Annotated in this window: 48 protein-coding genes and 1 riboswitch; of the genes, 24 read left to right on the top strand and 24 right to left on the bottom strand. The window is 71.2% G+C overall.

Translation table 11 applies throughout. The features are described from left to right. Positions 1-158: 158 nt before the first annotated feature. From ACSC1Q_RS36325 to menB, 3 genes are all read right to left on the bottom strand, one after another. Complete coding sequence (locus ACSC1Q_RS36325) at positions 159-1412, bottom strand: RNA-guided endonuclease InsQ/TnpB family protein (RefSeq protein ID WP_436763253.1); 1254 nt, start codon at positions 1410-1412, stop codon at positions 159-161. A 450-nt stretch (positions 1413-1862) separates the two neighbouring features. Next, complete coding sequence (menD, locus tag ACSC1Q_RS36320) at positions 1863-3524, bottom strand: 2-succinyl-5-enolpyruvyl-6-hydroxy-3-cyclohexene-1-carboxylic-acid synthase (RefSeq protein ID WP_436763252.1); 1662 nt, start codon at positions 3522-3524, stop codon at positions 1863-1865. Positions 3525-3856: 332 nt separating this feature from the next. After that, positions 3857-4708 carry a 1,4-dihydroxy-2-naphthoyl-CoA synthase gene (gene menB, locus ACSC1Q_RS36315; protein ID WP_436763315.1) on the bottom strand — a complete coding sequence of 284 codons (852 nt, stop codon included), beginning with the start codon at positions 4706-4708 and terminating at the stop codon, positions 3857-3859. Between the two features lie 118 nt (positions 4709-4826). Between menB and ACSC1Q_RS36310 the strand changes: the two genes are divergently transcribed. The 3 genes from ACSC1Q_RS36310 to ACSC1Q_RS36300 all read left to right on the top strand — a co-directional run bounded on the left by ACSC1Q_RS36310 (position 4827) and on the right by ACSC1Q_RS36300 (position 8081). Continuing rightward, the gene (locus tag ACSC1Q_RS36310; RefSeq protein ID WP_436763251.1) at positions 4827-6020 is read left to right on the top strand and encodes an AMP-binding protein; all 1194 of its coding nucleotides are present in this window, start codon (positions 4827-4829) and stop codon (positions 6018-6020) included. Positions 6021-6071: 51 nt separating this feature from the next. Further along, complete coding sequence (locus tag ACSC1Q_RS36305) at positions 6072-6446, top strand: hypothetical protein (RefSeq protein WP_436763250.1); 375 nt, start codon at positions 6072-6074, stop codon at positions 6444-6446. Positions 6447-6641: 195 nt separating this feature from the next. Continuing rightward, positions 6642-8081: an RNA polymerase sigma factor gene (locus ACSC1Q_RS36300; RefSeq protein ID WP_436763249.1), complete on the top strand. Its 1440-nt coding sequence runs from the start codon at positions 6642-6644 to the stop codon at positions 8079-8081. Positions 8082-8282: 201 nt separating this feature from the next. Here ACSC1Q_RS36300 and ACSC1Q_RS36295 read toward each other — a convergent pair whose 3' ends face one another. Beyond that, entirely contained in the window at positions 8283-8492 is a 210-nt protein-coding gene (locus tag ACSC1Q_RS36295; protein WP_436763248.1) for an MbtH family protein, read from the bottom strand. Positions 8493-8902: 410 nt separating this feature from the next. Between ACSC1Q_RS36295 and ACSC1Q_RS36290 the strand changes: the two genes are divergently transcribed. From ACSC1Q_RS36290 to ACSC1Q_RS36280, 3 genes are read left to right on the top strand one after another with little or no spacing between them, the layout of a single operon-like run. Continuing rightward, positions 8903-9670, top strand: coding sequence for a 2,3-dihydro-2,3-dihydroxybenzoate dehydrogenase (locus tag ACSC1Q_RS36290; RefSeq protein ID WP_436763247.1), 768 nt, complete (start codon positions 8903-8905; stop codon positions 9668-9670). A 20-nt stretch (positions 9671-9690) separates the two neighbouring features. Next, positions 9691-10941 (top strand): isochorismate synthase, encoded by a 1251-nt coding sequence (locus ACSC1Q_RS36285; RefSeq protein ID WP_436763246.1) that lies wholly within the window; start codon positions 9691-9693, stop codon positions 10939-10941. A 51-nt stretch (positions 10942-10992) separates the two neighbouring features. Continuing rightward, the gene (locus tag ACSC1Q_RS36280) at positions 10993-11652 is read left to right on the top strand and encodes an isochorismatase family protein (protein WP_436763245.1); all 660 of its coding nucleotides are present in this window, start codon (positions 10993-10995) and stop codon (positions 11650-11652) included. Positions 11653-11939: 287 nt separating this feature from the next. Here the strand turns inward: ACSC1Q_RS36280 and ACSC1Q_RS36275 are convergent, their stop codons facing one another. Then, the gene (locus tag ACSC1Q_RS36275) at positions 11940-12341 is read right to left on the bottom strand and encodes a hypothetical protein (RefSeq protein WP_436763244.1); all 402 of its coding nucleotides are present in this window, start codon (positions 12339-12341) and stop codon (positions 11940-11942) included. Between the two features lie 197 nt (positions 12342-12538). Between ACSC1Q_RS36275 and ACSC1Q_RS36270 the strand changes: the two genes are divergently transcribed. Both ACSC1Q_RS36270 and ACSC1Q_RS36265 read left to right on the top strand, forming a co-directional pair. Then, the gene (locus ACSC1Q_RS36270; RefSeq protein ID WP_436763243.1) at positions 12539-13162 is read left to right on the top strand and encodes a TetR/AcrR family transcriptional regulator C-terminal domain-containing protein; all 624 of its coding nucleotides are present in this window, start codon (positions 12539-12541) and stop codon (positions 13160-13162) included. Between the two features lie 406 nt (positions 13163-13568). Beyond that, entirely contained in the window at positions 13569-13760 is a 192-nt protein-coding gene (locus tag ACSC1Q_RS36265) for a DUF5999 family protein (protein ID WP_329094021.1), read from the top strand. 6 nt (positions 13761-13766) lie between these two features. Here the strand turns inward: ACSC1Q_RS36265 and ACSC1Q_RS36260 are convergent, their stop codons facing one another. After that, positions 13767-14399: an alpha/beta hydrolase family protein gene (locus ACSC1Q_RS36260; RefSeq protein WP_436763242.1), complete on the bottom strand. Its 633-nt coding sequence runs from the start codon at positions 14397-14399 to the stop codon at positions 13767-13769. 106 nt (positions 14400-14505) lie between these two features. On the opposite strand from ACSC1Q_RS36260, the gene ACSC1Q_RS36255 reads away from it, so the two are divergent. Then, positions 14506-14856 (top strand): hypothetical protein, encoded by a 351-nt coding sequence (locus ACSC1Q_RS36255; protein ID WP_436763241.1) that lies wholly within the window; start codon positions 14506-14508, stop codon positions 14854-14856. A gap of 123 nt (positions 14857-14979) precedes the next feature. Here ACSC1Q_RS36255 and ACSC1Q_RS36250 read toward each other — a convergent pair whose 3' ends face one another. The 8 genes from ACSC1Q_RS36250 to clsA form a co-directional block, all read right to left on the bottom strand. Then, entirely contained in the window at positions 14980-15762 is a 783-nt protein-coding gene (locus ACSC1Q_RS36250; protein ID WP_436763240.1) for a hypothetical protein, read from the bottom strand. Between the two features lie 125 nt (positions 15763-15887). After that, positions 15888-18743: an aminomethyl-transferring glycine dehydrogenase gene (gene gcvP / locus ACSC1Q_RS36245; protein WP_436763239.1), complete on the bottom strand. Its 2856-nt coding sequence runs from the start codon at positions 18741-18743 to the stop codon at positions 15888-15890. A gap of 182 nt (positions 18744-18925) precedes the next feature. Then, positions 18926-19018: riboswitch (glycine riboswitch) on the bottom strand. A 15-nt stretch (positions 19019-19033) separates the two neighbouring features. Further along, entirely contained in the window at positions 19034-19654 is a 621-nt protein-coding gene (locus ACSC1Q_RS36240; RefSeq protein WP_436763238.1) for a MerR family transcriptional regulator, read from the bottom strand. A 144-nt stretch (positions 19655-19798) separates the two neighbouring features. Further along, positions 19799-20269: a bifunctional nuclease family protein gene (locus tag ACSC1Q_RS36235; protein WP_326639501.1), complete on the bottom strand. Its 471-nt coding sequence runs from the start codon at positions 20267-20269 to the stop codon at positions 19799-19801. Positions 20270-20348: 79 nt separating this feature from the next. Beyond that, positions 20349-20999 (bottom strand): transcriptional regulator FtsR, encoded by a 651-nt coding sequence (gene ftsR / locus ACSC1Q_RS36230; RefSeq protein ID WP_425581855.1) that lies wholly within the window; start codon positions 20997-20999, stop codon positions 20349-20351. 26 nt (positions 21000-21025) lie between these two features. Next, complete coding sequence (locus ACSC1Q_RS36225) at positions 21026-21538, bottom strand: double zinc ribbon and FHA domain-containing protein (RefSeq protein WP_436763237.1); 513 nt, start codon at positions 21536-21538, stop codon at positions 21026-21028. A 351-nt stretch (positions 21539-21889) separates the two neighbouring features. Then, positions 21890-24391: a sugar phosphate nucleotidyltransferase gene (locus tag ACSC1Q_RS36220; RefSeq protein ID WP_436763236.1), complete on the bottom strand. Its 2502-nt coding sequence runs from the start codon at positions 24389-24391 to the stop codon at positions 21890-21892. A 3-nt stretch (positions 24392-24394) separates the two neighbouring features. Continuing rightward, positions 24395-24991 carry a cardiolipin synthase ClsA gene (clsA, locus tag ACSC1Q_RS36215; protein ID WP_350977386.1) on the bottom strand — a complete coding sequence of 199 codons (597 nt, stop codon included), beginning with the start codon at positions 24989-24991 and terminating at the stop codon, positions 24395-24397. A 138-nt stretch (positions 24992-25129) separates the two neighbouring features. On the opposite strand from clsA, the gene ACSC1Q_RS36210 reads away from it, so the two are divergent. From ACSC1Q_RS36210 to ACSC1Q_RS36200, 3 genes are all read left to right on the top strand, one after another. Beyond that, complete coding sequence (locus ACSC1Q_RS36210; RefSeq protein WP_436763235.1) at positions 25130-25738, top strand: class I SAM-dependent methyltransferase; 609 nt, start codon at positions 25130-25132, stop codon at positions 25736-25738. Positions 25739-25994: 256 nt separating this feature from the next. Beyond that, on the top strand, positions 25995-27176 hold the full coding sequence (locus ACSC1Q_RS36205) for an acyl-CoA dehydrogenase family protein (RefSeq protein ID WP_436763234.1): 1182 nt from the start codon (positions 25995-25997) through the stop codon (positions 27174-27176). Between the two features lie 100 nt (positions 27177-27276). After that, a complete protein-coding gene (locus ACSC1Q_RS36200; RefSeq protein ID WP_436763233.1) occupies positions 27277-27693 on the top strand; it encodes an SRPBCC family protein in 417 nt (138 codons plus the stop codon). 116 nt (positions 27694-27809) lie between these two features. Here the strand turns inward: ACSC1Q_RS36200 and ACSC1Q_RS36195 are convergent, their stop codons facing one another. Together ACSC1Q_RS36195 and ACSC1Q_RS36190 are read right to left on the bottom strand one after the other, a co-directional pair. Further along, complete coding sequence (locus ACSC1Q_RS36195) at positions 27810-28733, bottom strand: alpha/beta hydrolase (RefSeq protein ID WP_436763232.1); 924 nt, start codon at positions 28731-28733, stop codon at positions 27810-27812. Between the two features lie 24 nt (positions 28734-28757). Then, positions 28758-29444, bottom strand: a complete 687-nt coding sequence (locus ACSC1Q_RS36190; protein ID WP_436763231.1) for a gamma-glutamyl-gamma-aminobutyrate hydrolase family protein — start codon at positions 29442-29444, stop codon at positions 28758-28760. A 489-nt stretch (positions 29445-29933) separates the two neighbouring features. On the opposite strand from ACSC1Q_RS36190, the gene ACSC1Q_RS36185 reads away from it, so the two are divergent. Beyond that, positions 29934-31049, top strand: a complete 1116-nt coding sequence (locus ACSC1Q_RS36185; protein WP_436763230.1) for a globin domain-containing protein — start codon at positions 29934-29936, stop codon at positions 31047-31049. Between the two features lie 372 nt (positions 31050-31421). Then, positions 31422-31751 carry a ubiquitin family protein gene (locus tag ACSC1Q_RS36180; protein WP_350977370.1) on the top strand — a complete coding sequence of 110 codons (330 nt, stop codon included), beginning with the start codon at positions 31422-31424 and terminating at the stop codon, positions 31749-31751. Between the two features lie 76 nt (positions 31752-31827). Here the strand turns inward: ACSC1Q_RS36180 and ACSC1Q_RS36175 are convergent, their stop codons facing one another. Together ACSC1Q_RS36175 and ACSC1Q_RS36170 are read right to left on the bottom strand one after the other, a co-directional pair. Continuing rightward, positions 31828-32547, bottom strand: coding sequence for an ABC transporter permease (locus ACSC1Q_RS36175; RefSeq protein WP_436763229.1), 720 nt, complete (start codon positions 32545-32547; stop codon positions 31828-31830). A gap of 162 nt (positions 32548-32709) precedes the next feature. Then, positions 32710-33597, bottom strand: a complete 888-nt coding sequence (locus ACSC1Q_RS36170; RefSeq protein ID WP_436763228.1) for an ABC transporter ATP-binding protein — start codon at positions 33595-33597, stop codon at positions 32710-32712. A gap of 449 nt (positions 33598-34046) precedes the next feature. On the opposite strand from ACSC1Q_RS36170, the gene ACSC1Q_RS36165 reads away from it, so the two are divergent. Together ACSC1Q_RS36165 and ACSC1Q_RS36160 are read left to right on the top strand one after the other, a co-directional pair. Beyond that, positions 34047-35111: a sensor histidine kinase gene (locus tag ACSC1Q_RS36165; protein ID WP_436763314.1), complete on the top strand. Its 1065-nt coding sequence runs from the start codon at positions 34047-34049 to the stop codon at positions 35109-35111. Positions 35112-35135: 24 nt separating this feature from the next. Further along, entirely contained in the window at positions 35136-35738 is a 603-nt protein-coding gene (locus ACSC1Q_RS36160) for a response regulator (protein ID WP_436763227.1), read from the top strand. A gap of 37 nt (positions 35739-35775) precedes the next feature. On the opposite strand, the gene thyX is transcribed toward ACSC1Q_RS36160, so the two are convergent. The 3 genes from thyX to ACSC1Q_RS36145 all read right to left on the bottom strand — a co-directional run bounded on the left by thyX (position 35776) and on the right by ACSC1Q_RS36145 (position 40157). After that, positions 35776-36468: an FAD-dependent thymidylate synthase gene (gene thyX, locus ACSC1Q_RS36155; protein WP_436763226.1), complete on the bottom strand. Its 693-nt coding sequence runs from the start codon at positions 36466-36468 to the stop codon at positions 35776-35778. Positions 36469-36566: 98 nt separating this feature from the next. Further along, entirely contained in the window at positions 36567-37892 is a 1326-nt protein-coding gene (locus ACSC1Q_RS36150; protein WP_436763225.1) for an amidohydrolase, read from the bottom strand. A 123-nt stretch (positions 37893-38015) separates the two neighbouring features. Next, positions 38016-40157, bottom strand: coding sequence for an anthranilate synthase component I (locus ACSC1Q_RS36145; RefSeq protein ID WP_436763224.1), 2142 nt, complete (start codon positions 40155-40157; stop codon positions 38016-38018). A gap of 417 nt (positions 40158-40574) precedes the next feature. Here ACSC1Q_RS36145 and ACSC1Q_RS36140 point away from each other — a divergent pair, with 417 nt between their 5' ends. Beyond that, positions 40575-42341: a CocE/NonD family hydrolase gene (locus tag ACSC1Q_RS36140; RefSeq protein WP_436763223.1), complete on the top strand. Its 1767-nt coding sequence runs from the start codon at positions 40575-40577 to the stop codon at positions 42339-42341. A gap of 58 nt (positions 42342-42399) precedes the next feature. Beyond that, a complete protein-coding gene (locus ACSC1Q_RS36135; protein WP_436763222.1) occupies positions 42400-43593 on the top strand; it encodes a helix-turn-helix transcriptional regulator in 1194 nt (397 codons plus the stop codon). A 107-nt stretch (positions 43594-43700) separates the two neighbouring features. On the opposite strand, the gene ACSC1Q_RS36130 is transcribed toward ACSC1Q_RS36135, so the two are convergent. Beyond that, positions 43701-44615: an SDR family oxidoreductase gene (locus tag ACSC1Q_RS36130; protein WP_436763221.1), complete on the bottom strand. Its 915-nt coding sequence runs from the start codon at positions 44613-44615 to the stop codon at positions 43701-43703. 307 nt (positions 44616-44922) lie between these two features. Here ACSC1Q_RS36130 and ACSC1Q_RS36125 point away from each other — a divergent pair, with 307 nt between their 5' ends. The 4 genes from ACSC1Q_RS36125 (at position 44923) to mctP (ending at position 49114) form a co-directional block, all read left to right on the top strand. Continuing rightward, positions 44923-46113, top strand: coding sequence for a cytochrome P450 (locus tag ACSC1Q_RS36125; RefSeq protein ID WP_436763220.1), 1191 nt, complete (start codon positions 44923-44925; stop codon positions 46111-46113). 62 nt (positions 46114-46175) lie between these two features. Continuing rightward, positions 46176-46730 carry a VOC family protein gene (locus ACSC1Q_RS36120; protein WP_436763219.1) on the top strand — a complete coding sequence of 185 codons (555 nt, stop codon included), beginning with the start codon at positions 46176-46178 and terminating at the stop codon, positions 46728-46730. Between the two features lie 532 nt (positions 46731-47262). Continuing rightward, positions 47263-47475, top strand: a complete 213-nt coding sequence (locus ACSC1Q_RS36115) for a DUF3311 domain-containing protein (protein WP_389911087.1) — start codon at positions 47263-47265, stop codon at positions 47473-47475. Between the two features lie 4 nt (positions 47476-47479). After that, positions 47480-49114 (top strand): monocarboxylate uptake permease MctP, encoded by a 1635-nt coding sequence (gene mctP / locus ACSC1Q_RS36110; protein WP_436763218.1) that lies wholly within the window; start codon positions 47480-47482, stop codon positions 49112-49114. A 307-nt stretch (positions 49115-49421) separates the two neighbouring features. Here the strand turns inward: mctP and ACSC1Q_RS36105 are convergent, their stop codons facing one another. Together ACSC1Q_RS36105 and ACSC1Q_RS36100 are read right to left on the bottom strand one after the other, a co-directional pair. Further along, positions 49422-52763, bottom strand: coding sequence for a PQQ-dependent sugar dehydrogenase (locus ACSC1Q_RS36105; protein WP_436763217.1), 3342 nt, complete (start codon positions 52761-52763; stop codon positions 49422-49424). A 224-nt stretch (positions 52764-52987) separates the two neighbouring features. Continuing rightward, positions 52988-54175, bottom strand: a complete 1188-nt coding sequence (locus ACSC1Q_RS36100) for a sugar phosphate isomerase/epimerase family protein (RefSeq protein ID WP_436763216.1) — start codon at positions 54173-54175, stop codon at positions 52988-52990. Between the two features lie 1167 nt (positions 54176-55342). Between ACSC1Q_RS36100 and ACSC1Q_RS36095 the strand changes: the two genes are divergently transcribed. Next, positions 55343-56305 carry a serine hydrolase domain-containing protein gene (locus ACSC1Q_RS36095; protein WP_436763215.1) on the top strand — a complete coding sequence of 321 codons (963 nt, stop codon included), beginning with the start codon at positions 55343-55345 and terminating at the stop codon, positions 56303-56305. Between the two features lie 230 nt (positions 56306-56535). Then, complete coding sequence (locus ACSC1Q_RS36090; RefSeq protein WP_436763214.1) at positions 56536-57432, top strand: aminoglycoside phosphotransferase family protein; 897 nt, start codon at positions 56536-56538, stop codon at positions 57430-57432. Positions 57433-57671: the final 239 nt, after the last annotated feature.

Raw genomic sequence — 57671 nt, 5'->3', positions numbered from 1 at the left:
GGACCCGGCGGGCATGCGCTGGCTGCGGGGCTTCCTGCGGGCATACACCCATCAGGGGCGCACGGTCCTGGTCTCCACGCACGTGCTCGCCGAGATCCAGCAGATCGCCGACCAGGTGATCGTCGTACGGGCGGGGCGCCTCGCCTGGCAGGGCCCGCTCACCCCGGAGACCGACCTGGAAGAGCTCTACGTGACTCCTCCGCTCCCCGAAGGAGGCGGCTTCTCGTTAAGCCGCTTGCGCGACGTCGCGAAGGGCAAGCCCTGCCCTGAGGATGTTGGTTGCCGCGTTCACGTCGGCGTGCGCGACGTGTGCGCACCGCTGACGGTGAAACTCGGCTTGGGTGAGGCGGTTCTCCTTCGCGCAACGCCCGCAACGGGCGCACGTGCGGGAGGTGTTGGCGGGGTTCAACGATCAACTCCTTCGCGGCGCTTTCAGCCTTCGAGCGGAGGATCGTCAGAAACACCCCCCAACCCGCGTCCAGGATGCTCCGGTTGAGGCCGGACTCGGCCGCCACGTTGCTGCCGGGCGCCTCAGGCGTGCCGGACGCCGAGCGGGTCATGTTCGCGATGCGCAGGTCTTCACAGGCGATGACGTCGTAGTCGCGGACCAACGCGAGTGCGGCCTTGTGCGCGCCGTCGAGGCGTTGACGGCGGACCGTGCCGTGCAGGGCGGCGACGCGGGCCACCGCTTTGCGGCGCCGCGTGGAGCCGCGTTTCTTACGCGGCAGGTCCCGCTGGGCAACGGCGGGGCGCTCGGCGGACGCGGCCAGGTGGCGCGGGTTGGCCAGGTGCTCACCATAGCTGTTGTTGACCAGCGAGGCCACGCCCAGGTCGATCCCGACGGATGCGCCGGTGGCGGGCAGCGCCTCGGCGGGCACGTCGTCACACGACAGCACGACGTACCAGCGGGAGCCTTCCCGCTTGACACTGATCGTCTTGTCGGTGCCACGCACCGGCCGGTGCCGGTGGACGCGGACGTGGCCGACGCCCTGGAGGCGGGCGAACGTCACGGTGGGGTGTTCGGGCTGGGAGTCCCACCGGCAACCGTCACCGTCCTTGGGCCATTCGACGGTATAGAACCGGCCCTTGCCCATGAAACGGGGAAACCCCGGAGTGCGCCCGGCCTTGACGCGAGCGAAGAACGCCTGAAATGCCTTGTCCAGGCGGCGCAGCGTGGCCTGCTGGGAGGAGAACGACCACCGGCCCTGACCGTCTGGGTCGTCGGTGCGGATGTGTCTCAGGTCGGCGGACTGGTCACCGTAGCGGATGCTCACCCTCGCCTTGGCATAGGCGGTGCGGCGGTGCTCCAGCGCGGCGTTGCACAGAGCGCGGTGATCATCCAGGCAGGCGATCAACGCGGCGCTCTGGCGGACAGCGGGGCGCAGCAGGAACTTAAAAGACCTGCGCACCACACCACCACCCTCGCTCGAACCTTTGTTCCCACCGTGTCGAATAGCGGAGAGAGGCGACGCGGAATGCGCGAACCTGTCAGGTCACTACACGCTCGGGCCTGGGTGGCCCTCCCGCTCCCGATTCCCCCGTCGCCCAAAAGCGACGGTGCTCGCCGGTTTCCCGCCCGATCCGGGCAGGTGGCTGCCGACCGGGGCGGCCCGCGCGCTGAGCGGCATGCCCCTGGGCGGCGAGCTGCTGCCCGTCTGGGCCGGTGGGCTGCTGTTCGCGGGCTACGTCGCGGCGACCGTGCTCGCCGCCCGCCCGCGCGCTGACGCTCCGCCGCGACGTCACGTGACCTCGCCGCACGACGGCACGGCCCGCGACACGAACGGCGTCACGGCGTGCCGGCACGACCGGCCGTACCGGGTGTCCCGGGGGCGTGCGTCATCGCGCACCCCCGGGACCACCCGTCACGCCATGGCGTCGCGGACGGCGGCGTGGGCCGCGTCGCGCATCACGGCGTGCAGCCTCGCGTTGGACTCCCGGTCGCTGCGCACCTCGACGACGCGCAGCCCGTCGCCGCGCAGCGCCTTGACCAGCTGTCCCGGCTCGTCCACGAAGGTGTACGGCGTGCCGGTGGCGGCGGCCACGTAGCCCAGGTCCACCCCGTGCGAGGTGCCGAAGACCCGCTCGAAGGGGTCGCGCAGCGCGGCCTGGGGAAGCAGCGAGAAGATCCCGCCGCCGTCGTTGTTCACCACGACCAGGCACAGGTCGGGACGCGGCTCGCGGGAGCCGAGGAGCAGCCCGTTCTGGTCGTGCAGGAAGGTCAGGTCGCCCATCAGGGCGTAGGAGGGGCCGTTGTGGGCGAGGGCGGCGCCCATCGCGGACGACACCACCCCGTCGATCCCCGCCGCCCCCCGGTTGGCCATGACCCGCAGGCCCCGCCGGGGACGCATCGCCTGGTCGAGGTCGCGGATCGGCATGGACGAGCCGGAGAACAGCAGCGACCCGTTGGGCAGCGCCTCCGCCAGGTCGCGGGCCAGGCGCGGCTCGCTGAGCCCCCCCTCCCCGTCGAGCACCTCGTCGATCGCGTTCCTCGCCGCCGTCTCCGCGCGGCGCCAGGAGTGCAGCCACACGTCGTCGCCCGCGGCGACCGGGATCTCCACCACCTGGGCCACCTGGGTGGCCGAACGGGTCGGGTCGGGCCAGCGGGTCAGGTCGGGGGTGACCACGATGTGCTCGCCCGCGTGCCTCAGCCAGTTGAGCAGCGGCCGGGACAGGCCGGGGCGGCCCAGGGTGACCACGACGTCGGGGCGGTGCCGGTCGGCGAACTCCGGGGTGCCCAGCAGGAAGTGGTAGGCCGACATCGCGTGGTCGCCGTAGCGGGCGCCGCCGTTGGGCTCCGACAGGACCGGCCACCCGGCCATGCCCGCCGCCGCCACGTATCTGCGCGTGTTGGTCGCGCCGTCGCCGACGACCAGCACGCCCCGCCTGGTCGGCGGCAGGTGCAGCGCCACCGGCGGGGAGGACACCCTGGAGCGGACCCACGGGCCTCCGGCGTCACCCTCCAGGGACTCGCACCAGGACGGGTCGCCGTCCGGGATCAGCGGCTCGCGGAAGGCCACGTTGAGGTGGACGGGGCCGGGGTCGTACGGGCCCATCGCGCGCTGGTAGGCGCGGCAGGCCGTCGACCGCCAGTAGGCGACCTGGCCTGGGCGGTCCTCGGGCACGCCGACCTCGCTGAACCAGCGGACGGACGTGCCGTACAGCTTGACCTGGTCGACGGTCTGGCTGGCGCCGGTGTCGCGCAGCTCGGGAGGGCGGTCGGCGGTGAGCACCAGCAGCGGCACCCCCGACTCGTGCGCCTCGATGACGGCCGGGTGGAAGTTGGCCGCCGCGGTGCCGGAGGTGCAGATCAGCACGACCGGGCGGTCGCTGCGGCGGGCCAGGCCCACCGCCAGGTAGGAGGCCGAGCGCTCGTCCACCCGCACGTGCAGCCGGATACGGCTGTCGGCGTGCACGGCCAGGGCGAGCGGCGCCGAGCGCGAACCGGGTGCGAGCACCACGTCCGTGAGACCGCAGCGGGCCAGCTCGTCGACCAGCACCGTCGCGAGCGCGGTCGCGGGATTCACCGCATCGCCTCCTTATCTCCGCACCCGGGGGTGAGTCCGTCTTGAGGCGCGCTGAAGCGACCTCACTTACGCGGGACGGCGCGCCTCGGGACGGATCCATCCAGGTCCATCCAGGTCCATCCAGGTCCATCCAGGTCCATCCAGATCCGTCCAGATCCGTCCGGATCCCCGCTGCCCCGGGGAGCGGCGGGGGAACGCGCCCCCGCCACCCGCCGCCGTCCCGGAACCCGCTTTCGGCCGCTCCCGGGGACAGCGACCTGCCCTCGGCCGGCCCTAAGGACGGCGCCCCGTCTTCGCCGCCCCTGGGGACGGCGCCCTCTCTCCGGCCGACACTAGGGGCGGCGCGGGAACCTGCCGAAGTCGGGGGTGCGCTTCTCCTTGAACGCGTTGCGGCCCTCCTGGGCCTCCTCGCTCATGTAGTAGAGCAGGGTGGCGTCACCGGCGAACTGCTGCATCCCCGCGGCGCCGTCGGTCACCGCGTTCAGCGCGCCCTTGAGCATGCGCAGGGCCAGCGGCGACTTGTCCAGCATCTCCCTGGCCCATTTGACCGTTTCGGTCTCAAGCTCGGCGAGCGGCACGACCGCGTTGACCAGCCCCCAGTCGAGGGCCTTCTGCGCGTCGTACTGGCGGCAGAGGTACCAGATCTCGCGGGCCCGCTTCAGGCCGACGGTCTCGGCCAGCAGCCAGGAGCCGTAGCCGCCGTCGAAGGAGCCGACCTTGGGGCCGGTCTGGCCGAAGACCGCGTTGTCGGCGGCGATGGACAGGTCGCAGCACACGTGCAGCACGTGGCCGCCGCCGATGGCGTAACCGGCGATCATCGCGATGACCGGCTTGGGACAGCGGCGGATCTGGACCTGCAGGTCGAGCACGTTGAGGCGGCCGACGTGCGGGGTGGACTTGTCGACGTAGCCGTCGTCGCCGCGGATCTTCTGGTCGCCCCCGGAGCAGAAGGCCCGGTCGCCCGCGCCGGTAAAGATGATCACACCGACCTCGGCGTCCTCCTGGGCGGCGTTGAAGGCGTCCTTGAGCTCGAAGAGCGTCGTCGGGCGGAACGCGTTGTGCCGCTCGGGACGGTTGATCGTGATCTTGGCGATGCCCTCGCCGGTCTCGTAGATGATGTCCTCGTACTGCCCGGACCTCTTCCAGTCGACCGCGCCTTCGTGCTCGGAGGCCGTCTCCGCCACCACCTGCTCGTCCACGCCCGGGTCGACCCGCTCCGTGCCCACGATGGCTTCACCCTCTCCGCTTTACCGGGACCACCCCGGCTGTTGTCCGGCATTCGGCACTAACCTTACGACTGTGATGACCATTCCTGTGCAGGAGGAGTGGCTTTCCGTGCAACGGGAATTGCACGCCGTGGTGTCGGCGCCGGGCCCGGAGCTGTTCCGGGCCGTCGGCGCGGCGCTGGACGGCCGCGGTCCCGCCGTGCTGCCCCTCTCCCCCTCCCTGCCCGCTCCCGCGCTGCGGGCGGCCCTCGACGCGTTGCGCCCCACCCACGTCGACGGGGTCCGCCGCGAGGGCGGCGTCGGCGTGCCCGCCGAGGTCGCGGTGGTCATCGCCACCAGCGGCTCGACCGGCGTCCCCAAGGGCGCGCAGCTGTCCGCCGAGGCCCTGCTCGCCTCCGCGTCGGCCTCGCTGCGGCGCCTGGAGGCCGGGCCGGGCGAGCGCTGGCTGTGCTGCCTGCCCCCCTCGCACGTGTCCGGCCTGCAGGTCCTGGTGAGGTCGCTGCTGGGCGGGACCGAGCCGATCGCGCACGACGGGTTCTCCCCCGAGGCCGTGCTCTCCAGCGGCGCGGACCACGTCTCTCTGGTGCCGACCCAGCTGCGCCGGCTGCTCCAAATGGAACGGACGGACCCGCCGCGTCTATCAGCGTTCAGGACGATCCTGCTCGGCGGCGCCGCCGCTCCCCCCGGCCTGCTCGCCGCGGCCCGCGCGGCCGGGGCCCGGGTGATCACCACGTACGGCATGAGCGAGACCTGCGGCGGGTGCGTCTATGACGGCGAGCCCCTCGACGGGGTGGGGGTCGGCGTCGGCGACGACGGCCGGATCCGCCTGGACGGGCCCGTGCTGTTCTCCGGCTACCGGCTGCGCCCCGACCTCACCGAGGCCGTCCGCGACGGCGGCTGGTTCCTCACCTCGGACCTGGGCGTCCTGGAGGGCGGGCGGCTGCGCGTGCTGGGGCGGGCCGACGACGTCGTCAACACCGGGGGCGAGAAGGTCGTCGCCGCAGAGGTGGCCGCCGTGGTGGCCGAGCACCCCGCGATCGTCGACGCCGCCGTGGTCGGCCGCCCCGACCCCGAGTGGGGCGAGCGGGTGGTGGCCGTCGTCGTGTCGCCCTCTCCGCCCTCCCTGGCCGAGTTGCGCGCCTTCGCCAAGGAGCGGCTGCCCGCCTACGCGGCCCCCGCCGAGCTGGTCGTTGTGACCGAAATACCGCTTTTGGCCAATGGCAAGCCAGACCTTGAAACTCTTCGTTATGGTCGTGATCGGGAACCGTGAAGGTGCCGTGACACGTCCAACCAGATAGCCGAAGCAGGAAGGACAAGCTCGATGAACGTCACCCGGAAGACATGGGTCTCGGCCGGAATCGTGAGCCTGGTCCTCGTCGGCGGCATATCCGTCACGGCGGCAGCCGCGTCGGGCGGGATCGGAGGGTCGGGGAAACCGTCGGCCGAGCCGGTGCCGATCGCCCCGAACGAGCCGGGAACGTCCTCCCACGAGCCGTCCCCGACCGCGCCCACCCCTCCCTCGGAGGACTACGTGGTGTCCAGGGAGATCAATCCCGACCCCGAGAAGGTCATCGACTACTGGAACGAGAACCGCCTGGAGAACGCGGAGCCCTTCCCGATGCCGATGGTCGACGGCCCCCTGGTCGAGGGCTCCGCGGACCCGTCGAAGGACGGCTCCGTAGAAGTGATCGAATAGGCCCTCCCGGGCGCCCAGGTGCGGGCGGATCGCCGGGAAGGCGGTCCGCCCCTCATATTTTCCGGGCCGGGCCGGGAACAGAAAGTTCTTGAACGGGGTTATTGGTACTGGTGCGCCGCGCGGCCCCCAGACCGCCCCACCCCAAGACCAGCAGACCGTGAATTCAGACGACTCCGTGATGGAGGAGGTGTCCTCATGCCCCCAACCGCCGTGGCGACCTCATCTGAGGCCCCGACGACCCTCGACCAGCTCCTTGACCGAGGGCGAGTCCAGGGCCACCTTTCCCTCGCGGAGCTGCGCCACGCCTTCGCCGAGGCGGGCGTCAGCCCCACCGAGGGCAGGTCGATCCTGCGGGAGCTCACCGAGGCGGGCGTCAGCCTGGCGGCCGAGAACGAGCCCGCGCTGTCCGGCGCCAAGAGCACCCGTAAGACCACCGCCAAGGCCCCGGCCCGCAAGACCAAGGCCGCCCCCGCGCGAAAGAGCACGACGAAGACCGAGGCCGTGGCCGAGACCCCGGCCGAGGCCGAGCCCGCGGGCGGTCTCAAGACCGCCAGGGCCGCGAAGAAGACCACGGCCGTCAAGGACTCCAAGAACGTCGACGCCAAGAACGTCAAGGGCGTCAAGGACGCCGCGGCGGAGCCCGACGACGAGTGGAACCCGCCGGAGGAGGCCGAGGTGGCCGAGGTGGAGGCCGAGCCGGCCCTCGACCTCGACGACCAGTCCTCCGTCATGGGCGACTCGGTGCACACCTACCTGAAGTCGATCGGCCGCCGCACCCTGCTCACCGCCGCGCAGGAGGTCGAGCTGGCCAAGCGCATCGAGGCCGGCCTGTACGCCGAGTCCAAGCTGGAGGCCGAGCCGGGCCTGTCCGCGATCGCGCGCGACGACCTGGAGTGGATCGCCGAGGACGGCCGCCGGGCCAAGGACCACATGCTGGAGGCCAACCTCCGCCTGGTCGTCTCCGTGGCGAAGAAGTACACCGACCGGGGCATGGCCCTGCTCGACGTGGTCCAGGAGGGCAACCTGGGCCTGATCCGCGCGGTGGAGAAGTTCGACTACACCAAGGGCTACAAGTTCTCCACGTACGCCATGTGGTGGATCCGCCAGGCCATCCAGCGCGGCTTCGCCGACTCGGCCCGCACCATCAGGCTGCCGGTCCACGTGCTGGAGATGCTCTCCAAGCTGTCGCGCGTCGAGCGTGACATGCACCAGCGGCTGGGCCGTGAGCCCACGCCGGAGGAGCTGGGCGCCGAGCTCGACAAGACCCCCGACCAGATCGAGGAGCTGCTGCGCACCAGCCGCCAGCCGATCAGCCTCAACGCCACCATCGGCGAGGACGGCGAGACCACCATCGGCGACCTCATCGAGGACGTCGACTCGCCCGAGGCCTCGGAGGTCGTCGACCGCCAGCTGCTGGGCGAGCAGCTGCGCGGCGTGCTCGGCAACCTCTCCCCCAGGGAGGCCAAGATCATGGCCCTGCGCTTCGGCCTCGTCGACGGCAAGCCCCACACCCTCGACGAGATCGGCAAGTATCTCGGCCTGACGCGCGAGCGCATCCGCCAGCTGGAGAAGGAGTCGCTCTCCAAGCTCCGCCACCCCAGCAACACCCGTCCGCTGCTCGACTGGGCCAGCTGACCCGTCCCGCCGTCCGGACATCACGAAGGGCGCCACCGCGAGACCTCCCGGTCCGTGGTGGCGCCCTTCGCCGTGTTCCGGCCCCTACGGGGAGTGCCCCCCTGAGAGACCGGCAGGAGCGCGGAGCGCCCCTCCCCGAGGGTCCGGGCACGGGGAACCGGGGCGACGGTTCCCGTACCGGCCCTCGAAGGTCCTGGGGGATCAGCCGCCCATCTCGGCGACGAGGCTCCTGGGACGCATGTCGGTCCAGGAGCCCTCGACGTGGGCCAGGCAGCCGGCGCGGGAGTCCTCGCCGTGGACGATCTCCCAACCCGGGGGGACGTCGGCGAACGCGGGCCACAGCGAGTGCTGCCCCTCGGCGTTCGCCAGCACCACGAAGGACGCGCTCTCGTCGTCGAAGGGGTTGGTCATCGGATACCTCCAGCGTGATCGTGTCGGGCGGCGGCCCCGGCACCGGGATTCCCGGCCGGCGCCGGCCGTCCGCACGGGCGGCGCGGGGGTTTCCCACCGGCGCGCCCAGGGGGCGGTGACCACCGTTTTCCCGCCGGACGCGAGGAACCGTCCGGGTGTGGGAAAAAGGCAGACGAAAATGGCATAACTGCGTGCACCTCAGCGAAGTGCCTGGTCACGACGTTGGGGAAGTGGCCTGAGAGACCACTGGGGCGGAGTGTCCTATTAGGTAAGCCTACCCTAAAATCCACCCCATTGACGGCAATGTCAAGATGCCTGATCATCAGGAACCGGATCACCTTTGACTCTTATCCGCCGCACTTTCGACATTCGGAGTAAGTGAGGCAAGGCTAACCTAACTTATTTGTGAGGTGAGTGTGATCGATCGGCAGGACCATCCCGGGCTTCCCGGGACGGTGGCCCTCGTCACGGGCGCCGCCGGGGGCATCGGGGCCGCCGTCGCGGCGACCCTCGCCCGTGCCGGGGCGGTCGTGGCCGGAGTCGACGTACGGGACGGGCCCTGGGACGACCGCGGGGTGCCGGTGGCCCGCCACCTGGCCGACGTCGCCGACCCCGGGCAGGTGGACGCGGTCGTCGGAGAGGTCGAGGACGAGCTGGGACCGATCGGGATCCTGGTCAACGTCGCGGGCGTGCTGCACACCGGCGCGGTGACCGAGACCGGTACCGACGACTGGGCCCGGGTGTTCGCGGTGAACACGGGCGGGGTCTTCCACACCGTCCGGGCCGTCGCCCGCCGCATGATCCCCCGTGGCGGCGGGACGATCGTGACCGTGGCCTCCAACGCCGCGGGCGTGCCGCGCGTCGGCATGGCGGCGTACGCGGCGTCCAAGGCCGCCGCGGTGATGTTCACCCGGTGCGCCGGGCTGGAACTCGCCCGCCACGGCATCCGCTGCAACGTGGTCTCGCCCGGATCGACCGACACCGCCATGCAGGCGGGGTTCGACCCCCGCGCGGTGCTCGAAGGAGACCCCTCCTCCTACCGCGTGGGCATCCCTCTGGGCCGGCTGGCCGACCCCGAGGACGTCGCCGAAGCCGTGATCTTCCTGGCCTCGGACCGCGCCCGGCACATCACCATGCAAGACCTGTACGTGGACGGCGGCGCCACGCTCAGGGCCTGAGCTCCCCCGAAAGGTCAGCCTTGACAATCGCATACGAGGCGGTCAGCGCCACCGAACTTCTCGACGAGTACCGGCCGGGCTCCTCATCGATCTTCTCCTCTCCCCGGCACACCCTTCTCGCCGGAGGCGTCGCCGACGTGGTGGCGCCCGCCTGGACCATGCGGGAGCTGGCCGAACGCGTACGCGAGCACCACGATCTGGTTCTCGGCGCGATCCCGTTCGACGACCCCGCCTCGGCCCGGCTGGTCACCCCGGTACGGGCCCGCTGGGCCGACCCCTTCCTCCCCGGCGACCCTCCTCCCCGCCAGAGCGCCCGGCCATGGCGGATCACCCCCGTCCCCACCCCCGCGGAGCACCTGGAGGGCGTACGGCGGGTGCTGGAGCTGCTCGGCACCGGCGCGGTGGAGAAGGTGGTGCTGGCCAGGTCGCTGGAGCTGACGAGGCCGGAGCCGGTCGACGTCGCCGCGATGGTCCGGCGCCTGGCGGTCCGCGACCCGCACGGCCACGTCTTCGCCGTCGACCTGCCCGGCGGGCGGACCCTGGTGGGCGCCAGCCCCGAGCTGCTGGTCTCCAGGGACGGGCCCGCCGTCGTCGCCAACCCGCTGGCCGGCTCCGCCGCGCGCAGCGCCGACCGCGCCGAGGACCGCCGCCGCGCGGCGGCGCTGCTCTGCTCGGCCAAGGAGCAGCACGAGCACGCGGTCGTGGTCGAGGCCGTGGCCGCCGCGCTCGCACCGCACTGCCGGGCGCTGAGCGTCCCGGCCGAGCCGTCGCTGATCTGTACCTCCACCATGTGGCACCTGTCCAGCAGGATCACCGGCAGGCTCGCCGACCCGCGCACCACCGCGCTCGACCTGGCGGTCGCCCTGCACCCCACCCCCGCGGTCTGCGGGACGCCCACCGGCGCGGCGCGCGCCGCGATCGCCGGCATCGAACCCTTCGACCGGGGCTTCTACACCGGCATGGTCGGCTGGTGCGACGCCTCGGGGGACGGCGAATGGGCGGTGGCGATCCGCTGCGCCGAGGTGACCGGCGGCGGCATCCGGCTGTTCGCCGGCGGCGGGATCGTCACGGGCTCGGTCCCCGAGGAGGAGCTGGCCGAGACCTCCGCGAAGTTCCGCACCCTCCTGCAGGCCCTCGGACTGGCCCCGGACCTCGACGTGGACCTGGACCTGGGCACGGACCTGGGCACGGACCCGGTGACCACCGGGACCGCCGGGACCTCCGGGACCGCCGGGACCACGGCGGCCGCCGGAACACACCGCGCCCGGTGACCCCGGCGCGCCGAGACGCCATAGATGAAGAGAAAGCAGAAGGAGAGACTCGTGGCCTTACCCGCGATCACCCCATATCCGATGCCCCGCGAGGACGAGATGCCCGCCAACCGCGTCTCCTGGACCCCGGACGCCCGCCGCGCGGTACTCCTCGTCCACGACATGCAGAACCACTTCGTGAACGCGTTCGCGCCGGGGACCTCGCCGATCGTCGAGCTGGTCTCGGCGATCACCGGTCTCCGCGAGACGGCCTGGGAGTCCGGCGTCCCGGTCGTGTACTCGGCCCAGCCAGGCGGGCAGACCTCGGCCCAGCGCGGCCTGCTGGAGGACTTCTGGGGAGCCGGGGTCGGCACCGACCCGGGCGCCCAGGAGATCATCACTCCGCTCGCCCCCGGCCCGGACGACATCCGGCTGACCAAGTGGCGCTACAGCGCCTTCCACCGCACCCCGCTGCGCGACCTGCTCGCCGACCTGGGCCGTGACCAGCTCATCGTCACCGGGATCTACGCCCACATCGGCTGCCTGATGACGGCCTGCGACGCCTTCATGGGGGACGTGGAGGTGTTCTTCGTGGCCGACGGGGTGGCCGACTTCTCCGCCGAGCACCACCGGATGGCCCAGACCTACGCGGCCGAGCGGTGCGCGGCGGTCCTGCCCGCCGTCCGCGTGCGGCGGCTGCTCTCCGCCTCGGCCGCGCACGCCACCCGCTGAGCCGGACGGGCGGGACGGGCGGGACGGCGAAGGGCCCGGGAGGGCGTACGCGGGCCCGGACGGGCTTGGACTCGGCCTGAACGGCCTGAACGGCGTGGACGGGAGCCCCGTTCCGGAACGACGAGAACGCCCGTCACGGAAAGCGTGACGGGCGGCGAGAGGCCGTTCGAACCGGGTCCGCGGGTGAGGGCGGGAAGCCGTTCGAGCCGGATCCGCGGATGAAGGCGGGAAGCCGGAAGCGGATCAGCCCCGCGGGCGAAGGCCGCGGGGCGGAGCGGGAAGGAAGATCAGCGGGCGGAGGCGGTGACCGGGCGCGGGACCCTGGGGATGCCGGTCAGCCGGTTCTGCTCGCGAAGGGTGCGCAGGCGGTTGACCTCGGCGGTCCACTCGGCGCCCCGCGGGGTGGACCTGCCCTTGCGGCGGCGGATCCGGTCGTCGTACGACCTGATCCCGAACGTCGCGCGCTGGTTGGCCTCGGCCGCGCGCAGGGCCTCGGTGAGCGCCTTGTCGAAGGCGAGCCCGGCGGCCCGCAGCTCCCGCACGGGGGCCGCGTCGGCCTGCGCCCGGCGCACGTCGGCCTCGGCCTCGCGCGCCTTCCGCAGGAGCTCGGGGAAGCTCTTCCCGACCTCCTGGTCAGCGTGGTGACGAACCTCCGCCTCCCGGCTCACGCGCGGTCGGAAAAACGCCATCTTCTTCCCTCTCTCGCCGGTCGCCGGGTCTCCTCCGGCAGATCACCGCTCGTAGCCTACGCGGTCCGCCCCCGCCCCACACACTCAGCCGGACCCTGACGGACCGGCTCGTCGTACGGCGGTGTCACCGACGGACGTCCGTTCTGTCCGGCGCGCCGTCCTTTACGCAGTAAGGTGACGGTGGCAGGATGCCTCCCATGCCTGCCAAGCGACCACCCGTCCCGCTCTCCAGGGAGCGCATCATCGACGCCGCCCTCCACATCGCCGACGGCCAGGGGCTCCGGCGCCTGACGATGCGGCGGCTGGGCGACGCGCTCCAGGTGGAGGCGATGGCCATCTACCACCACCTGCCGCGCGGCAAGGACGCCCTGATGGACGCGCTGGCCGAGCACGTCACCACCGTCCACGCCGAGCCGGGCGATAGCTGGCAGGAGAGCGCGAGGGCCTGGTGCCGGGCGAGCCGGGCCGCGCTGAGGGAGCATCCCGGGGTGCTGGCCCTCGCCCTGACCAAGCCGCCGAGGGGCAGGGCGGCGATCGCCATCAGGGAGCAGACCGACCAGCTGGCCGACGCGGGACTGGCCGACCCGGCGGGGGCGGTGCGGGCCCTGCGGGCCTACGTCTTCGGGGCGGTGGCGGTGGAGGTGCAGCAGTCGGGCTGGGCAGAGCCCCCGGGCGACCCGGGCGACCCGGACGACGAGGACGAGCCCTGGCGTCCCCCGTCCAGGGGAGGCGGCAGCCCGGCGGCGGACACCGACTTCGAACACGGGCTGGACGCCCTCCTGGCCGGTCTGGGCGCGCGGGGAACGCCCCGGACCCGGTAAGGGGCGATCAGGGGTTTGACATCGCGGATCGGCGCACGTCAGCAAGTTGTAACCGATCGTTTACCCGCCGGGCGGCGTGTCGCACTTGGTCGAATATCCTTATATGAGGCATCCTGTGTTATAGGTCACATCCCCTGACAAAGCCCTGATGGACTGACCCTCGACCAGTTCTCAAACAGTCCTAACGGGCTATGTCGCCGAGGTGCGATCGATCGCACACTTGATCTGCTTGATGTGCGGCCCTCGTTCTGTTAGGGGCCGCATGGCCATATATCAACATTCAGATGCTCGTCCCCGTCATACGTGGGAACGGAGACCCATCGGTGACGGTGCCGCCGGATGTCCGATGCCTACCCGTGCCCGGCGTGACCGGGCGAGCCGACACGAGAGATCCGGAGGCACGCCGATGTGCCCGCACGAGCCGTCCTGTCCGTCCGCGGACGCGCTGGACCGCGAAGCCGCCCGCACCATGGCGGCCCACCCCGAGCAGGGCTGGAGCCTGCTCTGCAACGGTGTGGTGCTGTTCGACGACACCGGCGAGCTCCTCCCGGACGGTGCCGTCATCGAGCCGCACCGGCCACTGGCCGGCGTCGTCTGACGCTCGTCACATCCGGCCGGTCACGCTGAGCGGGTCCACCGAGCCAGGCGGCATCCTCGTGCCGAGCCACTCGGCGACCACCTCGCCCACCCTGGCGGGATCCCTCCCGAGGTCGTGACCCTCTCCCGGCAGCACCACCAGGCGCGCGGCGTCCGCCGCCTCGGGCACGCCGAACGGGTCACGGTCTCCGTTCACCACCAGCACGTCCACACCCGCCGCGCGCAGCTCCCCGGCGCGTGACCGCTCCGGCTTCCCCGGCGGGTGCAGCGGGAACGCCAGCGCGACGACCGCGCGGGCCCCGGCCCTCCCCGCCGTGCGGCACGCGACCCGGGCCCCGTTGCTCCGCCCGCCCTGCGCCAGCGGCAGCCCCGGGTAGCGCCCGCGCAGCCGGGCCACCAGCGTCTCCCACGCCTCGTCCTGCTTGACCGCCGACCCCGGCGCGCGGGCCCCGCGCATCCGGAACGGCTGGAGCACCCGCGCGACCGTGCCGCCGATCGCGGTCACGGCGTCCCGTACGGCGAGCAGGTCCGGGGCGTCCACTCCCCCGGCCGAGCCGTGGGTGAGCACCAGCAGGAAGCGCGGATCGGCCACCTCGTCGATCTCCACCAGCGCCGGGCCGTGCGGGGTCGCGATCTCCACGGGCGGAAGCCCGGATCCCGGCGTGCGGGGGGATGACCCGGAGGCGGACATGGATCTCCTCCTATTGACTGATGCCCGGCGACCGGCCGGAAGGAAGAATCGAAGCGTGCAGGACTATCAAGATATCCGCCAGGACATGCGCGCCACCGTCGAGGCCCGCCGCGACCTCGGCCCCGAGTACGAGACCGCCCTCATCGAGTCGTTCGTGTCACGCCTGGACGCGACCATCGCCCACCGGGTGCGCGCCGAGATGCACGCCGCCGGGGCGCCGGGTGTCAGGCCGCGCAAGAACTCGAACGGCTCGATCCCGATCGCCCTCGGCTCGATGGGCATCGGGATCCCGCTGACCGCCATCGCGGCGCAGAACGCGGGCACCGCGGGGCTGCTGCTGGCCTGGGGCGGGATCGTGGCGATCAACTTCGCCCACGCCCTGAGCCGCTGGCGCGAGCGCGACTGACATCCGCCGGGCCCCCGGATCCGCGCGGCCGTCTCCCACGGGCACGACCGGCGCCACGCCCGCGCTCCGCGCCCCCGGGCCGGAGGTCCCGGGTCGGGCACGACGGACGCCACGCCCCCGGGGTCAGAGGTCCCGGTCGAGGCGGAGGCGGACCTCGCCGGCGAGATCCTCGTCGGCGCTGTCCAGGCCGTAGCGCCACACCCGCTCGGCGTCCTCGTCGCGTCCCCTGAGCGGGAGGGTGCGGGCCAGGAGCTCGATGGCCAGCGCGCCGGTCTCGACGTCGCCGCCCTCCTCGATCGCGCCGGAGAACTCCGCGCACGCCAGCTCCAGATGGGCGATGCCGAGCATCACCCGCAGCCTCGCCACCTCGCCCGCGTCGGGCACCGCGAGCGCCTCCAGGAGCACCTGGGCGGCCTCCCCCGGCTCCCCCTCCTCCAGGAACGCCTCCGCCAGCCGCTGAGCGGCCCGAGGAGCGATCTCCGGGTCGGCGGTGGCCAGCGCGTCGCGCAGCGACCGCTCGGCGTCCTCCTCGCCCGTGGCGAGCCTGGCGAGGGCCATGTGCGCCAGCGGGACGTAGGCGGGGTGGCCGACGCCCAGCGCGGCCTGCCAGGCGGCGCGGGCCTGGTCGGCCAGGCCCTCCCGCTCGAAGCTCCCCGCGAGCAGGCAGGCGGCCTGGGCGGCGAACTCCGGGTGCCCGGTCGCCAGCGCGGTGCGCGCGGCCGCGCGTGAGCCCGCGACGTCCCCGCTCTCCTCCAGCACCACCGCGAGCCCCACCGCGGCCTGGGCCCGGTCGGGCTCGCCGGGATCGGCGGCCAGCTCGGCGAAGATCGCGGCGGCGCCGTCGAGGTCCCCCGACTCGGCCAGTCTTCGCGCGGTGTCCAAGGGACGGGTGTCCACCTCAGGCATGCATGATCCTTCCGGATACGGAGACGCCCCGAGCCTAACGACTCGGGGCGCCCTCCGTCCCGTCGCATTCCCCGCGAATATCGAGGTTCGCGCGGGTCTCCGGTCCCGGCGCGCCCCCGCGGCGATCAGTCCTCGTACGCCTCCAGGGGAGGGCAGGAGCAGACCAGGTTGCGGTCGCCGTAGGCCTGGTCGATGCGGCGGACCGGCGACCAGTACTTGCCCTCGCGCACCGACGGCAGCGGGTAGGCCGCCTCGGTGCGGCCGTAGGGGTGGGCCCACTCGTCGGCGACGAGGCTGTCGGCCGTGTGCGGGGCGTTGCGCAGCGGGTTGTCGGTCCTGTCGTACGTCCCGGAGGCGACCTTCGCGATCTCCTCGCGGATCGCGATCATCGCCTCGCAGAACCGGTCGAGCTCGGCCAGGTCCTCGCTCTCGGTCGGCTCGATCATCAGCGTGCCGGCCACCGGGAAGGACATGGTCGGGGCGTGGAAGCCGTAGTCGATGAGGCGCTTGGCCACGTCGTCGACCGTCACCCCGGTCTCCTTGGTGATCTGGCGCAGGTCCACGATGCACTCGTGGGCGACGAGGCCGCCGCGGCCGGTGTAGAGGACCGGGTAGTGGGGGCTGAGCCTGCGGGCCAGGTAGTTGGCCGACAGGATGGCCTGCTCGGTGGCCGCCTTCAGGCCGTCGGCTCCCATCATCCGGATGTAGGCCCAGGAGATGGGCAGGATGCCCGCGGAGCCGTACGGGGCCGCCGAGACCGGGCCGACCGCGGTGCCTTCACGCAGCGGGTGGCCGGGCAGGTAGTCGGCCAGGTGGGCGCGGACCGCGACCGGGCCGACGCCGGGGCCGCCGCCGCCGTGCGGGATGCAGAAGGTCTTGTGCAGGTTCAGGTGGGAGACGTCCGCCCCGAACTCCCCCGGCCTGGCCAGGCCGACCAGCGCGTTGAGGTTGGCGCCGTCGACGTAGACCTGCCCGCCGGCCTCGTGCACCAGCTCGCAGATCCGGACGATCGTCTCCTCGTACACGCCGTGCGTGGACGGGTAGGTCACCATGATCGCGGCGAGCTGCCCGCGGTGCTTGTCGATCTTCGCGACGAGGTCGTCGACGTCCACGTTGCCCTGGTCGTCACAGGCGACCACGGCCACGCGCATGCCCGCCATCACGGCGCTCGCGGCGTTGGTGCCGTGCGCGGACGAGGGGATGAGGCAGACGTCGCGGCCCGACTCGCCGCGCGCGGTGTGGTAGGCGCGGATCGCCAGGAGCCCGGCGAACTCGCCCTGGGATCCGGCGTTCGGCTGGAGCGACACGGCGTCGTAGCCGGTCACCTCGGCCAGCCAGCGCTCCAGCTCCCCGATCAGCTCGACGTAACCCGCGGCCTGGTCCTCGGGCGCGTACGGGTGCAGCCCGGCGAACTCCGGCCAGGTGATCGGCTCCATCTCGGTGGTCGCGTTGAGCTTCATGGTGCAGGAGCCCAGCGGGATCATCGACCGGTCGAGCGCGATGTCCTTGTCCTGGAGCCTGCGCAGGTAGCGCAGCATCGCCGTCTCGGAGCGGTGGCTGTTGAAGACCGGGTGGGTCAGATAGTCGCTGACCCGGGCCAGCGCGGCGGGCAGCGCGTCGTGCGCGGCGGCGTCGAGGTCGGCGAGCACGGCGCCGCTGATCTCGAAGGCGGCCAGGACCTGCTCCAGGTGCAGGAGCTCGGTCTTCTCGTCGCAGGTGACGCCCACGTGGTCGGCGTCGACCAGGCGCAGGTTCACCCCGTTGTCGCGGGCCGTGGCGACGACCTTCGCGGCCCGGCCGGGCACCCTGGCGAGCACGGTGTCGAAGAAGGTGTCGTGCACGACCTCGACACCGCCCTGGCGCAGGCCCTCGGCGAGCACGACGGCGTAGCGGTGGGTGCGCCGGCCGATCCTGCGCAGGCCCTCGGGGCCGTGGTAGACGGCGTACATGCCGGCGATCACGGCGAGCAGCACCTGCGCGGTGCAGATGTTGCTGGTGGCCTTCTCGCGGCGGATGTGCTGCTCGCGGGTCTGCAGCGCGAGCCGGTACGCGGGGCGCCTGTCGGCGTCCTGGGAGACGCCCACCAGGCGGCCGGGCAGCTGGCGCTGGAGGCCGTCGCGGACCGCCATGTAGGCGGCGTGCGGGCCGCCGAAGCCGAGCGGGACGCCGAAGCGCTGCGAGGAGCCGACCGCGATGTCGGCGCCGAGCTCGCCCGGCGCGGCCAGCAGGGTGAGGGCCAGCAGGTCGGCGGCGGCGACCACCTGGGCGCCGCGCGCGTGGGCGGCGTCGGCGATGGCGCGGAAGTCGCGGACCCTGCCGCTGGCGCCGGGGTACTGCACGAGCACCCCGAAGCACTCGGGGAGCTCCCCGGCGAAGTCGCTCTCGACCAGCTCGATGCCGAGCGGCTCGGCGCGGGTGCGCAGCACGGCCTTGGTCTGCGGCAGCGCGTCGGCGTCCACCACGAACACCTTCGAGGGGCCGCGGCCCGCGCGGCGGGCCAGGGTCATCGCCTCGGCGGCGGCGGTCGCCTCGTCCAGCAGGGAGGCCCCGGCGACGTCGAGGGCGGTCAGGTCGGAGACGACGGTCTGGAAGTTGATCAGCGCCTCCAGCCGGCCCTGGGAGATCTCCGGCTGGTAGGGCGTGTACGCGGTGTACCAGCCCGGGTTCTCCAGGAGGTTGCGGCGGATGACGCCCGGGGTGATCGTGTCGTGGTAGCCGAGGCCGATCATCGAGGTGAGCACGGTGTTGCGCCCGGCGAGGACCCGCAGCTCGGCGAGGGTCTCGGACTCCCCGGCCGCCGGGGGAAGGCTGAGCCGCTCGGAGGAGCGGATCGCCTCGGGCACGGCCACCGCGACCAGGTCGGCGACGGAGGCGAATCCGACCGCCTCCAGCATCCGGGTCTGGCCTGCGTCGTCCGGCCCTATGTGGCGGGTCACGAACGGAGGGGAGCCGAGTTCGCTGAGCGATGACAGGTCGGTCATTGGTGAAACCTCCCGGGACGGGGTGGAGACCGGCGCTGGGCGCGGGCGTATGCCTGGTCTCCCCCTCTGTCATCACGACCGTCGTGCCGGGTCGTGACCTGAGAGCTTCACCTGCCCCTTTTCGGGCGGCTTGCACCGTCGGTGAGTCGCGCCTGGCGAGCGCGCCTGCTTTCCAGAGTTGCCTCGTCCGTGCGGTACCGGGTGCCTGAGAGATTCCGGGGAGGTTGCTCCTTCGGCGCCCCGATCGCGGTCGGGGTCTCTCCCGCACAGGGTCAGTGGCAGGTCCGAGTTTACCCGGTTCGTCGTGCTCTGCGACGGCGGGCCAGCTCATCGGCCTGATGACCTCCTAAAGGGCCGTCGCCCGACTCCGCACGTTCGCCCGGTAGATCCGCGAGGGAGCCCTCCACCTCCTGCCACACCCGTCCCAGAGCTATGCCGAAGACGCCCTGACCGCCCTGGAGCAGGTCGATGACCTCGTCCGGCGAGGTGCACTCGTAGACGCTCACCCCGTCGCTCATCAGGGTGATCCCGGCCAGGTCGTTGACGCCCCTGTCGCGCAGGTGCTGCACGGCGATGCGGATCTGCTGGAGGGAGACGCCGGTGTCGAGGAGCCGCTTGACGACCTTGAGGACGAGGATGTCGCGAAAGCCGTAAAGCCGCTGGGAGCCGGAGCCGTGGGCGGCTCGCACGGTGGGCTCGACCAGGCCGGTGCGCGCCCAGTAGTCGAGCTGCCGGTAGGTGATGCCGGCCGCGGAACAGGCCGTGGGACCGCGGTAGCCGATGTCGGCGGGCACCCTCACCGGTTGCCCGTCGAACAGCAGACCCTCTTCACCCGCGCGCTGACGTGCCGACTGGCGCCGTTCCGGGTCATCCTGATCGGCGTTTCTACCCTCGCCGCTGCTGACCGCCACGCGGACCTCCGGCTTTCTCTCATCCCACGGCCTGATCTGGGGGTTTACGCACGACCGCGGGTTTCACTTGCACCGTAGGACTGGGGCCAAGTCCAGTCAACGACCCCACCCGGCGCGTCGTGAAGCGTAAATGCACCGAAATTCCTACCCCGCGCGGCCGAAGTCCTCGGGCGTGATCGTGTCAAGGAACTCCCTGAACTTCTCCACCTCGTCCTCCTGGTCGTCGGGGATGATCACCCCGGCCTCCCGGACCACGTCCTCACTCGCGAAGATACGGGCGCCGGTGCGAAGTGCCAAGGCGATCGAGTCCGAGGGGCGCGCGCTCACCTCGACCCCGTTGGAGAACACGAGATCCGCGAAGAATATGCCGTCGCGCAGGGCGACGATGTTGACCGTGCTCAGCCGGACTCCCAGCCCTTCGAGCACGTCGCGGAACAGGTCATGGGTGAGCGGCCGGGGTGGTGGCTCCTCGGCCTGGGCCATGGCGATCGCCGTGGCCTCCGTCATGCCGATCCAGATAGGTAGGTAACGCTCCCCATGCGTCTCTTTCAACAGGACGATCGGCTGGTTGGAGGGCATCTCAACTCGAACGCCCACGACCTCCATCTGCAACACGGGCTGCTCCGTCTTCGCTGGATTCCGACCGGTTTGTTCAACGTAACACTCGTGGGGGTACGAGTGCCTGGTCAGGTTCTCACCGGCCCAGGGCCCCACGAACGCCGGAACGCAGCAGAGAGGCGTGCAATTCCAGCAGCAGACCGGAGATCTCCCTGGCCGTCTCGTCGGCCTGGTCGATGGCGCCGGGGCCGCGGCGGCGCAGGAGCGGGGCGACGGCCTGCTCGACCAGCCCCGCCTCGCGCTCGGCGGCGGCCTTGACGGCCCGCAGGTGGCGGGCCCGCAGGCCGAAGGCGGCGAGGGCCCCGACGCTGCGGGCCACCGCCAGCGCCTCGGCGTCGTAGTAGCGGGCCACCGCGGCCAGCAAGCCGTAGTCCTCCAGCTCGGCGAGGGTCTCCTCGTCGAGCTCGGCGGCGGCGAGCAGCTCCTCACGGGTGAGCCGGACCTCGGGGGGCGCGTCGTCGGGGACGGCGCGCGGCCTGGCGGCCGGGCGCTCCTCGCGGTCGGCCGCCTCCAGATGGTCCTTGATGACGCGCAGCGGCAGGTAGCGGTCACGCTGCTCGCTGAGGATGTAACGCAGCCGCTCGACGTCGGCGTAGGTGAACTTGCGGTAACCGGAGGGACTGCGCTCCGGCTCGATCAACCCCTCGCCCTCCAGGAAACGAATCTTGGAGATGCTGACGTCGGGGAACTCGCCCTGCAGGAGAGCGAGCACCTCCCCGATGCTCATGTGCGCACGAGCGGCCTGCGAGCTCATCATCCTCCAGCGGCGCCGCGGGTGAGGAAGACGAGGCGGAACTTGCCGATCTGCACCTCGTCCCCGCCGTACAGCGGGACCTCCTCGATGCGCTCGCGGTTCACGTACGTGCCGTTCAGGCTGCCGATGTCGCGGACGGTGAAGACCCCGCCGCCGCGCCGGTAGAACTCCACGTGGCGGCGCGAGACCGTGATGTCGTCGAGGAAGATGTCGCTCTCGGGGTGGCGGCCCACGGTGGTGAGGTCGCTGTCGAGCAGGAACCGGCTGCCGGCGTTGGGGCCGCGCATCGCGACCAGCAGCGCGGTGCCCGGGGGCAACTGCTCGACGGCCTGCCGTTCGGCGAGAAGCGTCTCACCTGTCTCCGCCTCGTAGGCCTCGATCCCGGAGAGGGAGATCGTCGATGTGCTGTCTCCGGGGGTCTCGGCTTTGGTAAGCGGCGACCCGCATCGTGAACAGAAACGGGCATCCTCAGGATTGGCATGACCGCACTGCGTGCAGTAGACGCTCGGCATCGATCGGCTCGGCCTCCTACCGCGAAGACGCGGCAACGGTGCTCAGTGATGCGCGCCTCGCTTCTTCGCTTCTCAAGTGTTTTCTCGGACTGCGAATGCCGCAACATACAGTGATGAGGCGCGAAGGTCAAGGTTGACGCTGAACCGCGGGTACGGTCGGTGACAAAGTTACAGTGGGGCACTGTCCCCGGTCCATGGCGCCGCGCTGTGTTTGTGGCAACCACTCGGCCCGGAGCCCCCGCCCAGGCCCCTTTCCCGCGCCCTCGCGCCCTCCCCGGGCCCCGTTCCCGGCCTCCCCTGCTCCTCCGGCGCACCGGCGGGAACCGGCGCCGGGGCCAGGGTCGGGGCCCGTCAGCCGCCCGCGGCCTCCTCGACCACCCGCGCCCAGTGCTCGATCAGGGTCTGCGCGGAGTCGACGTCGAAGCCCTCGGCCCACAGGTGGGTGACCGCCTCCGTCGGGTCGGGCAGCACCAGGGTCCAGCTGCCGTCCTCGGCGACGACCCGCACCCCGTCGGTGGTGTCGATGCGGTAGTGCTCGGCGGCCTCGATGACCGAGCGCATCACCGCGCCCTTGGCCGCCCACGGGGTCGGCACGGTCCGGCGCAGCAGCTTGGCCTCGGGGATCCTGGCGTCGATCTGGCTGAGCGAGAGCCGGGTCCTGGCGACCAGGCCCAGCAGGCGCAGGAACACCGCCAGGCCGTCCACCGTGGGGCCGAACTCGGGCACGATGAAACCGCCGCGCCCGTCGGCCGCGAAGATCATCTCTGGCCCCCTGGCGGCGGCGGTGAGGGCGTCGATCGCGGTGGAGGTCCACTCGGCCTGGACGCCGTGGAACCTGCAGACCTGCTCGGCCACCCGGGTGGTGGTGACCGGCAGCGCCACCCTGCCGCCGCGCCGCTCGGCGGCGACCAGGTCGAGCACCACCAGCAGGGCGCGCTCCTCGCTGATCAGCTGGCCCTTCTCGTCCACCAGCGCGACCCGCTCCCCCACCGGGTCGAAGCGCACCCCGAAGGCCGCCCTGGAGGAGCTGACGAGCTCCGACAGGCGCTGCAGGTCGCGGCGGCGCTCGGCGAGGGTCTCGGTGGGCGAGGCGTCGTCCAGCCGGTTGTTGACGGTCAGCACGTCCACCCCGACCCGGCCGAGCAGGCTGGGCAGCACCAGCGAGGAGGTGCCCCCCGCGCAGTCGACCACGACCTTCATGTCGGCGTCGCGCACCCCGCTGATGTCGACCAGGCGCAGCAGCTCGTGCGTGTAGTCCTCCACCGCCCTGGCGGGGAAGCTCAGCTCGGCGATCTCCCCGGGGAAGGCGCGGCGGAACTCCTGCCGGGAGAAGACCCGGTCCAGCTTGCGCTGGGCCGCCGGCGACAGGTCCGCGCCCTGCTCGTCCATGAAGACGATGTCGACGCTCTGCGGGTCGCCGGGGGTGGTGCGCAGCGCGATGCCGCCGACGGCGTTCTCCCTGGCGGTGTGGAAGCGGGCCACCGGGAGGGGGGACGCCTCCAGGTCGAGCACGTTGATCGCGCTGGCGTTCAGGGCGCTGATCACGGCCCGCTTCAGCGCCCGCGCGGCGCGGGAGGAGTCGCGGGAGGTGATGACCGAGGCGCCCTTCTTCAGGGTGGTGGCGTAGGCGCTGGCCAGCCGTACGCACAGCTCGGGGGTGATCTCGACGTTGACCAGCCCGGAGACGCCCCGGGGGCCGAACAGGTTGCGCTGGGCGCGCGGCTCCCAGATGACGCTGTTGTTGATCACCGCCCCGGCCTCGATGGTCTTGAACGGGTAGATCTTGACCCCGGAGGAGATGTAGGCCTCGGCCTCGATGATGCACTCGTCGCCGACGACGGCGCCCTCCTCGACCCTGGCGGCGGTCATCAGGTCGGTGTTCTTGCCGATCACGCAGCCGCGCAGGTGGGCGCTGGGCCCGACGTAGACGTTGTCGTGGACGACCGCGCGGTGCAGGAAGGCCCCCTCCCTGACCACCGCGTTGCTGCCCAGCACGGTGTACTCGCGCAGCTCGGCGCCCGCCTCGACCTTGGCGTAGTCGCCGACGTACAGGGGCCCCTTGAGGACGGCGTCGGCGTCGACCGAGGCCCCCTCGGCGACCCAGACGCCCGGCGAGACCTCGAAGGCGTCGATGTCGACCTTGACCCGGCCGGACAGGACGTCGGCCTGGGCCTTGAGGTAGCTCTCGTGGGTGCCGACGTCCTCCCAGTAGCCGTCGGCCACGTAGCCGTACAGCGGGGCGCCGCGCTCCAGGAGCCTGGGGAACACGTCGCCCGACCAGTCGACGGACTCCCCGGCCGCGATCTCGTCGAGGACCTCGGGCTCCATCACGTAGATGCCGGTGTTGGCGGTGTCGGAGAAGACCTGGCCCCAGGTCGGCTTCTCCAGGAAGCGCTCCACCCTGCCCTGGTCGTCGACGATGACGATGCCGAACTCCAGCGGGTTGGGGACGCGCTTGAGCCCGATCGTGACCATCGCGCCGTTCTCGCGGTGGAAGCGGATCATGTCGGTCAGGTCGATGTCGGTCAGCGCGTCGCCGGAGATGACCAGGAAGCGGTCGTCGCGGAGCCGGTCGGCGGCGTTCTTCACGCTGCCCGCGGTGCCGAGCGGGGTGTCCTCGGTGGCGTAGTACAGGCTCATGCCGAGCTCGTCGCCGTCGCCGAAGTAGTTACGGACCAGGGCCGCCAGGAACTGCACGGTGACCACCGTCTCGGTGAAGCCGTGCCGTTTGAGCAGGCGGAGCACATGCTCCATGATCGGCCGATTGATCACGGGCAGGAGAGGTTTGGGCTGGTTCGCGGTCATCGGCCGGAGCCGTGTCCCCTCCCCGCCCGCCATCACGACGGCCTTCACAGATCACCTCTTAAGGCGTTTGGCCTCGCTTGTCAGCTGACGCACCTGTACCCAATACAGCACTCCGGACCACCAGTACAGGCCTGTGCCCCAGATGGCCAGGGACCAGCCGACGATCCCCGCCGCCTCGGCGTACCAGGAGGGATGGTGGGCCAGGAAGAGCAGGGGGAAGGCGTAGAGCAGGTTGGCCGTGGCGGCCTTGCCGAGGAAGTGCACGGGCAGCGCGGGACCGTACCCGAGGCGGCGCAGGATGAGCGGGATGCCCAGCAGCATCACGTCGCGCAGCGGGATGGCCAGCGCCAGCCACCAGGGGATGATCTCGCGCATGGCGAGGCCGAACAGGGTGGCCAGGATGTAGAGGCGGTCGGCCAGCGGGTCGAGCAGCCGGCCGAGCCTGCTGGTCTGGTTCCAGGCACGGGCGATCTTGCCGTCGAGCCAGTCGGAGAACCCGGCCAGCATCAGCAGGGCCACGGCCCAGCCGTCGGCCTTCGGACCCAGCACCAGCCACAGGAAAACCGGCACTCCCAGGAGCCTGGCCAGGCTCAACGCGTTGGGGACCGTCCAGATTCGGTCCTCGGCCCCCGATGCTTCCGGATTCACCGGCTGATCTCCCTCCCCGTACCTGATGGTGACACTACTGCGTCGGCTGCGGGCGGGTGGATGGCGGGCGCGGGCGACGGTCGGATGGCGTACAGATGGCGTACGGCCCGGCCTCCCGCACCCTCTACCCTTCAAACCATGACCAATGACACCACGCTCTTCCTGGGGCAGTGGATCCGCTCGCCGGGCACCGTTGGAGCGGTGGCGCCGAGTTCGCGGCGGCTCGCCGAGGCGGTGGCCTCGCCGATCCCGCACCGGGGCGATCCCGTGATCGTCGAGCTCGGCCCCGGCACGGGCGCGTTCACGGCGGAGATCCAGCGCCGGCTGGGCGGCCGGGGGCACCACCTCGCCGTCGAGATCAACCCGAAGCTGGCCGAGTTCCTCGCCGCCAGGAACCCGGGGGTGGACGTCGTGGTCGACGACGCGGCGCGGTTGCCCGAGTTGCTCCGGGAGCGCGGCCTGCCCCAGGCCGACGCGATCGTGAGCGGGCTCCCCTGGGCCGCGTTCTCCGAGGAGACGCAGGCCCGCCTGCTGGGCGCGGTCACCGAGATCATGGGCCCGCACACGGCCTTCACCACCTTCGCCTACAGCTTCGCCAAGCGCCTTCCTCCCGCGCGGCGCTTCAGGAGGCGCCTGATCGACACCTTCGAGGAGGTCGTCACGGGCCGGACGGTGTGGGGCAACGTGCCGCCCGCCTTCGTCTACCACGCGCGCAGGCCACGGCTGGAGCCCGCCCAGGAGGCGTGATTCCGAGGGCCCGCGGCCGGGAGCCCGTGTCCGTGACGAGCCCGTCACGGGCCCGCGGCCGGGGTGGTGGACGTCGTCATGGCCGTCGTCGCGGGCCTGATCCCGCAGGCTCGCGGCCGGGGTGGTGAACGTCGTCGTGGCCGCGTACGCCGCGATACGCCGCGGGCCTGATCCCACGGGCTCGCGAACCGGGACGCCACGAGATACCGAACTACGTTCTACGATTGCGCCCGCAGCCAGAATGGAGTTGATCATCGTGGACTTCACCCTCCCGGAGAGCGCCCTCGCCGTGCAGCGCGGCATCGGCGACATCTGCGCCCGCTACGACCTGGACTACTGGCAGCGGTGCGAGACCGAGAAACGCTGGCCCGAGGAGGTCTGGCAGGACCTGGCCAAGGGCGGCTGGCTCGGCCTGGCCGTGCCCGAGGAGTACGGCGGAGGCGGTCAGGGCCTGCTGGAGCTGGCCGTGGCCACCGAGACCCTGTCGGCCTCTGGTTCGGCCGGGGGTTCGGCGTTCACCTACGTGCTCACCCCCGGGTTCGGCGCGATGACCCTGTCCAGGCACGGCAGTCAGTGGCAGCGCGACGAGCTGCTGCCCAAGCTGGCCACCGGCGAGCTGGAGACCTGCTTCGCGCTGACCGAGCCCGACGCCGGGTCCAACGCCCTGGGCATCTCCACCTTCGCCCGCCGCGACGGCGCGGAGTTCGTCGTCAACGGCCAGAAGATCTGGATCACCGGCGTGCAGCGCGCCACCTGGATGCTCCTGGTCACCCGGACCATCCCGGCCGCGGAGGCCAAACCCCGCTCCAACGGCATGACCGTCCTCCTGGTGAACGTCCCCGAGGCGGTCGCCGCCGGGCAGCTGTCCTTCCAGCCGATCCCGAAGCTGGGCGCCAACACCACGCCGTCCAACATGGTCTTCATCGACGACCTCCGGGTCCCGGAGCGGAACGTGATCGGCGAGGTCGACCAGGGCGCGCTGGTGCTGTGGGACATCCTCAACCCCGAGCGCGTCCTGCTCGCCGCCTCCGCGCTCGGCGGCGCCGAGGTGGCGCTGCGGGTGGCCGTGAAGTACGCCAAGGAACGCGAGGTGTTCGGCCGCCCGATCGGTTCCAACCAGGCCATCGCCTTCCCCCTCGCCCAGGTCAAGGCGAAGATCGAGCTGGCCAGGCTGATGCTCTACAAGGCCGCCTGGCTGTTCGACGGGCAGCTGCCCTGCGCCACCGAGGCCAACATCGCCAAGCTGTCCGCCTCGCAGGCCGCGTGGGAGGCGGCGGACCACGCCTTCCAGACGCACGGCGGCATGGCCTACTCACTGGAGTACCCGGTGGCCCACCTGCTGACCGGCGCCCGCATCGGCAGGGTCGCCCCGGTCACCGAGGAACTCCTGCTCAACTACCTGGCCACCCAGGTGCTCGGGCTGCCCAGGAGCTTCTGACCCGGTCATTCGGATCACCCGGATCACCCGGGAGCCCCGATTACCGTCCGGCACGCGCGGGCATGACCATCGGCGACGAACCCAGCGCGAGGAGTGACCGATGTCCGCGTACGCCAGCACGGTGATCAACGCCCCCGCCGACGAGGTGTGGGACTACCTGCGGGACTTCGGCAACGCGGCCGAGTGGCTGCCGGGGATCACCGGCTGCGAGATCGAGGACGGCGGGGACGCCCGGCCGGGCGCGGTACGCAGGATGGAGGGCCCCGGCGGAGCCTTCAGGGAGCGGCTGCTCACCCTCGACGACGCCTCGCGCTCGGCGACGTACGAGATCCTGGAGAGCCCGCTGCCGGTCCGCGACTACCGGGCCCTCTACCGGGTCGCCCCCGTCACCGACAGCGGGCGGGCGTTCGTCGAGTGGTCGGCCACCTTCGAGACCGACGACGCGGCGAAGGTGGTGGAGTTCGTCGTCCACCGGGTCTTCGAGCCCGGCCTGGCCGCCCTGCACGGGCGCTTCTGACCGGGCGCCTCCGGCGGGGAGCCACCGGGCGGTCACGCCGTCCGGGGCCGGGTGGCGTCCCGGGTGGACGTCGCGGCACGGATCCCGTCCCGCGGGTCTCCCGTAGAGGGCTCCGCCTACCGGGCCTGCCGGAAGGCCTCCGCGAGACGGGCCGCGGCGTACTCGTGCGCCTCGGTCGCCTGGTCGAAGAAGCCCGGCAGGCCGAAGAACCCGTGGATGGCCCCCTCGTACCTCCTGACCTCGACCGGCACCCCGGCCGCGGCGAGCTGGGCGGCGTACTCCTCGCCCTCGTCGCAGAGGGGGTCGCACTCGGCGACGATCACCGTCGCCGGGGCCAGGCCGGACTTGTCGGCCAGCCGGGCCGGGGCCAGCCGGGGGTCGGCCGGGTCGCCGCCGTACTGCGCGACGAACCAGGCCATCTCGTCCGCGCCGAGCCCGAAGCCGGTGGCGTAGGCGCGGTAGCTCCCGGTGTCCATGGCCACGTCGGCCACCGGGTAGACGAGCAGCTGATGGGCGAGTCCGAGCCCGGCGTCCCTGGCCTGCCAGGCGACCACGGCCGCGAGGTTGCCCCCCGCGCTGTCGCCGCAGACCGCGACGCGCTCCGGGTCGGCCCCGTAGGCGCCGGGACGGGCGAAGACGTCCTGGACGACGCTCCACGCGTCGTCGGCCGCCGCGGGGAAGGGGTGGTGGGGCGCGAGCCGGTAGTCGACCGAGACCACGACCGCCCCGTTGCGCACCGCGAGGTCGCGGCCGAGGGCGTCGTTGCGCTCGACGCTCCCGAAGACCCAGCCCCCGCCGTGGAAGTAGACGATCACGGGGAGGGGGCGGTCGCCCTCCTCCGGCCGGTAGACGCGGACCGGTACGCCCGCGACGACGTCGTCCCTGACCGCCGGGAGGGGAATGATCGGACCACGCTGCTCGGCGAAGGCGTCCAGGGTCCGCAGCTCGGCGATCATGTCGTGGGTGAGCGTGGAGAGCGGGACGCCGAGGTCCGTCTTGAAGAGTTTCAGGTAAGCCTCGGCCTGCGGGTGCAACGGCATGATCGGCACCTTACCCGCCGGACGTCACCGCCGGGCCTCCTCGACCAGGGCCTCGACGAGCCGGCCGTCCCCGGCGCGCCCGGGGTTCCACTGCACGCCGATGCCGAACCGGTGCCCCTGCAGCTCGACGCCCTCGACGATCTGGTCGTCGGCCCAGGCCACGGCGAGCAGGCCGTTGCCCAGCCGCTTGACGGCCTGGTGATGGGGCGCGGTCACCTCGGCCGAGTCGCCCAGCGTCTTGCCGAGTCTGCTGGAGACGCTGATCTGGATGCGGTGCGGCCGGGCGGCGGAGTGGCGGTCGTGGTCGACCACCTCGGGCAGCCAGGGGATGAGGGTCCCGCCCTGGGCGACGTTCAGGACGTGCATGCCCCGCCCCGAGGCGAGCAGCGGCAGGTCGGCCTTGACGGCGGCGCGGGCCAGCGCCAGCTCGAAGCGGTCGCGGTGCGGCTGGGGGTCCCTGACGCGCTCCTCGCGGGCGGCCCCGTAGAGGGAGGGGTCGAGCTCGCCCCCTCCGGCGAGGATCACACCCGACAGGCCGCGGACGTAGTCGTCGATCCCGCCGAGGTTGAGCGGGGGCAGCACCACCGGGGCGCCACCCGCCTTCTCGACGGCCCGCGCGTAGGAGGGCGGCGACAGGACGGCCTCCCTCACCCAGTCGCCCCAGCGGGCGGCCTCAAGGTAGGCGGTGATACCGATCAAGGGTCGGGACATGCGTTCTCCAGGGGGCGTGCGCGGGGTGGCGCCACCTGTTTCGGACAGCACCGATCCCATCTGCAACAGCTCCTCTATCATGGCGCACTCTATTTCGGTCATGTCACACATCCGAGGTATCAGTGTCGTCTCGCCAGGAGCCCCCAACTCTCACCGCGGGGACGGTTCACACCGCCGGCGACCCGGGACTCCACCATGACCGGAAGGCTTACTACCAGTAAGGTCACCTTTCAAATCAAACGTGATTATTATTCGCCTATTCTGTTCACCGCCAATTAGTTGGTCACGCAAAATAACTTTTCAATTACGGATAGTTAGATTTCCCACCATATTGCTGAGAAACGGTTGTGACGTCTACATGGTGATGGAAGACTCAAATTCGAGTGACCAGGTGAGCCGGGGCCGCCGGTCGCTCGTCACCCGGAGCCGTCAGGGAGGTGGATCTGCATGATCGGACTTTGAGCCGGTCAATTAGGGTGGGTTCGTTAAATGTCTTTGAATCCGCGTCTCGTCAAGGAGAGTTTCTCCGTCATCGAACCCGTCGCGGACAAGGCCGCGGCGTACTTCTACGGACGCCTGTTCGCCGAGAGCCCGCACCTGCGGGCGATGTTCCCCCCGGCGATGGACGTCCAGCGCGACCGCCTGTTCAGCGCGCTGACCAGGATCGTCTGGAGCCTGGACAGCCCGGGCAGCCTGGCGTCGTTCCTCGGCCAGCTCGGCCGCGACCACCGCAAGTACGGGGTCCTCGCCGAGCACTACACCGCGGTCGGCAACGCGCTCCTCGCCACGATCAAGCGCTTCGCCGCCGAGATCTGGGACAACGAGATAGAGGCGGCGTGGGTGGCCGCGTACACCGCCGCCGCCAATCTCATGATCGAGTCAGCCGAGTCGGACGCGGGGGTGTCGCCCGCCTGGTGGCTGGCGGAGGTGATCGACCACGAGATCCGCACGCCGGACATCGCGGTGGTCACCCTGCGGCTCGACCAGCCCCTGCCCTACACGCCCGGCCAGTACGTCAACGTACAGACCGCGCGCTGGCCGCGCGTCTGGCGCACGTTCTCCATCGCGAACGCGCCCAGGGACGACGACACCGTCCGCCTGCACGTCCGCGCGATCACCGGCGGCTGGGTCTCCACCACGCTGGTCCGGCACACCCGGATCGGCGACACCCTGATGCTGGGCCCTCCGATGGGCACCATGGTGCCCGCCGACTCGGGGCGCGACATCCTGTGCGTGGCGGGCGGCACCGGCCTGGCCCCGATCAAGGCGATCCTGGAGCACGTGATCGACTCCGGGCGCCGCCCCAACGTCCACCTGCTCTACGGGGCCCGCACCGCCGCCGAACTCTACGACCTCACCGACCTGGTGCGGATGGAGTCGGCCTTCCCGTGGCTGCGGGTGCTGCCCGTGGTCTCCGGCGAGCCGGGGTACGACGGCATGCGGGGCCAGGTGGCCGAGGTGATGGAGAGGTTCCACTCGTGGGCCGACCACGAGGCCTACGTCTGCGGCCCGGCCGCCATGGTCAACGAGGCGGTCCGCAGGCTCCAGCGGGGCGGAATGCCGCTGCCCCACATCCATCGGGACATCGTGCAGGGCGAACCCTGAACGACAATCGGGACTAACCACCCCGAACTGATCACGCAAATTTCATAGAGCACGGCGGGACACCGCGTGGCATGGCAGCATGAGGCCCAATCCGAAAGGAGATGGTCATGCACGACGGCCCCCCTCCCAGCCCGTGCCCCCCTCTCGACCGCCACCCGCACGGACCCGTCCGCCGGCATCGTCGTCGGCGTCATCCGTCCGGCTCCCTTGCCGGAGCCGTTCACCAGCACACGCCCGTCCCCGGTCCCCTCCACCGGCGGCGGCCCCTCGGCAGCCGGGGCGACACCCGCCCGCGGCACCCGGCCGGCCACGGCACCCGCCGTCCAGGCCCCCGGCCGTACCCCACCCCTCGCGACACGGTGCTCTGAGCCGATGGCCAGACCAGTCACCCTCGTGACCTTCATGCTTCCCGCCACGCTGCGGCACTGGGCGGGCGAGACCACCGAGATCCGCGTCTTCGCCATCGCCGACCACGACGATGGCCACCCCACGCTGGGCTCCGCCCTCGACATGCTCCGCCGCACGCATCCGTCCCTGGAGCAGCGGCTCCGCGACGACTACGGGTGCATCCGCCGCCACATCAGCATGTTCGTCTGCGGTGAGAACGCCCGGCACCTCGGCGGCCTCGACTGCGCGCTGCCCCCGGGCGCCGAGATCTTCGTCCTGCCCGCCCTCTCCCGCCGCCAGGAGACCACGAGCTGACCCGCCCGCGAGACGACACCGGGGTCCTCACGGCCCGGCCTCGGCGACCCCGCCACCCCGGTCGTCGTCCCGGTCGTCATCGGCGCGGCTCCCAGCGGAAGATCCGGGAGGCCAGCGCGACGGCGACGACGACCCAGGCCAGCGTGGGCGCCAGGAGGAACAGGGAGTCCGCGACGGGGACGCCGCCGTTCCAGGCGTTGAGGACCAGTTCGGTGGCCGAGCCGCCCGGGAGCAGCCGCTTGAGCAGGGTGAGTTCCTCGGTGCCGGTGATCCCCACCCAGCTGGTCACGGCGATGGTGCCGAGGCTGACGGGCAGCGTGGTCACCTGGGCGTGCTCGGGGGAGTTCGTCACTCCCGCCGTGGCCAGCCCCAGGCCGAGCATCATGACCACCATCGAGAGGACGGCCGCCGCCAGAAGGAGGACGTTGTCCGGCTCGCCGGTGACCACGGCCAGCGCGGTCATGATCACGGCCACCTGGACCAGCGAGATGACGGTGATCGGGAGGAGCAGCCCGGAGAGGATTCCGGCGTCGCCCGCCGCGGTGGAGCGCAGCCGCTTGAGGAAGAGGTTCTGCCGGCGGGAGGCCAGGGTGGTGACCGTGGTGGTGTAGAGCCCGAACGCCCCGACGGTGAACATGACCACCGCCGCGATGTATCCGAGGCTGCCCAGGGCCGCGAAGCCCTCGTGCTGGTAGATGAAGACCGCGCTGACCGCCGCGGGCATGACGAGACTGGTGACCAGAACCAATCGGTTCCGGAAGATCTGGATCAGCTCACTGAGAGCGATCGAGAGCATGACGAAGGTCCTTTTCTTTGGGAGGGTTTTCTCGGGACGTTCCGTTCCTTGGCGGATTACGGCCCCATGAGCGGGCTCCGGCCCTTTGAGCGAGCTCCGGCTCCCTGGGCGGGTTCCAGTTCCCCGGGCGGGTTCCGGCTCCAAGGGAAGGTCCGGGGTGGTCTAGTCGTTGCCGAGGGCGCGGAAGACGTCGTCGAGCCGGGTCGGCCCGGCCTGCAGTTCCCGCAGCTCCACCGCGTGGTCCCGCGCCCAGCGCAGCAGGGTGTGCAGGTCCTTCTGCAGGCCGAAGGTCTCGATGACGAACTTCCCGTCGCCCTCGCGTGTGGCCTGCAGCGGCAGCTCGGCGGGTACGGGAGCCGCGAGGGAGAAGCGGATGGCGGCCGGCAGCATCCGCGTCAGCTCGGAGACGGTCCCCTCCCGGTAGAAGGAGCCCTTGTGCATGAGGCCGACACGGTCGGCGCGCTGCTGCGCCTCCTCCAGATAGTGCGTGGTGAGAACGACGGTGGAGCCGTCCTCGCGCAGCTTGTCCACGACGTCCCACAGATCGTCGCGGGACTGGATGTCCAGACCCGTGGTGGGCTCGTCCAGGAAGATCAGCTCGGGCGTTCCGTACACGGCGGTGGCGAAGTCCAGGCGCCGTTTCTCACCGCCGGAGAGCTGGGAGACCTTGGTGCCGGCCTTGCGGGTGAGGTCGACGACGCCGAGCACGCGTTCGACCCGGTCGGTGCGCCGCGTGAGTTCTCCGATCAGCCGGACCGACTCCCTCACCGTCAGGTCCGGCGAGAATCCGCTCTCCTGCAGCATGATGCCCATCCTGGGCCGTACCGCGCGCCGGTCGCGCGGACTCTTCCCGAAGACCCGCACGGTGCCCGAGGTGGGGGCGCGGTGACCTTCGACGGTCTCCAGGGTCGAGGTCTTGCCCGCCCCGTTCGTGCCGAGCAGCGCGTAGAGCTCCCCGCGCTCCACCTGGAAGGACAGGTCTTTCACGGCGTGGAAGTCGCCGTAGCTGAGGTTCAGACGTTCAACGTCGATGACCGGTGTGGAGGACATGCTTCGATCTCAGCAGCCGCCGCGCCCACCGGGCAGTGCGACAACGTCATGACCTCGCCATGACATTTCTTGGGCGAACATATGACGCGGTGTCACTGATGCCACTGCGAGATCAGCAGAATACTGGACATACCCCGCCCTGCTAGATCCCGGAGAGCCACCCATGGACACCAAGGCCCCGCGCGTTCCGCCGACGGCCGGCACGACCGTCTTCCTCGTGGTCCGCGCGGCGTTCCCCCGCCCGGTGGCGTGGAGTCGTGGCCGGAGCGCGATCGGTGGCTGACGCGGACGGCGGCCCTCACCGTGGCGGGCGCTCCGGCGGTCCCGCGGCCCGGCCCGGCGACCCGGCGGCCGGGCAGGGGCCGGCGAGACCGCCCCGGGCAGGGTCACCCGCGATCCACAAGTACACCTGGACGGCGCGGGAACGGCTGAGCAGGCTCAATATCGTCATGTTCCTCCCGCTGCTCGCCGCCGTGGGGGCACTGCTGGTGGCGCTGGACGCCCGGACCTGGTGGCAGGCCGTCGTCCTGGGCCTGGGCGTGGTCGCGGCCCTGGTGGCCTTCGTACGGTGGGCGGCACGCGACATCTCCCGCGTCGCGCTCCCCTGCCTGATCGTCACCGCGGCCGTGTGGGCCCTCGGAGCGCTGGTGATCGGCAGTGACACGGCGTTCTACGGCATCTCGGTCGTGGGCTCCCTGTCCGTCCCCCAGCTACCGCGCCGCCGAGGCTGGGCGGCCCTGGGGGTGAGCGCCTACGTCGCCGCGGTGGGCGCGGCGAGGCTGCTGGTGACACCGGAACAGGTCTCCGACGTGCTGATCTCGTACGTCATCATCCCCGCGGGCGTCACCGCGGCGATGACCGGCCTCATGTTCCCCAACCAGAGGTTCTACGGCCTCGTGGTGGAGATGGAGGAGGAAGGTGAACGTGAAGCCGAACTGGCCGTCATGCGGGAGCGCATGCGTTTCGCCAGCGATCTGCACGACATCCAGGGCCACACGCTGCACGTGGTGAAGCTGAAGATCGCGCTGGCCCAGAAGCTGGTGCACAGCGACGCCGAACGCGTGGAGCAGGAACTACGCGAGGTGCACGCCCTGGTCAGCGACACCATCACCCAGACCAAGGAGCTCGCCTACGCGCAACGGCGGCTCAACCTGTCCGCGGAGCTGGAGAACGCGAAGAACCTCTTCGAGGCCGCGGGCATCCACGTACGCGTCGACCGTGAGGCCGAGGTCGACGCGCACGCGGGCGAGCTGCTCGGCCAGGTCCTGCGGGAGACGACGACCAACATCCTGCGGCACGCGCAGGCCGGGCAGGTACGCATCACCCTGTCGGAGTCGGGCATCACGATCGTCAACGACGGCGCGCGGGAGGCTCCGCTTCCCGAGCTGCGGGGGCTCGCCACGCTCAAGGAACGAGTGGTGAGCAACGGGGGCGAGCTGACCGTGGAACAGAAGGACGGGCGTTTCCTGACGGCCGCGGCATTCCCGCACGGCCGTTCGAACACAGCCCTCTGAGGCTGAGGCGGGGAAGGACTATCGATGACCACCGTGGTGCTCGCCGACGACGAGGCACTCCTCCGCAAGGCGCTGGCGGCGCTGCTCCCGCTCGAAGGCGAGATCACCGTGCTCGCCGAGGCGGAGGACGGTGAGGCGGCCGTCCAGGCCACGCTGCGGCACCTGCCCGACGTGCTCGTCATCGACCTGGAGATGCCCGGCATGGACGGGCTCGGCGCCGTCGCGGAGATCCGCCGCGCGCGGCCGGAGCAGGTGATCCTCATGCTGACCCGCCACGCCAGGCCCGGAGTGCTGCGCAAGGCGCTGAGGCTCGGGGTCCAGGGCTTCGTCAGCAAGTCCGCGGAACCGGCGCACATCGTCTCGGTCATCACGACCCTGCACGAGGGCAAGCGATGGATCGACCCGGACGTCTCCGCCCTCGCCGTCGTCGACGACTGCCCGCTCACCGACCGCGAGATCGACGTGCTGCGAGCGACCCGCGAAGGCTACGCGGTCGCCGACATCGCCACCCAGCTCCACCTGGCGGAGGGCACGGTGCGCAACTACCTCTCGAACGCGATGCAGAAGACCCAGACCCGGACCCGGCACGAGGCGGCGCGGTACGCGCGCGAACACGACTGGCTGTGAGCGCCGATCGCGGGCACGACGGCCCGCGATCGGGCCCCTAGGGGGCGACCCTGCCGGAGGCCACGAAGGCCGCGTGCGTGAGAGGCATCAGCCCGGCCCAGGCCGCCTCCATCTTCTCCGCCACCATCTCGATCTCGCGCTGCGGGAACGAGGGCACCCTGGCCTGCTCGTTCTTGGTGCGCAGGGAGAGGAAGTGCATGAGCGAGCGCGCGTTGCAGGTGGCGTACATCGACGAGAAGAGACCGACGGGCAGCACCGCCCTGGCCACCTCCCTGGCGATCCCGGCCTCCAGCATCTCCTGGTAGGCGGCGTAGGACTGCCGGTACGAAGACTCCATCGCCTCAGTTACGATCTTGTGTTGCTCGGCACTGCCCTCGGCGAAGACGTACTTGCCGGGACGTCCCTCCTGGACCAGCTTCCGTCCCGCCCCCGGAACATAGAAATTGGGCTGAAGCTCCCGGTAACGCCCGCTTTCCTCGTTATATGACCATCCAACCCTGTGGCGGTGAAACTCGCGGAAGACGAAGATCGGCGCGCTGACGAGGAAGGTCATCGAGTTGTGCTCGAAGGGGCTGCCGTGCCGGTCGCGCATCAGGAAGTTGAGCAGCCCCCTGGAACGCTCGGGGTCCTTGCCGACCTCCTCCAGGGACTGCTCCCCGGCGGTCGAGACCCGCGCGGCCCAGAGCACGTCGGTGTCGGAGGCGCTGTGCTTGACCAGCTCCACGGTCACGTCGTGGAGAAAACGTGCCTCTGCCCCGTCGTCCGTCAACTTGCTCCCCCTCGTCGCATCAACAGTCGCCACATTATTCCAGGGGCCCACCCGTCACATCACAACCGGTATATCCGCCGGGCGTTTCCCGAGCCGATCATCTGGGCCACCCGGGCGGCGTCCGCGGCGCTCCACTCCCCGTCGGCGAGCCGCGCGGCGAGTGCCCCGGCCAGGCCGCGCCGGTAGTGCAGGGCGCCGAGATGGCAGGTCTCGGCCACGCCGTGGCCACCGGAACCGAACAGCTGCTTGTGGAACGGCACAAGCTCCAGAAGCTCCGCCATGACCGCGGCCGACCCCGTGGCGCTGCGGGTCAGGGCCGCTCCCACGTCGACGTACACGTGCGGGAGGGCACCGGCCAGATGCGCGGCCTGGCGGTGGAACGGGTGGCAGTGCAGCAGTACGAAGGGCACGCCCACCGGCTGCGCCGCCACGATGAACCCGGCCACCGGTCCCGGCCCCGCGCCGTGCGGCCCGGAATCGGGCCCCCAGCCGGAACCGGCGTGCCCTCCGGAGGGGCCGGAGGCTCCGGTAAGACCGGCGTGACCGCGACCTCCGTAGGTCTGGTGGCCGCGAGCGCCGAAGAGGGGGCCGCCACCGCGCCCCGGGTGGGCGCCGGGGCGCGTACCGCCGGTGTAGCGGGCGAGGCCGGTGTGGAACTGCAGCGGCCGCCCGTACTCCCTGGCCACGTCGACCGCCGTCCAGAGCAGGTGGCGCAGCAGCACCTGGTCGGTGAGCCTCTCCCCCGGGCAGGCCAGCCGCCGGGTGGCCGCCGCGATCACCGCTCCCCGGCTCGGCCTGGCCGGGTCGAGATGCCGGCCGGAGCGGTGGGCGGCGGCCGACCTCAGGGCGACGGCGTGGACGGCCCGCTCGGCGAGCCTCTGGGCGAGGGCGGAGATGTAGGAGACCCCGGAGACGGCGGCCCCGGCGACCTCCTCCTCGGCCCGTTCGATGTGGACGACCCGCACGGTGTCCGCGCCGTCCGCGCCGCCCGCGCCGTCCGCGTGACCCGTCGAACCGTCGGAGCCGTGGGCGTCCTCGGCGTCGTCGAACAGGAAGGTGGAGATCCCCGCGGCGCCCAGCAGCCGCCGGTTCACCTCGGCCGCGCCGAGCTCCGACCTGCGGGCCAGGTAGACGGCGGGCGGCACGTGCGGGGCGAGGCCGAGGACGGGGGCGCACCAGCGGCGGACCGCGGCGCCCGCGGGGGTGTCGAAGTGGGTCGTGCCCGGCGGCGCGGGGGTCCCCGCGTCGGTGAGCAGCGTCTCGAACCTGGCCCGGGTCAGGTCGTCGCGGCGTACGCCCCGGCAGTTGTGGTCGACGAGCGGCGCCAGCAGCGCCTCCCGTACGGCGTCGGGCAGCTCGACGGGCAGCACGCCGTCCGACCTCATGCCCGCTCCTCCCCCGCCGCCGGGCGTACCGGCCGGTTCCGGCCCGGTACGCCCGGCGGTCTCCACGACGGGGAGAACTCTAGGGCCGCCCGGCGTGACCGCCGGGCGTGGAACACGAGGTCTTTACCCGCCCTTGCGGCAGAGCCGGAGAACGTTGGCGATGATCTTCGCGCCCGCGCCCCCCTCGGCGGTGAGGATCGACTCGGGGTGGAACTGCACCGCGAAGCGGCGTCGCTCCACGTCCTCGATCGCCATCACCGCGCCGTCCGGGGTGAACGCGGTGGCGGTGAACCCGGCGACTCCCGGCCGCTTGGCGTGGACCGAGTGGTAGCGCGCGGCGGTGAACTCCTCGGGGAGCCCGTCGAGCAGGGCGCTGGCGCCCAGCCGCCGCACCCGGCCGCGCTTGCCGTGCTCGGGGTGGGAGAGCAGCTCCAGGGTGCCGCCCGCCTGCTCCACCATGCCCTGCAGGCCGAGACAGACGCCGAACACCGGCAGGTCGCGCTCGTAGAGGGAGCCGACCAGGCCGGGCAGCCCGAAGTCGGACGGCCAGCCGGGGCCGGGCGACAGCACCACCAGGGAGGGCGCGATCTCGTCGATCATCGTGACGGGGAAGCCGTGCCTGAGCGTGACGACCTCGGCGCCCTGCTGGCGGAAGTAGTCGGCGAGGGTGTTGACGAAGGAGTCCTCGTGGTCGACGAGCAGCACCTTCATCCCCTCTCCCGGCAGCTCCGCGGCCACCTGCGCCTCGGCCCGCTCCCGCGGGGCCGCGCCGACCGCGGCCAGGGCGCCCAGCAGGGCGCTGGCCTTGAGTTCGGTCTCCCGCTCCTCGGCCTCGGGGTCGGAGTCGAACAGCAGCGTGGCCCCGGCCCTGACGGTGGCGACCCCGCCGCGGATCTGCGCGGTACGCAGGGTCAGGCCGGTGTTCATCGAGCCGTCGAAGCCGATGTAGCCGACCGCCCCGCCGTACCAGCGCCGGGTGGTGGCCTCGTGGTCCTCGATGAACTGCATCGCCCAGGTCTTGGGGGCGCCGGTGACGGTGACGGCCCACATGTGGGTGAGGAAGGCGTCGAGGGCGTCGAACTCCGGGCGCAGCCGGCCCTCGATGTGGTCGACGGTGTGGATGAGCCGGGAGTACATCTCGATCTGGCGGCGGCCGATCACCTGGACCGTCCCGGGCACGCAGATGCGGGACTTGTCGTTGCGGTCGACGTCGGTGCACATGGTCAGCTCCGACTCCTCCTTCACGCTGGACAGGAGGGTACGGATCGCGTCGGCGTCCTCGATGGGGTTGCCGCCTCGGGCGATGGTGCCGGAGATGGGGCAGGTCTCGACGCGGTCGCCGCTGACCCGGACGTACATCTCCGGGGAGGCGCCGACCAGGTGCTCGCCCTCGCCGAGGTTGAACAGGAACTCGTACGGCGCCGGGTTGACCTTGCGCAGCCCCCGGTAGAAGGCGGCCGGGTCGGTGCAGGGCGCGTGGAAGACCTGGCCGGGGACGACCTCGAACAGGTCGCCACGGACGAACTTCTCCTTGGCCGCGGCCACCACCTCGGCGTAGGAGCCCTTCTCGGGGTCGGCCGGGAGCTCGGCGGGCGGCGGGGTGAGCGGCACGACCTCCCCCTCGCGGGCGAGCCCGTGGGTGGAGACGCCGTCCACGGTGAACTCGTAGCGGAACTCCTTGCTGGTCTCCCGCTTGCGGTCGATCACCATCACCCGGTCGGGCAGGTGCAGCACGAGGTCACGCTGGTCGGCGGCCCGCGTCAGGACCTGCCTGATCGGCTCGAACTGGAAGGCGAGGTCGTAGCCGAAGGAGCCGTACAGGCCCAGGTGCTCGTTCTCGCCCCTGAACGCGGCGATGACCTCGCGGATCGCGGTGAAGACCGTGGGACGGCGGCTGCGCATCTCCTCGGGGAGGATGTCCTCGGACTCGTCCACGTGGACCTCGACGAGGTCGGCCGTCGGCTCCTCGACGGGCTTGCCCGCCGCCAGCAGGCAGGACACGACGGCGGGCAGGACCACCCTGCCCCGGGCGTTCAGCGCGCGGGCGGAGATCCTGCGTCCCCTGGCCACGATCTCCAGGCAGGGGTCGACGTAGGCGAGGTGCCATCGGCTGTAGCGGCCGGGATACTCCATCCCGGAGGAGAGCACTCCGCCACGGCGCTCGCCGAGCGTCGTGACGACGTCCTCAAGCACCGTCTCGGGCACGTCGGACGCGGTGACCTCGACCCCTATGCCGCCGGCGGTGGTATATCGGCTCGTCTCCACTGCTGTATCGCCCCTCTTTGTCTTCCCGATGCCCTGAGGGGGCGGACACAGAAAAGGCCGCCTCCCCGGGCGGCCGCCTGTCTGCTCGCGAATGCGAAACCTGCGCCGCTCAGAAGCGGCGCCACCACTGAAGGGTAGTCGGGTGTCGCATGTGGCCAGAGTACCGGCGGCGACCGCGATCATGCAACGTGACACCACGCCCGGCCCGGCCCGTCAGGAACGGCGGAGATCCCCGCTTCCGACGGTTCCCGGTGATTCCCGGCACCTCCTGGTGCCTTCTGATACCTCCTGGTGAGAACCGGGGCCGGTGAGGCCGGCGGGACCGGAGGATGGCGAGCCTCACACCGGCGGGCTCTGGCCATCGCGGGCCATGTTCTGTTACCAGTGGGTAATCACGGGGCCGCACGAGGAGAGCGCATGGGGATGATCACTTGGCCGCGGGCGGCCGTCCACCGGGTCACGGTCGAGCGCGACCTGCCGGTGCCGATGCTCGACGGGGTCACCCTGCTGGCCGACCACTACGCGCCGGTCGGCGCCGTACGCCCGCCCGCGATCCTGGTCCGCTCCCCCTACGGAAGGCGCGGCGTGTTCGGGCGGACCTTCGGGCGCGGGTTCGCCAAGCACGGGTTCCAGGTCGTGATACAGAGCTGCCGGGGCGGTTTCGGCTCGGGCGGCCTGCTCGACCCGCTCGGCGACGAGCACGACGACGGGCTGGCCACACTGGCCTGGCTGCGCGACCAGGACTGGTACGGCGGGAGTCTCGCCATGCACGGCCCCTCCTACCTGGGGTACGCGCAGTGGGCCGTCGCCCCGTTCGCCGGGCCGGACCTCAAGGCCATGTCCACCTCGGTGACCGCCTCCCAGTTCCGGGACGCCGCCTACGTGGGCGGGGCGTTCGCGCTGGAGTCGTCGCTGATGTGGACCACGCTGACCGCCTCCATGGAGCGGCCGTTCGGCGGGGCGAGCGCCCTGCTCATCCCGCGCAGGACGCGCCGCGCGGCCCTGTCGGGGCGCCCGCTCGGGGAGCTGGACACGCTGTCGGCGGGCAGGGGCATGCCGTTCTTCCAGGACCTGCTGACCCACCACGCGGAACCCGCCGCCTACTGGGGCAGGCGCGACTTCTCCGCCTCCGTGGGCGAGGTGGAGGCCGCGGTCACCATGGTCGGCGGCTGGTACGACGTCTTCCTGCCCTGGCAGATCAAGGACTACATGGCGATGCGGGCCGCGGGGCGGCGCCCGTACCTGACGATCGGCCCCTGGTACCACGCGGACGTGCGGCACGGCCGGGTGGCGAACGCCGAGGCGCTCGCCTGGTTCCGCGCGCACCTGCTCGGCGACCCGTCGGGGCTGCGCGAGCAGCCGGTCAGGCTGTACGTGACGGGGGCGGACGAGTGGCGCGACTACTCCGACTGGCCGGTGCCCGGCGTACGGGAACAGCGCTGGCACCTGCGCCCCGGCTTCGCCCTCTCCCCCGACGCCCCCGGCACCCCTGACGCACTCAGTGCCCCCGGCACCCCCGGTGCACCCGGCGTCCCCGGCGTCCCCGGCGCTCCCGGTGCGGACGGCGCGCTCGATGCCCCTCATGTTCCCGAAAGCCTTGACGGCCCCGCCGACCTCGCCGACCCCGGCGGCCCGGACGGCACCGGGCCCGACCGCTTCCGCTACGACCCCGCGCACCCGACGCCCGCGCTGGGCGGCCCGGTCCTGCTGGGCAACTCGGAACCGCGCGACAACCGCAGGCTGGAGGCCCGGCGCGACGTGCTCGTCTACACCGGCCCCGAGCTGCGGCGGGACACGGAGATGATCGGCCCGGTCTTCGCCGACCTGTACGTACGCTCGGGCACCGGACACGCCGACGTGGTGGTCCGGGTCTGCGACGTGCACCCGGACGGCTCCTCCTACAACGTGTGCGAGGGCGTGCGCCGCCTGGTCCCCGGCGATCCGCCCGCCGGGGACGACGGGATCCGCCGGGTCCGGGTGGACCTGTGGCCGATCGGGCACCGTTTCCGGCGCGGCCACCGGATCCGCGTGCACGTCGCCGGGGGCGCGTACCCCCGGTTCGCCCGCAACCTCGGCACCGGTGAACCGCTGGGCACGGGCAGCGCGATGGTCACGACCGACCACGAGATCTTCCACGACCCGTCCCACCCGTCCGCGGTCGTCCTGCCCCTCGCCCCTTCCTGAGCCCCTTCCTGAGCCCCTTCCCGGCCCCGTTTCGCCCCGCCGGGGCTAGGGTCGGGGAGTGCGTGCGGCCAGGTTGATGTCGTTGGTGCTGCTGCTCCAGGCCCGGGGCGGGATGACCGCGGTGGAGCTCTCCAGGGAGTTGGAGGTCTCCGAGCGGACGGTCCACCGTGACGTGCTCGCCCTGTCGGAGGCCGGGGTGCCGGTGTACGCCGACCGCGGGCGGGGCGGGGGCTACCGGCTGCTGGACGGCTATCGCACCCGCCTCACCGGGCTGGACCGCGCCGAGGCCGAGGCGCTGTTCCTGTCGGGCGTACCCGAGGCGCTGCGGGAGATGGGACTGAGCGAGGTGGCGGCCACGGCGCGGCTGAAGGCCTCCGCCGCGCTCTCCCCCGGCCTCCGCGACGCCCCCGCGACCGCGGCTCAGCGCTTCCACCTGGACGCCCCCGGCTGGTTCGCGAGCGAGCGGCCCCCACCGGCGGCGCTGGCGCCCCTGGCCAGGGCGGTGTGGGGCGACCACCCGGTCACCGCCCTCTACCGGCGTGCCACGCGCACCCGGCCGGGCGAGCGGGCCGACCGGACCGACCGATCCGGCAGGACCGGCGGAACCCAGAAGGCCGGACAGGCCGAACACGACGGCCGGACAGCGCCTGACGAGCGAACCGGAGCAGCTGGAGAGAGCGGGGAGAGCGGGCGGTCCGAGCAGGCCGGGGCCGCCCGGCGCCTGGAGCCGTACGGGCTCGTGCTGAAGGCGGGGGTCTGGTACCTGGCGACCCGGTTCGCCATCTACCGGGTCGACCGCTTCGACGAGGTCGAGATCCACTCCGGCCTGCGCTTCGAACGGGACGAGGCCTTCGACCTGGCCGCGTTCTGGAGCGAGAGGGCGGCGCAGTTCGCCGGTTCCCTGCTCACCGGGCACGTCACCGTACGGCTCAGCCCGGCCGGGCGCCGCGCGCTCCCCGCCGTCGCCGACCCGGCGGCCCTCGCCTCCGCCCTCGCCTCCGCCGGTGAGCCCGACGGGCAGGGGTGGGTCACGTTCCGCCTGCCCGTCGAGTCACCGGAGGTCGCCTACAGCCAGATCCTCCGCTTCGGCCCGGAGGCCGAGGTCGTCGGCCCGCCCGGCCTCCGTACCCGTCTCGCCGAAGCCGCCACCCGCCTGCGCGACCTGTACGCCGCGCCCCCCGCTCCCGCGGACACCCCCGGCACCGGCGACACCAGCGACACCGGCGACACCGACGACGCGCCGGGGCGCTGACCCCGGGCCGGGGATCTCAACCGGCCTTCCCCGCCGACGGTCCCGGCCCGGGGTGCCGGTCCCGGTCCCGACGCCGGCTCCGGTGGCGGTGGCGGTGCCGGTCCCGGTCAGCGGTAGCCGGTGGCGTCGGCCGGTTTGCCCTTGCTCTCGACCTCCTCGATGTAGCGCCAGGCGTCGGGCCTGCTGCCGTCGACGTCGGTGAAGCCGTACACCTGGGCGAGCTGCCCGCTGGACACCGACTGGCCCGACCAGCGCGTCCGGTCCTCGTCGGTGGCGAGGGCGACGACCGCGCGGCCGGTGAAGGCGGGCGTCTCGGAGATCACGAAGTGCGGCTGCTTCTCGGTGGCGTCCAGCCAGTTCTCCTCGGTGACGCCGAAGAGCTCCAGCATGTTCTCCGACCTGAGCCAGCCGGGGGTGAGCGAGATCGCGGCGCAGCCGTGCGGGCGCAGCTCGTGGGCCTGGCTGAACGCCAGGCGGTTCACCGAGATCTTGGCCAGGTCGTAGAAGGCCGAGAGCCGGTAGTTGACGGTGTTGTACTCCAGGGTGCCGTCGGTCACCTCGATCACCATGCCCCCTGGATTCTCGATCAGCAGGGGCAGGGCGTGGTGGCTGGTGATGAGGTGGGTGTCCACCGCCAGCCGGAGGATGCGCAGGCCGTCGTCGAGGGAGTGCTTCCAGACGGGGACGTGCCACTCGGTGAGCGGGTCGCCGCCCCAGACGTCGTTGACGAGGATGTCGAGCCTGCCCCGCTCGTTCCTGATCCGTTCCACCAGGGCGCGCACCTGCTCCTGGTCCAGGTGGTCCACCTGGACCGCGATGCCGTGCCCGCCCCCGGCGGTCACCAGCTCGGCCGTCTCCTCGATGGTCTCCGGCCGGTCCATCTCCGAGCGCCGCGCCCGCGTGCTCCTGCCGGTGCAGTAGACCGTGGCGCCGGCCGCGCCCAGTTCCGCCGCGATTCCCCGGCCGGTCCCCCTCGTCGCCCCCGCGACAAGGGCGACCTTACCTTCCAGCGTTCTTGTCATGAGGCCAGCGTGCCGCGAAAACAGGACATCTACTGTCATGTTTTCACGGCATGCCCGCCGAAGGACACAGCGCCCGGACGGCCGTGACGACCCGCGTCCCACTCCACGGGAGACCTGCGGCGGGCGTTCCGATTCCAGGCCGAGGACCTCGGTGCGTACGACGCCGTCGAAGCGGGCCGGAGCAAGTGGTTGCCGGTCAGTGGCACGACACAGACCTCGGACGGCCGTCGGGATCCTTCGCGCGCAATCGATGGGTTGCTAGCGTTTTTTCGGAATGGTCAGAACGGTGAGTCATCCAGGGGGTCCCATGAGCGAGTCTCCGGCGCTGCCGCCGCACATGCGGCGAGCGGGGTTCGATCCCGATCCGGAGCTGGAGGCGCTGCGGGACGGGGAGGGGGTACGGCTCGTCAGGACGCCGCCGGGTGTCGACGCCTGGCTGGTGACCCGCTACGAGGACGTGCGCGCGGTGCTGAGCGACGCGGAACGGTTCAGCAGCGCCCAGCCGGTCACCTTCCAGCTGCCCGGCGTCCGGAACAGCGAGGAGGAGATCGCCGCGCTCCGCGCGGGCAACCTCCTCGCCTTCGATCCTCCCGAGCACACCCGGCTGCGCCGGATTCTCACCCCGGAGTTCACGCTGCGCCGGATACGCCGGCTGGAGCCGCGGATCATGTGCATCGTCGAGGACCACCTGGACGCGATGGAGCGCGCGGGATCCCCGGCCGACCTGGTGTCGTCGTTCGCGCTGCCGGTGCCCTCCCTGGTGATCTGCGAGCTGCTGGGCGTGCCGTACGCCGACCGGGAGGACTTCCAGCGCAGGACCGGCCGGTTGCTCGACGTGTCGGCGTCCGCCGAGGAGCGCGGGGCGGCACAGGCGGAGTCGCGCGCCTACATGGCCGAGCTGGTCGCCCGCGCCCAGGCCCGCCCGGGTGAGGAACTGCTCGGCACGCTGGTGCGCGAGCACGCCGACCTGACGACGGACGAGCTCATCGGCATCGGCGGCCTGCTGCTGGTGGCCGGTCACGAGACCACCTCCAACATGCTCGGGCTGGGCACGCTGGCCCTGCTGCGCCGCCCCGACCAGCTGGAACTGCTCAAGAAGGAGCCCGATCGCGTCGACGCCGCGGTGGAGGAGCTGCTGCGCTGGCTCAGCGTCGTCCACTCCAGCACCTTCAGGACGACCACCACGAAGGTCGAGATCGCCGGGCAGGAGATCGGGCCCGGTGAGCCGGTGATGTGCGCGCTGCTCGGCGCCAACCGCGATCCCGCGTTCCTGTCCGATCCGGAGCTGCTGGACATCTCCAGGGGCGCGCCCGGCCACCTGGCCTTCGGCCACGGCGTGCACCACTGCCTGGGGGCGCCGCTGGCGCGGATGGAGATGTGCGTCGCCTTCCCCGCGCTGCTCAGGCGCTTCCCCGAGCTGCGCGAGGCCGAGCCCGAGGCGCACTTCCGCTCCCTCAGCTTCGTGTACGGCCTGTCGTCCCTGAAGGTCGCCTGGTGACCGCCGCTCCCTGTGATAAGCAGTTCATTATCCGAGTCGTCACCGGAGGAGGCGAGGAGAACATGGCGGGCAACACCGAGTTCGAGCTGCGCGGGATCAACCACCTCGCGCTGGTGTGCTCGGACATGAGGCGGACGGTCGACTTCTACTCCGGCGTACTGGGCATGCCCCTGATCAAGACGATCGAGCTGCCGATGGGCTGGGGGCAGCACTTCTTCTTCGACTGCGGCGGCGGCAACGCGCTGGCGTTCTTCTGGTTCCCCGACGCGCCCGAGGGCGTTCCCGGCGTCTCGGCGCCGAAGAACCTGCCCGACCGGGGTGAGCTGCTCTCCGCGGTCGGCTCGATGAACCACATCGCCCTCGACGTCGCCCCGGACCGGATCGAGGAGTACCGCGACAAGCTCATCGCCAAGGGCGTGGACGTCGGGGTGATCCTCAACCACGACGACAGCGAGTTCGGCGTAGCCCCCGCCATGGGAGAGGGCGTGTTCGTCCGGTCGATCTACTTCAAGGACCCCGACGGCATCCTGGTGGAGTTCGCCGCCTGGACCAGGGACCTCGGCCTGCCGGAGGACGTACGGCACGAGCCGAGGACCGCCGCCGACAGGACCGTCTGAGCCGACGGGCGTCCGGGCCCACGGGTGTCTGGGCCGACGGGTGTCTGGGCCGACGGGTGTCTGGGCCGATATACCGCTCAAGCCGAGAAACCGTCTGAAGCCCACCCGGCGAGACAGGCCCGACGACACCGTCGTACACACGTACGGGCGTACCCACGGGCACACGTACGGGAGGGCGCACGTACGGGCGGGCGGTACCGCGCGAGACCGCGCACCGGGTCCCGCACCTCCTGCCGCATGACCCCCTTTACGCGCCATGCCTTTACGAGAACTTGCTCGGCCATGTCAAGGAAGCCGCGCCGGGGATTCGGTGACCGGTGGAAGATCGTCGGCGAAGTGGGCCCGCCCGGGAGGCGCGACCCTCGTGACCTGGGCAGGGAGTCCGACGGCGACGCCGGGCTACCGCTCGTCGCGCCACCCGTGCCACTCGGCGCTCGGTGACCTGAATGAAACGGCCGTGTAATTACGCTGCCGGTCAGCCGAAGGGGACGGTCCTGCCAGGACGTCCCTTCTCCAGCTCAAGGAGATCGCGTTGACCACTCCAAACGGGAACCGGAGCGATCGCAGCCCATGGAACTGGCTGCTCATCGTACCGATCATCCTACCTTTGCTCCCGTTTCTCTACAATTCCGACGAGCCCCGGCTCCTCGGCTTCCCGCTGTTCTACTGGCTCCAGCTCGCCTTCATCGCGGTCGGTGTCACGTGCACCACGATCGTCTACCAGATGACGAAGCGGCGGCGGTGACCCGATGGAAGCCCACCTGACAGAGATCATCATCTTCTCCGTGCTGTTCCTGCTGGTCAGCGGCATGGGATTCGTGGCCGCGCGCTGGCGTCGCCCGGACGACCTGGCGAGCCTCGACGAGTGGGGGCTCGGCGGCCGCAACTTCGGCTCGTGGGTCACCTGGTTCCTCATCGGCGGTGACCTCTACACCGCCTACACCTTCGTGGCCGTGCCCGCCCTGATCTGGGGCGCGGGCGCGATGGGCTTCTTCGCGGTGCCGTACACGATCGTGGTCTACCCGATCGTCTTCCTGGTGCTGATCCGCCTCTGGTCGGTCTCGCACGTGCACGGCTTCGTGACCCCGGCCGACTTCGTCCGGGCCAGGTTCGGCTCCCCCACGCTGGCGCTGCTGGTCGCGATCACCGGCATCGTCGCGACGATGCCCTACATCGCGCTCCAGCTCGTCGGCATCGAGGCCGTGCTGAAGTCGATGGGCGTGACCGGCCACCTGCCGATCATCATCGCGTTCGCGATCCTGGCCGCGTACACCTACCAGTCGGGCCTGCGCGCGCCCGCGCTGATCGCGTTCGTCAAGGACACGCTGATCTACATCGTGATCCTGGTGGCGATCTTCGCGATCCCGGCCCAGATCGAGGGCGGCTGGTCGGGCATCTTCGGCGACGCCCAGGCCAAGTTCGCCGCCAGCGCCGCGCCCGGCGACGGCATCCTGCTCAACGCGAACAACCAGTTGCAGTACGTGACGCTGGCCCTGGGATCGGCGCTCGCGCTGTTCCTCTACCCGCACAGCATCACCGGCGTGCTCGCCTCCAAGAACCGCGGCGTGATCAAGCGGAACATGGCGGCGCTGCCCGCCTACAGCCTGCTGCTCGGCCTGATCGCGCTGCTCGGCTTCATGGCCATCTCGGCCGGGATCAAGCCCATCGGCACCGACAACAACACGATCGTGCCGCAGCTGTTCGACAAGATGTTCCCCGACTGGTTCACCGGCGTCGCCTACGCCGCGATCGGCATCGGCGCACTGGTCCCGGCGGCCATCATGTCGATCGCCGCGGCGAACCTGTTCACCCGCAACATCTACAAGGAGTACCTGAAGCCGCACGCGAGCGACGCCGACGAGGCCCGCGTCTCGAAGATCACCTCACTGCTCGTCAAGGTCGGCGCGGTGCTGTGCATCCTGTTCCTGGACACCGGCTTCTCCATCGACCTGCAGCTCATCGGCGGCGTCATCATCCTGCAGACGCTCCCGTCGGTGGCGCTCGGCCTCTACACCCGCTGGTTCCACCGCAGCGGCCTGATCGCCGGATGGATCGGCGGCATGGGCGCCGGGATGCTCCTGCTCTACAACATCGGCAACCCGGCCACCGGCAAGCTGCACTTCGCCGGGTCCGCGTTCCCGCTGGAGAAGCTGGGCCTGGACACCAAGATGACGATCTACGCGGGCGTCCTCGCGCTCGCGGTCAACCTGGCCGTCGCCGCGCTCGGCACGGTCGTCGCCCGCGCCACGAAGACGGCCGAGGGTGTCGACGCCACCCAGCCCGACCACTACTTCGCCGACGAGGGCGACCCCAGGATCAAGGACCTCGACCTCGCCGCCCCCGGAACCCACGGGACGGATCCGGCTCCGAGCCCCAAGCCCTAGGCCCCGGGATCGACCGGCACACGGACGTACCATCCCGGCTCCGGGATCGGCCGGCACACGGACCCGTACCACCCCGGCTCCGGGACCCCGGTCCCGGGCGACGTGGCCACGAGCCTCCCGTCACCCACCGGCGGACCCGGTCAGGTGACACGGTTACGAGGTCGTGAGCCTCCGTCACCCACCGGGTCCCGGAAGCGAGCACGGGGGGAGAGCCTGTCAGGCTCTCCCCCCGCGTCGTCAGCGCGTCGCCGTCAGCACTTCGCCGTCAGCGCGTCGCCGTCAGCGTGGCGGCATCGGCGTGTCGGCGTTATTCGGCGGCCGGAGCGCTGAACTGCGCGATCAGGGCGTTGGCGTCACGCAGGAGCGTGGCCTTCACCACCGGGTTGGAGACGATCTTCGGGTCGTTGGCCGTTTCGACGAAGCGCTCAAGCTTCTTGACGATCTTCTTCTTGTCGCGCTCGCGCCCCTTGTCCTCGGACACCATGACCTTGGAGATCTTGTCCTGGAGCTTCGCGGCGCCGGAGGCCGACAGCTGCCCGGCCGCCTCGAAGAGGTCGATGAGCTTCTCCACGTCGGCGACAGAGGTCGTGACCTCGAACGCGACGGTCTGCTTCGTGACGTGACCCGCCTTGTCCTTCGCGGTGACGGTCAGCGTGTGCGCGCCGAGCGCCAGCTTCCACAGGGCGAGCGGCTGGCCGGAGACCACCTCCAGGTCACCGATGGCCGCCGTCACGCTCGCCACCCCCGACGTCGCGTCGGCCGCCGAGAAGACGGGCGTGACGGACGCGGAGTCACCGTACTTGCCGGGCTCCACCCCGCTCACGGTCAGGACCGGGGCGGCCTTGTCGATCTTCACCGTGGCGGTGCCGACCTGCGAGACGTTGCCCGCGCTGTCGGTCGCCCGGTAGCGGACGGTGGCCGTCCCGTCGGCGGTCAGGGTGACCGGGTTGTTGGCGTTCGACCACGTCGTGCCGTCGAGCGAGTACTGGCGGCTCGACACCGTGCCGTTGTCGGTCGCGGTGACCGTCAGCGTGACGTTGCCGGTGTACCAGCCGTTCTCCCCGCCCGGCGCGGCCGGGGCGAGAGTGGCCGACACGGTCGGAGGCGTCTCGTCGGAGACACCGTCGCCCTGGAAGGTGAACCCGTCGACCTCCACGCCGCCGGTCGAGGTGACGTAGAGCTTGCCGCTGCCCGCCGGGGCACCGGTGAGCGAGGTGTCCATGGTCTGCCAGCCCGATCCGGCGGGCACGGTGACGGTGGCGAACGGCTCCGCCGTCTCCGAGCCCCAGCGCAGCGACAACGTTCCCGCGCCGGAGGCGCGGGTCTTCACGCCGGTGACACCGGCGAAGTTCACCGGGTCGTACGCGATCCAGTCCCCGGCGTCGAACGAGGTGATCTTCGCCAGGCCGGACGCGCTCTCGTCCTCCACCCTGGTGACGCCGCTGTTCGCGTCCGAGTGCTCGGCCTGCAGCTCCTTCGGGTTGAGGATGAGCGTGGCGTCGCCGAGCGCCCCGGGGATGTCACCGGCGCCGTTGTCCCGGTAGCTCACGACGACGACGCCGAAGATGTTCTCGGTCTCGCCGTGCTCGGGGGCGTCGGCGGGTGTCGGCCAGGCGCCCGAGCATCCGGAACCGAGGGTCTCGGGGTGCGCGTGCGCGTCGTGGCCGAGGCCGAAGGTCCACTGCACCCGGCTGCACACCGGGTTGTTGCCGTCCTCCTTGTCGGAGACCCCGATCCGGAACGGCACCGCGTCGCCCCAGTTGAAGAAGGAACCGTTGCCCGGGGTCTGGATGGTCACCTCGGGCGCGGTGTTGCCCACGGTGATCTCGGTCGAGGTGAGCCCGAACTTGCCCTGCGCGTCGGTCACGCGGAGCCTGGCGGAGTACTGGCCGAGCGCCGGGTAGGTGTGCGAGGCCGTCACGCCGGTGGCGTCGAAGGTCCCGTTGCCGTCGAAGTCCCACTCGTAGGTCAGCGCGCCCGGCTCGGCGTCGGTGGACGTCTCCGCGCTGAACGCGACGGTGAGCGGCGCGGCGCTGCCCGACACCGGCTTGGCGACGATCTTCGCCTGCGGCGTCTTGTTCCCCTCGGCGTAGTCGATGCGGTAGAGGCCCGCGTCGGGGTTGGCGCGGAAGAAGCCGTCGCCGTAGTCGAGCACGTACAGCGACCCGTCGGGACCGAACTCGATGTCCATCGGGCTGTCGGTGATCGGCATGACCGCCGCGGTCAGCGCGTCGTTGGGCAGGAAGTGCTCCAGCTTGGTCACCGGCCCGTCCGACCCCGTCACGGTGAACGCCGCGAGGTAGTCCTGGGAGAACTCGCCGAAGAAGAACTTCTTGTCCCAGTACGCCGGGAACTTCGTCGTCGACGGGTTCGCCGCGTCGTAGTGGTAGACGGGACCGCCCATCGGCCCCTGGCCGCCCGCCGGCTCGAACTCGGTGAGCCCGGCCCACTCCGCGGGCTGGTGGGTGGCGTTGTCACCGTAGTAGAGGTCCGCGGGGGTCGCGGCCGGCAGCTTCTCGACACCGGTGTTCCAGCGGGAGGTGTTCGTCGGCCCTCCCGCGCAGTCGAACGCCTGGCGCGGCGTCGAGGTCGCGAAGTTCCAGTCGTTGTAGTTGAAGTTGTTGCCGGTGCAGTACGGCCAGCCGCTGTTCATCGGCTTGTCGATGGGGGTGACGTTCCACTCGACGTAGCCCATGGGCCCGCGGACGGGGTCGGTCGCCCCGGCGTCGGGGCCGTAGTCGCCCCAGGAGACCGTGCCGGTCACGTCGTCGACGTCCATCCGGAAGGCGTTCCGCACGCCCGTCACGAAGATCTCAGGACGCGTCTTGGCCGTTCCCGGCGGGAACAGGTTGCCGGCCGGGACGGTGTAGGTGCCGTCCTCCGCCACCGTGATCCGCAGGATCTTGCCGCGCAGGTCGTTGCTGTTGCCCGCGCCGCGCCGCGCGTCGAGCCCGGGGTTCATCCCGGGGGCGTCGTTGTTGGGCGCCATGCCGTTGGCGCCGGGCGTGCCCGCGGGGGTGTTGTCGCCGGTGACGAGGTAGAGGTTGCCCGCGGCGTCCCAGTCCACGTCGCCCGCGACGTGGCAGCACTGCCCGCGCTGCGTCTCGACCTTGATGATGACCTGCTCGGTGGAGAGGTCCAGCGCGTCACCGGTCCACTTGAACCGCGACAGCTGGTTGTAGCCCTTCCACTGGTTCCAGTACGACTCGCCCGCGCCCGCGGGCAGCGAGTTGGGCGCCGAACCGGTGGGGGTCGTCTCCGGGTACGGCGCCGTCATCGTCCTGGGCGCGTAGTAGACGTAGACCCACTTGTTCTCGGCGAACTCCGGGTCGATCGCGATCGTCTGGAGACCGTCCTCGGAGTTCGCGTAGACGGGGATCGTGTTGATGACCTTGGTGAGGCCGGTGGCGCCGTCGGTCAGCCGGATGTCGCCGTTACGGGCGGTGTGCAGCACCCGCTTGTCGGGCAGGACCGCCAGGTCGATCGGCTCGCCGACGTTCTTGGTCAGCGTGATCTTCTCGTAGTTCGACCAGTCCGTGGGGGCGTCCAGGACGTTGGTCTGGGCTTGTACGGAGGTGGTGCCGGGCACCACCAGGGGCAACAGCAGGGCGGCCAGTGCTCCACCGAGCATGGCGCGAGTGCGCTTCAACTTCCTGAGCCTTTTCTTCGGGGGGTGTCAGGACAGCGCGGATCGCCACGCGTGCCGCGGTAACGGCTTCGATCACGTGGCGGTCCGCCGGACCCGTCTCCGGGTTTTTTCCAGGTGCTCTTCGAGGTGCTCTCGAAGGGGTTCTTCTTCGGAGGGTTCTTCTTCGAGGGGTTCTTCTTCGGGGAGAAGTTCTTCGGGGGAGGTTCTGAGGGTCCGCCGGGATCTCAGCGGCGACGGCGCAGGGCGGCCAGGTTCTGGTAGCTGAGGTCGGCGTACTGGAGCGAGCGGCCCGGCTCCTCGGCTCCTCCGGGCGCGTTGTCCTGCTCGTACATCGGGTTGTGGCGCTTCTCGACGTCCAGCTTGGAGAAGAAGGCGCGGTAGTCGATGTCACCGGTGCCGAACGGCACCATGTCGTACCCGTTGCCGGTCGCCGTGTTGGACTTCCCGTCCTTGGCGTGGAACAGCGGGAACCGCTTCTCGTTCTGTCGTACGAGCTTCAGCGGGTCGAAGACGTCGGTCCGGGTGGAGCCGTTGCGCGCGGTGTACGTGCGGAACCTGTACTGCGCAACGTGCGCCCAGAAGATGTCCATTTCGAGGTAGACGTGCCTGCGGCTGGTGGTGTCGAGGAAGTACTCCAGCTTCCGGACGCCCGACGAGCGGGTGGGCCGGCCGAGCTCGTCGAGCGGGCCTGTGTCGAGGAGGAAACCGTACGCCGCGTCGTGGTTGTGCGTGTACAGCTTGAGCCCGGCGGCCGAGGCGATCGAGCCGAGACCGTTCCATTTCTGGGCCGCGAGGTCCCAGTCAGCCTTGTAGGCGCTGTTGGTCGGGTCGCCTCCGGTGCCCACGTGCTCCATGCCGAGGATGTTGGCGATCTCCAGGGTCCGCTCGAAGCGGTCGAGGTCGGCCTCGGTGAGGGGCCACGAGCCGGGGATGAAGCCGTGGTTGCCCTGGGCCTTGAGCCCGTTGTCGTCGAGCCACCGGCGCAGCAGCCTGGCACCCTCGACGGTCTCCAGGTCGGCCCCGCCCTCGGCGTTCGCGTGCTGGCGGTAGCCGGCGAACTCCACCTGCCGGTAGCCGATCCGCGAGAGCTCCTCGAACACGCGGCGGAAACCGGCCGGCAGGCTCGTGCTCGCCGCCGGGTCACGGGAGATCACGTCACGGACGGTGTAGAGGATGATGCCCCGCTTGGAATCGGGCACCAGTGCGTTCCGGTCACCGTGACCGTGGCCCTGACCACGCTCCTGGTCACCACCGGGTGAGGCGTACGCGGCCGACGCGAGCGGGCCCACCGCCGAGACGGCGGCCACCGCGGTGACCCCCGTCGTGGCCGCGAGGAACTGGCGGCGGTTCAGCCCGAGCCCGCGGCGCAGCGCGCCCGCGACCTCGCCGGTCTCTTCTTCGTGTGCGCTCATGGTTTCCTGCCTCCGTGTGGGTGGATGGAGTCCCGTGATCCCCGATGCCTCAACCGAGTGACCGCCGACTCCTCTCCACCGCAGGCCGGGGCCTCGTCCGGCGGGTCACCTCTCCGAGGAGATCCGCCCGCGAACGCCACCGACCGACTCACCACGCCCTCTTGATGTTGTGCAGAGAACTTGGCGTGGAAGTTACGCGTCTTCTGCCGTTTTAGGAAGAACTTTTGTCATGATCAATTGAACTTTCTACGATAAGCGACCAAAGTCCCCTCGGCGTATGGCCCCGCCAACCGGGTCCCCGAGAGCCTCCGAACGAGGGATCTTCCCTGATGAGGTGGGGTGACCGCCCTCCAGGGCGCCACAACAGACTTGGTTTGTAACGATATGAGCAGTTAGCGCCTCCAGACACCCCCCCTCGACGTCCGCACCGGCCGGACCTGCGAGCTCGCCGATCAACGAGCGGGCCACCTCGCCACGAACCGTCACGGAGCCTATGCGAGGGGTACTTTGGTTGAGAAACCTAAAACTTTCGCTCATAATCGACAGAAGCATCGAGTGGCATGTCGGGCGATATGTCCTGATGTGACACATCGAGCTTGCTGTGACACATCGAGTGACCCGAGGTCGCCGAGCGCCTCGCCCACCGGCGAGGCCGGAACACCCCGGCATCTCGCCGACCGGCGAGCCCGGACCCGCCGACATTGGACCTGCCGACGTGGGCCTGCGCCGACGTTGGCCTGCCGGCAACCGGACCTCCACCCGAGGACCGGGCCTCCACCAGGCGGGCTTTCCCATTCGCTACGCCGCTTGTAGCGTCTTGACATCCCTCCCGCCCGGAGGCGGAGGTTTCCGCGCTCAAGGAGAAGTGATGATCCCGGCGAGGAACACGAGGCACGAGAAGGGAAACGCCGGATGCGTGCGGCCGGACTCGGAGCCATCTCGCTGGTGATCGCGTTGACCGCCTGCACCCCGGCCCCCGGCGCCGCCCCGCCCACCTCTTCCTCGTCGGGCTCTCCTGCGCCGGCCTCTTCCCCGTCGGCCTCTTCCCCGCGGACGAGCCCCGCGCCCGCGTCCCCTTCTTCCTCTTCCTCTTCTTCCTCTTCTTCCGATGAGCGGCCGAGGTCCCCCGCGACACCGGGCGCGGCCGACTCGGCCCCGGCCCTCCAGGTGATCGCGGACGACCTGGTGGCGGCGGCCGGGTCCCCGGGAGCCGTCGTACACGTCCGTGACGACGGAAAGATCCAGGAGGCCGCCTCCGGGTTCGCCGACCCGGCGACGCGCACCCCGATGCGGGTCGACCACCGCTTCCGGATCGCGAGCATCACCAAGACGTTCACCGCGGCGATCACACTCCAGCTGGTACGTGAGCGGCGGCTGGCCCTTCGCGACACGCTCGGCAGGCTGCTCCCCGGCGTCCTTCCCGGTGCCGACCGGGTCACCGTGGAACAACTGCTCAACCACACCAGCGGGATACCGGACTATCTCACCGACTCCCGCTTCATGGACGCCATCGTCGACGGCGGCATGCACACGCGCGACTGGCCGCCGCGAGAACTGCTCGGCTACGGCGGCAGGCCCGGGAAGAGCGGGGTGAACCGCTACTCCAACGGCAACTTCATCCTTCTCGGTCTCGTCATCGAGAAGGTCACCGGTCGGAGTTACGCGGAGGTGCTCCGCGAGCGCGTCACCGAGCCCCTGAAACTGCGCGACACCGAACTACCTCGGGAGCTACGGCCACCCGGCCTCGCCGCGGGCAGGCAGGGCGACGGCCCGGGAGCGACGGTCGTGAACTCCTCGATCTTCTGGTCCGCGGGCGGGCTGGTGTCGACCGCGAGGGACGTGGGCGCCTTCTACGAGGCACTGTTCGGCGGGAAGCGGGCCGTGTCCGGCGATGAACCCGCCAAGAGGCGATTACCCGAGGGGGACGCGCTGAAGCGTGCGGACGGTCTGGGCGTCTTCGCCGACAGGCTGCCATGCGGCACCCGGGTGTGGAACCACTCCGGAATGATCTACGGATACTCGGGGATCGCCATGAGCAGCGAGGACGGCCGGCGCCAGGTGGTGGTTCAGCTCAACTCCCCGGCGGCCGGGCAGGCGATCGCGGCGGCGGGGAGACTCATGTGCCGATGAGCCCTTCTCCGAACCATGAAACGATCATCAATGCCGCTGGTTGTCAGGCCGTTGCCCGCGCGTTCCGAAGCGGGGCTCCCCTGAGAGGGTGAGGGTCTGGGCCAAGTCGCGATAGGTGGGCACGCCCAGGTCGACGGCGGCGTCGCGGCGGGCGATGAGCACCGTCGGCTTGGGCGGGTTTGCGGAGAGCGAGAGCCGCTCCGCCTCCCGCCTCAGTAGTGTGACTTCGCATGACCGACGCCGAGATCGAGATCACCGCGGACCTGGTCCGCGACCTGCTGCGGGAGCAGCATCCGGACCTCGCGGGGCTGGCCGTCCGCGAGGTGGCGGGCGGCTGGGGCAACCAGATGTGGCGCCTTGGGGACGAGTTGGCCGTGCGCATGCAGCGCATGGACCCCACCCCGGAGCTCCAGCTCAAGGAGCGACGGTGGCTACCCGTGCTGGCCCCGCGCCTGCCGCTCCCGGTGCCGACCCCGGTGCGGTTCGGCGAACCGTCCGAGCGCTTCCCCAAGCACTGGACCGTGATGACGTGGGTTCCCGGCGAGCCGCTGGACCACGGCTCGATCAGCCGCGGCGCCCACGCGGCCGACACGCTGGCGAGCTTCCTCCGGGCGCTCCATGTGGAGGCGCCCGCCGAGGCGCCGATCGCCACGGACCGCGGCACCCATCCCAGGAACTGCACGGACGGCTTCGAGAGCTTCTTCCAGGCCGTTGCCCCCGACGACATCGCCGCCGACGTCCGGGACGTCTGGGACGACGCCGTCGCGGCACAGGCGTGGGAGGGCCCGCCGGTGTGGGTGCACGGCGACCTCCATCCCGCGAACGTCGTCGTCTCGGACGGAACGCTCTCGGGCATCATCGACTTCGGTGACCTGTTCGCCGGCGATCCGGCGTGGGACCTCGCCGCCGCGTGGGTCCTGCTACCCGCGGGCACGGCCTCACGGTTCTTCGACATGTACGCACAGGCAGACGAGGCGGCGATCCGGCGCGCCCGCGGGCTGGCCGCTGTGAAGAGCCTCTTCCTGATGCTCATGGGACAGAACGGGGATCGAGGCCTTCCCGGTGGCAAGCCGAACTGGGGACCCGCAGGCCGGGCGGCACTTGATCGCGTTCTGAAGGGCATCTAATGCGGTAAGCCCGTCTTGTCCCGATTCTCGGCTTCCCGAACTACGAGCCGGCCGATCGGTGAATACCGACGAATATCAGTCAACAGGCCTCATACTCTCCACTGCCCTCCACCTGCCCTTAACGTGGACGCCCCCTTAACGCGAAAAGGGCCCCCACCGGCTGGTGGAGGCCCCTCCCTACATGAAAACCACGGAAAAACATGAAGGCCCCCACCAACGGTGAGGGCCCTCAGATAACG

Origin of the sequence: Streptosporangium heterodermiicola, assembly GCF_051390675.1 — a bacterium.
In the GTDB taxonomy this organism is placed as follows: domain Bacteria; phylum Actinomycetota; class Actinomycetes; order Streptosporangiales; family Streptosporangiaceae; genus Streptosporangium.
Note: the sequence above shows the minus strand (reverse complement) of the source record. Positions and strands in the feature narration are given on the sequence as shown.

Coding starts and splice junctions, on each gene's coding strand:
- ACSC1Q_RS36300 (WP_436763249.1), top strand. CDS start 6,642: ATGCCCCCAACCGCCGTGGCGACCTCATCTGAGGCCCCGACGACCCTC.
- ACSC1Q_RS36200 (WP_436763233.1), top strand. CDS start 27,277: ATGTCCGCGTACGCCAGCACGGTGATCAACGCCCCCGCCGACGAGGTG.
- ACSC1Q_RS36130 (WP_436763221.1), bottom strand. CDS start 44,615: ATGACAAGAACGCTGGAAGGTAAGGTCGCCCTTGTCGCGGGGGCGACG.
- ACSC1Q_RS36265 (WP_329094021.1), top strand. CDS start 13,569: ATGTGCCCGCACGAGCCGTCCTGTCCGTCCGCGGACGCGCTGGACCGC.
- ftsR (WP_425581855.1), bottom strand. CDS start 20,999: ATGAGCATCGGGGAGGTGCTCGCTCTCCTGCAGGGCGAGTTCCCCGAC.
- ACSC1Q_RS36125 (WP_436763220.1), top strand. CDS start 44,923: ATGAGCGAGTCTCCGGCGCTGCCGCCGCACATGCGGCGAGCGGGGTTC.
- ACSC1Q_RS36170 (WP_436763228.1), bottom strand. CDS start 33,597: ATGTCCTCCACACCGGTCATCGACGTTGAACGTCTGAACCTCAGCTAC.
- gcvP (WP_436763239.1), bottom strand. CDS start 18,743: ATGACCGACCTGTCATCGCTCAGCGAACTCGGCTCCCCTCCGTTCGTG.
- ACSC1Q_RS36310 (WP_436763251.1), top strand. CDS start 4,827: ATGACCATTCCTGTGCAGGAGGAGTGGCTTTCCGTGCAACGGGAATTG.
- ACSC1Q_RS36150 (WP_436763225.1), bottom strand. CDS start 37,892: ATGAGGTCGGACGGCGTGCTGCCCGTCGAGCTGCCCGACGCCGTACGG.
- ACSC1Q_RS36305 (WP_436763250.1), top strand. CDS start 6,072: ATGAACGTCACCCGGAAGACATGGGTCTCGGCCGGAATCGTGAGCCTG.
- ACSC1Q_RS36185 (WP_436763230.1), top strand. CDS start 29,934: ATGTCTTTGAATCCGCGTCTCGTCAAGGAGAGTTTCTCCGTCATCGAA.
- ACSC1Q_RS36210 (WP_436763235.1), top strand. CDS start 25,130: ATGACCAATGACACCACGCTCTTCCTGGGGCAGTGGATCCGCTCGCCG.
- ACSC1Q_RS36180 (WP_350977370.1), top strand. CDS start 31,422: ATGGCCAGACCAGTCACCCTCGTGACCTTCATGCTTCCCGCCACGCTG.
- ACSC1Q_RS36120 (WP_436763219.1), top strand. CDS start 46,176: ATGGCGGGCAACACCGAGTTCGAGCTGCGCGGGATCAACCACCTCGCG.
- ACSC1Q_RS36295 (WP_436763248.1), bottom strand. CDS start 8,492: ATGACCAACCCCTTCGACGACGAGAGCGCGTCCTTCGTGGTGCTGGCG.
- mctP (WP_436763218.1), top strand. CDS start 47,480: ATGGAAGCCCACCTGACAGAGATCATCATCTTCTCCGTGCTGTTCCTG.
- ACSC1Q_RS36275 (WP_436763244.1), bottom strand. CDS start 12,341: ATGGCGTTTTTCCGACCGCGCGTGAGCCGGGAGGCGGAGGTTCGTCAC.
- ACSC1Q_RS36195 (WP_436763232.1), bottom strand. CDS start 28,733: ATGCCGTTGCACCCGCAGGCCGAGGCTTACCTGAAACTCTTCAAGACG.
- ACSC1Q_RS36175 (WP_436763229.1), bottom strand. CDS start 32,547: ATGCTCTCGATCGCTCTCAGTGAGCTGATCCAGATCTTCCGGAACCGA.
- ACSC1Q_RS36225 (WP_436763237.1), bottom strand. CDS start 21,538: ATGCCGAGCGTCTACTGCACGCAGTGCGGTCATGCCAATCCTGAGGAT.
- ACSC1Q_RS36090 (WP_436763214.1), top strand. CDS start 56,536: ATGACCGACGCCGAGATCGAGATCACCGCGGACCTGGTCCGCGACCTG.
- ACSC1Q_RS36140 (WP_436763223.1), top strand. CDS start 40,575: ATGGGGATGATCACTTGGCCGCGGGCGGCCGTCCACCGGGTCACGGTC.
- ACSC1Q_RS36165 (WP_436763314.1), top strand. CDS start 34,047: ATGTTCCTCCCGCTGCTCGCCGCCGTGGGGGCACTGCTGGTGGCGCTG.
- ACSC1Q_RS36190 (WP_436763231.1), bottom strand. CDS start 29,444: ATGTCCCGACCCTTGATCGGTATCACCGCCTACCTTGAGGCCGCCCGC.
- ACSC1Q_RS36270 (WP_436763243.1), top strand. CDS start 12,539: ATGCCTGCCAAGCGACCACCCGTCCCGCTCTCCAGGGAGCGCATCATC.
- ACSC1Q_RS36250 (WP_436763240.1), bottom strand. CDS start 15,762: ATGCCTGAGGTGGACACCCGTCCCTTGGACACCGCGCGAAGACTGGCC.
- ACSC1Q_RS36160 (WP_436763227.1), top strand. CDS start 35,136: ATGACCACCGTGGTGCTCGCCGACGACGAGGCACTCCTCCGCAAGGCG.
- ACSC1Q_RS36100 (WP_436763216.1), bottom strand. CDS start 54,175: ATGAGCGCACACGAAGAAGAGACCGGCGAGGTCGCGGGCGCGCTGCGC.